General features: G+C 43.8%; 62 protein-coding genes and 2 pseudogenes (1 of these 64 only partly in view). 14 read left to right on the forward strand and 50 right to left on the reverse strand.

All coding sequences use genetic code 11. The features are described from left to right. The first annotated feature begins 132 nt into the window (after window positions 1–132). Entirely contained in the window at window positions 133–351 is a 219-nt protein-coding gene (locus CI597_RS04180; RefSeq protein WP_024727654.1) for a DUF6465 family protein, read from the forward strand. Between the two features lie 341 nt (window positions 352–692). Here CI597_RS04180 and CI597_RS04190 read toward each other — a convergent pair whose 3' ends face one another. Further along, complete coding sequence (locus tag CI597_RS04190; RefSeq protein WP_024727655.1) at window positions 693–1,070, reverse strand: BlaI/MecI/CopY family transcriptional regulator; 378 nt, start codon at window positions 1,068–1,070, stop codon at window positions 693–695. Between the two features lie 392 nt (window positions 1,071–1,462). Between CI597_RS04190 and CI597_RS04195 the strand changes: the two genes are divergently transcribed. Continuing rightward, the gene (locus CI597_RS04195) at window positions 1,463–1,807 is read left to right on the forward strand and encodes a YmaF family protein (RefSeq protein WP_051405214.1); all 345 of its coding nucleotides are present in this window, start codon (window positions 1,463–1,465) and stop codon (window positions 1,805–1,807) included. Between the two features lie 30 nt (window positions 1,808–1,837). Here CI597_RS04195 and CI597_RS04200 read toward each other — a convergent pair whose 3' ends face one another. From CI597_RS04200 to CI597_RS04260, 14 genes are all read right to left on the reverse strand, one after another. Beyond that, on the reverse strand, window positions 1,838–3,907 hold the full coding sequence (locus CI597_RS04200; RefSeq protein WP_024727656.1) for a BglG family transcription antiterminator: 2,070 nt from the start codon (window positions 3,905–3,907) through the stop codon (window positions 1,838–1,840). 83 nt (window positions 3,908–3,990) lie between these two features. Then, complete coding sequence (locus CI597_RS04205) at window positions 3,991–4,437, reverse strand: PTS sugar transporter subunit IIA (RefSeq protein ID WP_024727657.1); 447 nt, start codon at window positions 4,435–4,437, stop codon at window positions 3,991–3,993. Between the two features lie 28 nt (window positions 4,438–4,465). Then, window positions 4,466–5,725: a PTS transporter subunit IIC gene (locus CI597_RS04210; RefSeq protein WP_024727658.1), complete on the reverse strand. Its 1,260-nt coding sequence runs from the start codon at window positions 5,723–5,725 to the stop codon at window positions 4,466–4,468. A gap of 35 nt (window positions 5,726–5,760) precedes the next feature. Beyond that, a complete protein-coding gene (locus CI597_RS04215; protein ID WP_024727659.1) occupies window positions 5,761–6,063 on the reverse strand; it encodes a PTS sugar transporter subunit IIB in 303 nt (100 codons plus the stop codon). Between the two features lie 12 nt (window positions 6,064–6,075). Next, entirely contained in the window at window positions 6,076–7,119 is a 1,044-nt protein-coding gene (locus CI597_RS04220; RefSeq protein WP_024727660.1) for a zinc-binding dehydrogenase, read from the reverse strand. Between the two features lie 2 nt (window positions 7,120–7,121). Further along, on the reverse strand, window positions 7,122–7,793 hold the full coding sequence (locus tag CI597_RS04225; RefSeq protein ID WP_024727661.1) for a class II aldolase/adducin family protein: 672 nt from the start codon (window positions 7,791–7,793) through the stop codon (window positions 7,122–7,124). 294 nt (window positions 7,794–8,087) lie between these two features. Beyond that, window positions 8,088–9,377, reverse strand: a complete 1,290-nt coding sequence (locus CI597_RS04230; RefSeq protein WP_024727662.1) for a sn-glycerol-1-phosphate dehydrogenase — start codon at window positions 9,375–9,377, stop codon at window positions 8,088–8,090. A 144-nt stretch (window positions 9,378–9,521) separates the two neighbouring features. Continuing rightward, complete coding sequence (locus CI597_RS04235) at window positions 9,522–11,207, reverse strand: [FeFe] hydrogenase, group A (protein WP_024727663.1); 1,686 nt, start codon at window positions 11,205–11,207, stop codon at window positions 9,522–9,524. A 12-nt stretch (window positions 11,208–11,219) separates the two neighbouring features. Next, window positions 11,220–13,109 (reverse strand): NADH-quinone oxidoreductase subunit NuoF, encoded by a 1,890-nt coding sequence (gene nuoF / locus CI597_RS04240; protein WP_034549412.1) that lies wholly within the window; start codon window positions 13,107–13,109, stop codon window positions 11,220–11,222. Then, window positions 13,110–13,583, reverse strand: a complete 474-nt coding sequence (locus tag CI597_RS04245) for a complex I 24 kDa subunit family protein (RefSeq protein ID WP_009289728.1) — start codon at window positions 13,581–13,583, stop codon at window positions 13,110–13,112. Window positions 13,584–13,884: 301 nt separating this feature from the next. Next, complete coding sequence (locus tag CI597_RS18360) at window positions 13,885–14,070, reverse strand: hypothetical protein (RefSeq protein WP_024727665.1); 186 nt, start codon at window positions 14,068–14,070, stop codon at window positions 13,885–13,887. After that, complete coding sequence (locus CI597_RS04250; RefSeq protein WP_235824538.1) at window positions 14,058–14,609, reverse strand: iron-containing alcohol dehydrogenase; 552 nt, start codon at window positions 14,607–14,609, stop codon at window positions 14,058–14,060. The genes CI597_RS18360 and CI597_RS04250 overlap by 13 nt, the downstream gene beginning before the upstream one ends. Further along, on the reverse strand, window positions 14,551–14,943 hold the full coding sequence (locus CI597_RS04255) for a hypothetical protein (RefSeq protein WP_024727667.1): 393 nt from the start codon (window positions 14,941–14,943) through the stop codon (window positions 14,551–14,553). The genes CI597_RS04250 and CI597_RS04255 overlap by 59 nt, the downstream gene beginning before the upstream one ends. A 31-nt stretch (window positions 14,944–14,974) precedes the next feature. Beyond that, window positions 14,975–15,736, reverse strand: coding sequence for a DeoR/GlpR family DNA-binding transcription regulator (locus tag CI597_RS04260; RefSeq protein WP_024727668.1), 762 nt, complete (start codon window positions 15,734–15,736; stop codon window positions 14,975–14,977). A gap of 161 nt (window positions 15,737–15,897) precedes the next feature. Here CI597_RS04260 and CI597_RS04265 point away from each other — a divergent pair, with 161 nt between their 5' ends. Continuing rightward, the gene (locus CI597_RS04265) at window positions 15,898–16,530 is read left to right on the forward strand and encodes an HAD family hydrolase (protein ID WP_024727669.1); all 633 of its coding nucleotides are present in this window, start codon (window positions 15,898–15,900) and stop codon (window positions 16,528–16,530) included. A 113-nt stretch (window positions 16,531–16,643) separates the two neighbouring features. Beyond that, entirely contained in the window at window positions 16,644–17,615 is a 972-nt protein-coding gene (locus tag CI597_RS04270) for a serine hydrolase domain-containing protein (RefSeq protein WP_024727670.1), read from the forward strand. Window positions 17,616–17,694: 79 nt separating this feature from the next. Here the strand turns inward: CI597_RS04270 and CI597_RS04275 are convergent, their stop codons facing one another. The 9 genes and pseudogenes from CI597_RS04275 to CI597_RS04315 form a co-directional block, all read right to left on the reverse strand. Beyond that, window positions 17,695–18,411, reverse strand: coding sequence for an N-acetylmannosamine-6-phosphate 2-epimerase (locus CI597_RS04275; RefSeq protein ID WP_024727671.1), 717 nt, complete (start codon window positions 18,409–18,411; stop codon window positions 17,695–17,697). A 235-nt stretch (window positions 18,412–18,646) separates the two neighbouring features. Continuing rightward, window positions 18,647–21,133, reverse strand: coding sequence for an ABC transporter permease (locus CI597_RS04280; protein ID WP_024727672.1), 2,487 nt, complete (start codon window positions 21,131–21,133; stop codon window positions 18,647–18,649). Next, complete coding sequence (locus CI597_RS04285; RefSeq protein ID WP_024727673.1) at window positions 21,120–21,815, reverse strand: ABC transporter ATP-binding protein; 696 nt, start codon at window positions 21,813–21,815, stop codon at window positions 21,120–21,122. The genes CI597_RS04280 and CI597_RS04285 overlap by 14 nt, the downstream gene beginning before the upstream one ends. 98 nt (window positions 21,816–21,913) lie before the next feature. Continuing rightward, window positions 21,914–22,840 carry a sensor histidine kinase gene (locus tag CI597_RS04290; protein ID WP_024727674.1) on the reverse strand — a complete coding sequence of 309 codons (927 nt, stop codon included), beginning with the start codon at window positions 22,838–22,840 and terminating at the stop codon, window positions 21,914–21,916. Continuing rightward, window positions 22,825–23,496: a response regulator transcription factor gene (locus tag CI597_RS04295; protein WP_024727675.1), complete on the reverse strand. Its 672-nt coding sequence runs from the start codon at window positions 23,494–23,496 to the stop codon at window positions 22,825–22,827. Before CI597_RS04295 ends, CI597_RS04290 begins: the two co-directional genes overlap by 16 nt. Window positions 23,497–23,709: 213 nt before the next feature. Next, the gene (locus tag CI597_RS04300) at window positions 23,710–24,174 is read right to left on the reverse strand and encodes a heme-degrading domain-containing protein (RefSeq protein ID WP_024727676.1); all 465 of its coding nucleotides are present in this window, start codon (window positions 24,172–24,174) and stop codon (window positions 23,710–23,712) included. Between the two features lie 10 nt (window positions 24,175–24,184). Then, window positions 24,185–25,162, reverse strand: coding sequence for a Gfo/Idh/MocA family protein (locus tag CI597_RS04305; protein WP_024727677.1), 978 nt, complete (start codon window positions 25,160–25,162; stop codon window positions 24,185–24,187). A gap of 150 nt (window positions 25,163–25,312) precedes the next feature. Then, window positions 25,313–25,625, reverse strand: a pseudogene (locus tag CI597_RS04310) (transaldolase family protein); the annotation flags it as partial. Window positions 25,626–25,643: 18 nt separating this feature from the next. Further along, window positions 25,644–28,058 (reverse strand): glycyl radical protein, encoded by a 2,415-nt coding sequence (locus CI597_RS04315; protein ID WP_024727678.1) that lies wholly within the window; start codon window positions 28,056–28,058, stop codon window positions 25,644–25,646. Window positions 28,059–28,239: 181 nt separating this feature from the next. On the opposite strand from CI597_RS04315, the gene CI597_RS04320 reads away from it, so the two are divergent. Beyond that, window positions 28,240–29,154 carry a glycyl-radical enzyme activating protein gene (locus tag CI597_RS04320; protein ID WP_024727679.1) on the forward strand — a complete coding sequence of 305 codons (915 nt, stop codon included), beginning with the start codon at window positions 28,240–28,242 and terminating at the stop codon, window positions 29,152–29,154. A 178-nt stretch (window positions 29,155–29,332) separates the two neighbouring features. Beyond that, on the forward strand, window positions 29,333–30,079 hold the full coding sequence (locus CI597_RS04325) for a DeoR/GlpR family DNA-binding transcription regulator (protein ID WP_024727680.1): 747 nt from the start codon (window positions 29,333–29,335) through the stop codon (window positions 30,077–30,079). 178 nt (window positions 30,080–30,257) lie between these two features. Here CI597_RS04325 and CI597_RS04330 read toward each other — a convergent pair whose 3' ends face one another. The 12 genes from CI597_RS04330 to CI597_RS04385 are packed head-to-tail and all read right to left on the reverse strand — an operon-like array spanning window position 30,258 to window position 41,231. Next, window positions 30,258–31,694, reverse strand: a complete 1,437-nt coding sequence (locus CI597_RS04330; protein ID WP_024727681.1) for an MFS transporter — start codon at window positions 31,692–31,694, stop codon at window positions 30,258–30,260. A gap of 42 nt (window positions 31,695–31,736) precedes the next feature. Further along, window positions 31,737–32,660, reverse strand: coding sequence for a ribonucleoside hydrolase RihC (gene rihC, locus CI597_RS04335; RefSeq protein WP_024727682.1), 924 nt, complete (start codon window positions 32,658–32,660; stop codon window positions 31,737–31,739). Window positions 32,661–32,678: 18 nt separating this feature from the next. Continuing rightward, window positions 32,679–33,578 (reverse strand): ribokinase, encoded by a 900-nt coding sequence (locus tag CI597_RS04340; RefSeq protein ID WP_024727683.1) that lies wholly within the window; start codon window positions 33,576–33,578, stop codon window positions 32,679–32,681. 7 nt (window positions 33,579–33,585) lie between these two features. Then, complete coding sequence (locus CI597_RS04345) at window positions 33,586–34,791, reverse strand: iron-containing alcohol dehydrogenase (protein WP_024727684.1); 1,206 nt, start codon at window positions 34,789–34,791, stop codon at window positions 33,586–33,588. A 2-nt stretch (window positions 34,792–34,793) separates the two neighbouring features. Beyond that, window positions 34,794–35,459, reverse strand: coding sequence for an HAD family hydrolase (locus CI597_RS04350; RefSeq protein ID WP_095142882.1), 666 nt, complete (start codon window positions 35,457–35,459; stop codon window positions 34,794–34,796). Then, the gene (locus CI597_RS04355; protein ID WP_095142883.1) at window positions 35,459–36,430 is read right to left on the reverse strand and encodes a nucleoside hydrolase; all 972 of its coding nucleotides are present in this window, start codon (window positions 36,428–36,430) and stop codon (window positions 35,459–35,461) included. The genes CI597_RS04350 and CI597_RS04355 overlap by 1 nt, the downstream gene beginning before the upstream one ends. Continuing rightward, window positions 36,427–37,407, reverse strand: coding sequence for a carbohydrate kinase family protein (locus CI597_RS04360; RefSeq protein WP_024727687.1), 981 nt, complete (start codon window positions 37,405–37,407; stop codon window positions 36,427–36,429). The genes CI597_RS04355 and CI597_RS04360 overlap by 4 nt, the downstream gene beginning before the upstream one ends. Continuing rightward, window positions 37,400–38,101 carry a phosphoribosylanthranilate isomerase gene (locus CI597_RS04365; RefSeq protein ID WP_024727688.1) on the reverse strand — a complete coding sequence of 234 codons (702 nt, stop codon included), beginning with the start codon at window positions 38,099–38,101 and terminating at the stop codon, window positions 37,400–37,402. The genes CI597_RS04360 and CI597_RS04365 overlap by 8 nt, the downstream gene beginning before the upstream one ends. Window positions 38,102–38,105: 4 nt before the next feature. Further along, window positions 38,106–38,915 carry an energy-coupling factor ABC transporter ATP-binding protein gene (locus CI597_RS04370; RefSeq protein ID WP_024727689.1) on the reverse strand — a complete coding sequence of 270 codons (810 nt, stop codon included), beginning with the start codon at window positions 38,913–38,915 and terminating at the stop codon, window positions 38,106–38,108. Then, window positions 38,900–39,766 (reverse strand): energy-coupling factor ABC transporter ATP-binding protein, encoded by an 867-nt coding sequence (locus CI597_RS04375; protein WP_024727690.1) that lies wholly within the window; start codon window positions 39,764–39,766, stop codon window positions 38,900–38,902. The genes CI597_RS04370 and CI597_RS04375 overlap by 16 nt, the downstream gene beginning before the upstream one ends. A 15-nt stretch (window positions 39,767–39,781) precedes the next feature. After that, window positions 39,782–40,573, reverse strand: a complete 792-nt coding sequence (locus CI597_RS04380) for an energy-coupling factor transporter transmembrane component T (RefSeq protein WP_024727691.1) — start codon at window positions 40,571–40,573, stop codon at window positions 39,782–39,784. 34 nt (window positions 40,574–40,607) lie between these two features. Further along, window positions 40,608–41,231: a histidine kinase gene (locus CI597_RS04385; RefSeq protein WP_024727692.1), complete on the reverse strand. Its 624-nt coding sequence runs from the start codon at window positions 41,229–41,231 to the stop codon at window positions 40,608–40,610. 262 nt (window positions 41,232–41,493) lie between these two features. On the opposite strand from CI597_RS04385, the gene CI597_RS04390 reads away from it, so the two are divergent. Both CI597_RS04390 and trpB read left to right on the forward strand, forming a co-directional pair. Further along, window positions 41,494–43,389, forward strand: a complete 1,896-nt coding sequence (locus CI597_RS04390; protein ID WP_095142884.1) for a PfkB family carbohydrate kinase — start codon at window positions 41,494–41,496, stop codon at window positions 43,387–43,389. A gap of 25 nt (window positions 43,390–43,414) precedes the next feature. After that, a complete protein-coding gene (gene trpB, locus CI597_RS04395) occupies window positions 43,415–44,629 on the forward strand; it encodes a tryptophan synthase subunit beta (RefSeq protein ID WP_024727694.1) in 1,215 nt (404 codons plus the stop codon). Window positions 44,630–44,916: 287 nt separating this feature from the next. Here the strand turns inward: trpB and CI597_RS04400 are convergent, their stop codons facing one another. Together CI597_RS04400 and CI597_RS04405 are read right to left on the reverse strand one after the other, a co-directional pair. Next, on the reverse strand, window positions 44,917–45,360 hold the full coding sequence (locus tag CI597_RS04400; RefSeq protein ID WP_024727695.1) for a hypothetical protein: 444 nt from the start codon (window positions 45,358–45,360) through the stop codon (window positions 44,917–44,919). A gap of 5 nt (window positions 45,361–45,365) precedes the next feature. Next, complete coding sequence (locus CI597_RS04405; protein ID WP_024727696.1) at window positions 45,366–46,163, reverse strand: Cof-type HAD-IIB family hydrolase; 798 nt, start codon at window positions 46,161–46,163, stop codon at window positions 45,366–45,368. 242 nt (window positions 46,164–46,405) lie between these two features. Here CI597_RS04405 and CI597_RS04410 point away from each other — a divergent pair, with 242 nt between their 5' ends. Next, window positions 46,406–46,843, forward strand: coding sequence for a hypothetical protein (locus tag CI597_RS04410; RefSeq protein WP_235824539.1), 438 nt, complete (start codon window positions 46,406–46,408; stop codon window positions 46,841–46,843). Window positions 46,844–47,069: 226 nt separating this feature from the next. Next, complete coding sequence (locus CI597_RS19685; protein WP_390122559.1) at window positions 47,070–47,186, forward strand: DUF2089-like zinc ribbon domain-containing protein; 117 nt, start codon at window positions 47,070–47,072, stop codon at window positions 47,184–47,186. On the opposite strand, the pseudogene CI597_RS04415 reads toward CI597_RS19685, so the two are convergent. The 4 genes and pseudogenes from CI597_RS04415 to CI597_RS04430 all read right to left on the reverse strand — a co-directional run. Continuing rightward, a pseudogene (locus CI597_RS04415) lies at window positions 47,133–47,594 on the reverse strand (GNAT family N-acetyltransferase); the annotation flags it as partial. The gene CI597_RS19685 and the pseudogene CI597_RS04415 sit on opposite strands and share 54 nt — an antisense overlap. A 38-nt stretch (window positions 47,595–47,632) precedes the next feature. Further along, the gene (locus tag CI597_RS04420) at window positions 47,633–47,818 is read right to left on the reverse strand and encodes a hypothetical protein (RefSeq protein ID WP_051405216.1); all 186 of its coding nucleotides are present in this window, start codon (window positions 47,816–47,818) and stop codon (window positions 47,633–47,635) included. Continuing rightward, window positions 47,812–48,126 carry a hypothetical protein gene (locus CI597_RS04425; RefSeq protein WP_051405217.1) on the reverse strand — a complete coding sequence of 105 codons (315 nt, stop codon included), beginning with the start codon at window positions 48,124–48,126 and terminating at the stop codon, window positions 47,812–47,814. The genes CI597_RS04420 and CI597_RS04425 overlap by 7 nt, the downstream gene beginning before the upstream one ends. Before the next feature lie 44 nt (window positions 48,127–48,170). After that, window positions 48,171–49,043 (reverse strand): LysR family transcriptional regulator, encoded by an 873-nt coding sequence (locus CI597_RS04430; protein WP_095142885.1) that lies wholly within the window; start codon window positions 49,041–49,043, stop codon window positions 48,171–48,173. A gap of 119 nt (window positions 49,044–49,162) precedes the next feature. Between CI597_RS04430 and CI597_RS04435 the strand changes: the two genes are divergently transcribed. From CI597_RS04435 to CI597_RS04445, 3 genes are read left to right on the forward strand one after another with little or no spacing between them, the layout of a single operon-like run. Continuing rightward, window positions 49,163–49,702: a prolyl-tRNA synthetase associated domain-containing protein gene (locus tag CI597_RS04435; protein ID WP_024727699.1), complete on the forward strand. Its 540-nt coding sequence runs from the start codon at window positions 49,163–49,165 to the stop codon at window positions 49,700–49,702. 3 nt (window positions 49,703–49,705) lie between these two features. Next, on the forward strand, window positions 49,706–50,506 hold the full coding sequence (gene proB, locus CI597_RS04440) for a glutamate 5-kinase (protein ID WP_024727700.1): 801 nt from the start codon (window positions 49,706–49,708) through the stop codon (window positions 50,504–50,506). Next, window positions 50,503–51,363, forward strand: coding sequence for a DMT family transporter (locus tag CI597_RS04445; protein WP_330607120.1), 861 nt, complete (start codon window positions 50,503–50,505; stop codon window positions 51,361–51,363). The genes proB and CI597_RS04445 overlap by 4 nt, the downstream gene beginning before the upstream one ends. 27 nt (window positions 51,364–51,390) lie before the next feature. Here the strand turns inward: CI597_RS04445 and CI597_RS04450 are convergent, their stop codons facing one another. Next, entirely contained in the window at window positions 51,391–51,594 is a 204-nt protein-coding gene (locus CI597_RS04450) for a GyrI-like domain-containing protein (protein ID WP_235824540.1), read from the reverse strand. Between the two features lie 124 nt (window positions 51,595–51,718). Between CI597_RS04450 and CI597_RS04455 the strand changes: the two genes are divergently transcribed. After that, complete coding sequence (locus CI597_RS04455; protein ID WP_268876109.1) at window positions 51,719–52,228, forward strand: GntR family transcriptional regulator; 510 nt, start codon at window positions 51,719–51,721, stop codon at window positions 52,226–52,228. A gap of 100 nt (window positions 52,229–52,328) precedes the next feature. Here the strand turns inward: CI597_RS04455 and CI597_RS04460 are convergent, their stop codons facing one another. From CI597_RS04460 to CI597_RS04490, 7 genes are all read right to left on the reverse strand, one after another. Beyond that, window positions 52,329–53,519 (reverse strand): M20 metallopeptidase family protein, encoded by a 1,191-nt coding sequence (locus CI597_RS04460; protein ID WP_024727703.1) that lies wholly within the window; start codon window positions 53,517–53,519, stop codon window positions 52,329–52,331. 55 nt (window positions 53,520–53,574) lie between these two features. Beyond that, window positions 53,575–54,054 (reverse strand): DUF1697 domain-containing protein, encoded by a 480-nt coding sequence (locus CI597_RS04465; RefSeq protein WP_051405219.1) that lies wholly within the window; start codon window positions 54,052–54,054, stop codon window positions 53,575–53,577. Between the two features lie 7 nt (window positions 54,055–54,061). Further along, window positions 54,062–54,337 carry a hypothetical protein gene (locus tag CI597_RS04470; RefSeq protein WP_235824541.1) on the reverse strand — a complete coding sequence of 92 codons (276 nt, stop codon included), beginning with the start codon at window positions 54,335–54,337 and terminating at the stop codon, window positions 54,062–54,064. Window positions 54,338–54,542: 205 nt separating this feature from the next. Next, complete coding sequence (locus tag CI597_RS04475; protein WP_024727706.1) at window positions 54,543–54,893, reverse strand: DUF3795 domain-containing protein; 351 nt, start codon at window positions 54,891–54,893, stop codon at window positions 54,543–54,545. 140 nt (window positions 54,894–55,033) lie between these two features. After that, window positions 55,034–55,639 (reverse strand): hypothetical protein, encoded by a 606-nt coding sequence (locus CI597_RS04480; protein ID WP_024727707.1) that lies wholly within the window; start codon window positions 55,637–55,639, stop codon window positions 55,034–55,036. Between the two features lie 211 nt (window positions 55,640–55,850). Beyond that, a complete protein-coding gene (locus CI597_RS18365; protein ID WP_268876104.1) occupies window positions 55,851–56,039 on the reverse strand; it encodes a GNAT family N-acetyltransferase in 189 nt (62 codons plus the stop codon). Window positions 56,040–56,157: 118 nt separating this feature from the next. Further along, a protein-coding gene (locus CI597_RS04490) for an inositol monophosphatase family protein (protein WP_051405220.1) crosses the window boundary here: on the reverse strand, window positions 56,158–56,652 show its 3' portion. It continues 210 nt past the right edge of the window; only the last 495 of its 705 coding nucleotides appear in the window; its start codon lies beyond the right edge, outside the window; it ends in the stop codon at window positions 56,158–56,160.

Raw genomic sequence — 56,652 nt, forward strand, 5'->3', positions numbered from 1 at the left:
GCCCACTCACCTCCTCGTGATTTGTAGTATACCGAGTTCCCTACAAAGAAGAATTATAAAGAAAAAATAAGCTCAGGGAAATATTTTCATAACGTTTTGTGCCTGAGCGAAGCGAAAGGAATGGATATAAATATGAAAATCTATACAGAGGTACAGTTTCAGAGTCACAATGTGCTCGTCGCAGATGTGGAAAAGACAGTGAAGGAGGACATTAAATCAAAAGGTGTGAAATTAAATTCCCTGTCATCATTGGAAATCTATTATCAGCCGGAAAATTTGTCTGTATTTTATGTGGCCAAAGCAAAAGACGGCACTTCTATCTCTAATGACGAACCGCTGAGCATTGAATAACTCAGATATTATAGCTACATAATCATGTTTTAAACCGGGACTGCTGTGCGGAAAAAGTACAGCAGTTCTTTTTGTCAGAACAAAGTGGGCATGCCTACTTCAACTCCCCAGCCCCTCAATCTTTGAGGGGCTTGACAACTTTGCGTGCCAGATGCGATTTGCCAAAGGCAAATGATTTCCTTACGCATCTATGTACAACCCGCGGAGCGTTTTTATTTCATAGGGAAGGTCGTAGAACTTTCCTATGAAAAAAAGAGCCAGTCTTTGAAATATCTGGCTCATAGTCTAAATCATCATATGACAATACTGATTGATGTACAGAAAGAATCTTCCTGCAGTTTTTATTCTTCCGGCTCATTAAATACTTTTCGAAGATACTCTTCTTTCTCCTTGGGCAGTTTACCTCCATTTAAAGTTTTTATCAGTGCTACTTTAGAACCCCCGTACCAAAAATCAATCATTTTCTGTACCTGTTCTCTTTTGTATTTTTTTTCGTCGACCAAAGGTTTGAGATAAGAAAATCTTCCTCTTCTCTCAATTTTAACGAATCCTTTTCCTTCGATGCTTGTTAAAAACGTACGGACCGTTGATCTTTTTGCATCCCAGTCAAACATTTCTTTCAGTTTATCCTGAAGATCCTGGATGGAAATCTCCTGATTCTCGGCCCACACACATTTCATAATCAGTTTTTCCCGGTTTGTCAAATCTCTGTCTATCATCGGCGCCTCTCCTTATTATTCATTTAATCAATTAACTTTATTTTGTAAATTATATCATATTATTTCCTGGTTTTCAAGTTTTAAATGCAGATACTTCAAAAAAAATGCCAAAAAAAGAGAAAACACAGTTTTTTTCTGCGTTTTTCTTTTTTTGGCATTTGACCAGTTTTTTGCTTATTCCTCAAAAGTTCTGATTGTCCATGTGATTTCACCTCGGTAATTAATCGAAAAAAAGACTTATGAAAACACAATCAGCACTCCGTAGAATTAATCTTTGACTTCATTATTTAGAAGGAATTTTCTTTTTTTATTTCCAGTATATTCATTCCCTTTTTGTCGATTGTGCATATTATATGATTGTAACTATAATCAATAACTGAAAGGAAGTAATTATGAGCCAAAATATAAATAGCAAACCTTGTACCCCAAAACAGCATAACCATGAAGTGTTAGGCAGCACCAAAATTGCAGGATGCTGTGATTACGCGCATAATCACAGATTTGCTACGGTATCAAGCAATGCCATTCCATGCGATGGAAGCCATGTTCATGAAATCAAATTTACCACGGATTCCTGTGATGGACATCATCACGAATTCTGCGGAACATCCGGTCCGGCCATTGATGTAGGCTGCGGCCGCCATGTGCATTTTGTTGCAGGATGCACCTCTACTGACGCAGGGCACAAACATGAATTTGTCGTTGCCACTCTGATAGAAGACCCTGTTTGTGAATAACTTTTTCCCCGGCGTAACAGCCGGGGAATCTTAAGATCTTTTTCTCTTTTCATCAAAAATTAATGTATCATATATTTCTTGTGCTGTATTGCAGTTTAAAATCATTTTCAGCCGATTTTGTTCCTTTCCCACAGCCACGATTTCTTTTATCAGATCCAGATACTCTTTCTCGCCTGTACATGCAAAACAAAAGATAAGATTCACCTTAGCTTTATCCTTTTGAAATGATATTCCGTCCTTACAGACCAGCAGACTTAATCCATCCTTTATAACACCGGAATCTTTTCCTGCATGAGCCAATGCAACCCCCCGGCTTACCACAATATAGTCTCCGTACTCTTCTACCTTTTGTATTGCTTCTTCCGCATACCTTTGTTCTATATACCCAAATTGCTCAAGCGGTTCAGCCGAACGTTTGATTGCCTCCTTCCAATGACAGGAAGCCGTTTTGATGGCAATGAAGTCTTTTTTCAAAAGTTCTGCCATAGCATTTTCTTTTTTTAGAGGTTTTTTCATCTCCATAAGGATTGCTTCAATCTTATCGTAAGTTTCCGCTGATAATTTATCATCATCCATTAAATCCTGAAGATCCCCCAGTAATTTTTTCTTTTTCTTTTCTATTGGCAGATTAATTTGTTTCTGGCTTTGAAACACTTCCTTTTGGATCAGATTCAAATCTCTCATAGTCAAAAAAGGATTGACTGTAATTACCTTATACTCGTCTGCTTCAATATGTACCGTCGATAAGATAAAATCAATCTTCCTCTCCATCTGTTCCAGCTCACCGATGACTTCACCTGCCGCAAGCACTCCTACAATTTCAAAATCAAAATAGTTCTTGATTTGTGCTTCCAGATATTTTCCGGTAGCCATACTTCCCGGACATACGATCACAATGGAAAGTTTCGGGATATAATATCTCCGGTTTCGGATGACAGCAACGCAAATATGAATAACGATTGATTTTTTCATGTTGCTGCTCAGCTTATAAGATAAAAAGGATTCTAAAATATAAGAATATTTCTCTACTAATGTCTCCAGCAGTTCATAGTTCATAGGCAGGTCATAATTTTTAGGAATTTCAACTTCATAGTTTCCCCAATCCTTCATGCTTTTAATATGCATCAAAAGTGAATCAATCAGCTTGTCATCATTGGTCAATTCTAAACGCAGCTCCTGATCAATTTTTGATACAAAGAACATGATGACCTTATAAAGCTCAACTTCGTCTACTGTCTTTACAAACGAGTATAAATTATTTTTCTCAATATAGTCTCTGAAGCAGTCGATCATTTTTTCTGTAACCGGAACGTCTAACATATATCCTGCATAGAGCATCATATGATCAATATTTGTTAATTTCATCCTTTCTGTAACCACTTTGTCTGCTTCGTCATGATCCCGTTCCCGAAAGTTAAAGGCTGTAAATAAATATAAGACAATATCATAAAAGATGTCTTCAATAAAAACCAGATTGTTTATTTTCATATAATCCTGCATATAGGAAAATAATTCAGAGAACGTATATTTAATTTTCATTTTCTTAAGCATCATTCTCTGAAAAAATCCATCATTTTTAATGTTGACCGCAATTTTTTTGTATAGTGAGACAAGCAGCTCCAAAGATGCCTCATAGCTGCATGATAATTTAATTCCTTTTCCACTGTCCAGGATGAGTTCTGCATCGCTGTTTCTTAAAATCTGTTTCATTGCGTCAACATCGCTCATAATTGTTATACGGCTTACAAAAAGTTCCTCTGCAAACCGGTGCATCGTTGTATAATGGGGATTTGCGATTAATTCAAGCATAATATAAATCTGCCGCTCTTCCGGTGACAGCTTATACATATACATATCCATCTGATATAAATGCTCTTCAATTTTTTCTCTGTCGAACAGTCCTCCGATCTTCAGGTTTCCGTCCTCTGTTATGAAAATTTCTCCCATTGAGATTGTCTTAAGAAAATCATTGATCTCATTGATATCATTCTTCAATGTTCTCCTGGAGATATCATACCGGGACATAAACTGCTTTGCCGATACATCGTCTTCTTTGGACTTCAAAATTCCCTGCATAATCTCAGTGCTTCGTCGTTTCATCACATATCACTTTCCTAATTTAAAAGAAAAGAAAGAGACATTATAGATCATGTCTTTCTATAATGTCATTTTCCTTTTTAAGTTTATCCTAATTTTGTCTGCAGAAATTTCGTAATATCTTCCAGCTTCATGGTGCTGCATTTTTCCAGGCTGCCTTCATCCAGTACAAACTGCATTAATTTCTGGAGAAACTCTAAATGATCATCTGCTCCTTTGATTGCCAGATTAAACACTAATCTCGTATCAATATACTCTTCGCTGTCATCCATCCGGTAAAACCGGACCGGTTTGTCTAATCTCAAAAAGCAGATACAGTTTTCCTTAATCCCCTCCGCCTTACTGTGCGGGATAGCCACCGGTATGCCGGCCGGCAGACCTGTCGGATACTCTTTCTCTCTTTCAATGCAGGAATCTGTAAATGATCTGCTGACACTTCCATTCTCCATCATACATTTTCCACAAAGCCATATCGCTTCTTCCCAGTCTTTTGCACTTCCTTCTGTCGCCAAGTATATATTTTTTGAACTCACTGCGGTCACTCCTTTGTTTTTTCCGTCTCTACATTCCAAATAATTTACTGATAAAGCAGATGATCACAGTACCCAGGTTATAGCCAAATGAACCGTCTGCTACAAGCCCCTGTATCTTCAGTCCTGTCACAGAGAGCATCTTTGTGCACTCCGGCACAAACATATTGACAAAGAATGTGATCAAAAACATAGATGTAATTGAACATATCAGACTTCTGAGCAGATTTCCTTTGCTGGCCAGCACACACATAACTGTTGTGTAGCATACGATTCCCAGTAAGCCAATAGGGAAGTACACCATGTTCGGAATAATAAATGCAAATAAAATCGTAATCGGAATACAGATAGCGGTACATGTAATGCACGCCGGATCACCCAGCCCTAAAGCCACATCCATGCCGATAAATAATTCTGCATCTTCACCCATATGCTTTTTCATATATGCACTCGCCGCATTTCCGATCGGTGTAAGTCCCTCCATCATAATTGATACCATTCTTGGGATCAAGATCAGAACGCTCGCAATCCCCATACCGATTCCAAAGACTGTTGTCGGCGCCTGCCTTGTAAGCAGTCCCAAAAAGATGCCTACGATCAATCCTACAAAAGCAGGATCACCGAAGAACCCTAATTTTTCTTCCAGCTTCTTCATATCAATATCAATATCTTTGATCCCGGGTATATGGTCGACCAGCTTATTAACAGCCCATGACAGCGGATACATAAATGTAGTAAAGGACAGCGTCGAACAGGTAGTTCCGTCAAGTCCAAAAAAATCCTGCCAATGATGTGCGATTGCCTGGCCTGCATATAGTGCAGCTATGGAAAGGCCCACCGTGATGGCAAGTCCCAGGAGTGCATTTCCCCATAATGCGTATGCCAATGCTCCGGGGATCAGGAAATGAATATAATTCCATATATCTACATTCAGCACTTTGGTCAGTCCGGCTCTAAGCAGAATAAAGTTTGCGATTACAATGAGCGGCACTGCGATCGGTGCAAACGGCACTGTCCACGACGCACCTCCCACCGCTGCAAATCCAATATCCGCAGCAGTAAAACCGCTTCCCATTTTTTGATAATATTCCGTGATTGGCTGAATTGTTGTCGTCAGCAGCCCTACTGTTAAACTTAATCCCTGAAACCCGATTCCTACCATTAATCCGGCTTTTAACGATGCCCCAAATTTCATTCGGAACACAAGTCCTAAAATACAGATCATGATCGGCAGCAATGCCACAGCGCCCATATTTAACAGAGCCTGCACCGCTTTTAATAAAATGTCCATACCTTCTTCCTCCTATCTCTTCTAAAATATGATCATCAGTTTTCATTCTGCAGTCTGTGACATGTATCTATGATTTCGTCTCTGATCTTATCCTCATTGATCCCTGAGATCAGCCCAAACACTTTGATAAGCGGTTTATCCAATTTCTGCCGGTAGTTTGTTGTCACCATGACAATATCTACATCTGCCTGTTTAGCCGGAATTTCTGTCATCGTACTTTTAATGATCTTTGCGGGAATCCCTGCATCCCTGCAGATTTTCTTTACAGCTTCCTGTGCTACGGTGGAAGTTGCCACTCCGCTTCCGCATGCTACTAATATTTTTAATTCTTTTGCCATAACATTCGTCTCCTATTCTTCTTCGTTTGGAAGCAATACAACTTTGATCGCTTCTCCTGTTTTTGTTAACTCAATACCTTTTTGTATCTCACTTAAAGGCAGTACATGCGTTATAAATTTTTCCGTAGGAAATGCATCAGAGATTGCCAGCTCATAGGATTTCTGTACCTGCATGCTGTTAGCTCCGTAATGTCCGTAAATCCACAGACTGTTATAGTGGATATAGTTTGAATCGATCTCTGTCACCGCACCTTTGGCCACTCCGCCGAAAAATACGATGATCCCTCCTTTTTTTGCCATAAAAACTGCCTGAGACTGGGCAGCCGTTGACGGATTTGCTGAAATCACTTTTTCCGCTCCTCTGCCGCCGGTCAATCTTTTCACAGCTTCAACCGGATCTTCTTTTGTACTGTTTACTGTATAGTCTACACCGAACTGTTTTGCCGTTTCTAAACGTTTATCATTAATCTCCACCATGATTACCTTTCCGGCCCCGCGGATCTTTGCTAATTGTGAATGAAAACAGCCGATTGGACCGGCCCCAATGATCACCACCGTGTCTCCAAGTGTGACATTTATATTCTCCTGGCATGCATAGACAGATGATAATGGTTCTCCCAGCGATGCGCTCTTATAGTCAACACCGTCCGGGATTGGATATACGGCATCCGCATTAAGCTGCTCCGGCGGCACCGGCAGATAATCTGCAAATCCTCCCTGACGGTTCGCGTAATCTCCTGCATTTTCACAATTTTCGCTGTGGCCGCTCCTGCACGCTTCACATTTCAGACAATGTTCCACAGGATAAACATAGAGACGGTCTCCCACTGCATATGTATCAGCCTCCGGCGAAACTTCTGCGACTTCACCGACAACCTCGTGTCCATAAATGTGAGGATAATCTCCTTTTCTTGAATCTGTTGTTAAATTTCTAATATCTGAACCACACAGCCCAATAGCTTTTACCTTTAATAAAAGCCCGCCTGCCGGACACTCCGGCCTTTGAACCTCCTCTACTCTGATATCATTTGGTCCGTACATCACTGCTGCTTTCATCCTTACATCTCCCTTCTGTTTTTTAATCTGTTTCTTCTGCTCCCGGGATGATGTTCAAATAGGGATTCTAATTTATCATCCGGAATATCTGTGATGGTTCCGACTTCGCCTGCAATTTTCGCAATTTTTAATACTTCTTCTGCAGCCTCAATTATTTTTACAGCGTCTTCCAGCGTATTGCCTACCGCTACACATCCATGATTTCCCAACAGGACCAGATCATGTTCTTTCATTGCCTCATCAATCCCGTCTGCAATATGTACAGTGCCCGCCTCTCCATACGGCAGACAGGGAATTTCTTCAAACACCAGAGAAAATGTGGTGGAACACTTTAACCTGATGGTTTTGTTGCAGTACGCATATGCTGTTAAGTAAGGAGCATGGATATGTGCAACTGCGCTGCAGTCAGGTCTGGCTTTTAATGCGGCCTCATGGAGCAGATATTCACTGGAGCGGCTGACGCTTCCTCCGATCTGTTCTCCGTCCTTTACAACTGCCACCATATCTTCATCAAGGAAGGCTTTTCTTGTCCCTGAAGGTGTAATATATAATTCTCCGGTTTCACGGTCCAGAATTGAAATATTTCCTTCAAGTGTATTGACCAGCCCTTTGGAATCTAATAATTTTGCATATAAAACTATCTCTTTTTTTATACTGTTCACCTTGTTCACCATTTTAATCTCCTTATGAAATGGATCTCTTTTTACGTTTACGGTAACTGTTGTCCTGCAGGTATGAATTTAGTATATCGTTCACACTTTACCCCAGCAAGACAAAAGCCTTACCTCATGGATGACAGTATTTTTTACTATCTGGTAAAAAACAGGGCCGTGGTTTTGTTCAAAATCTAACCAGCTTTGCAAGTCTGTGTGTATCCTGGCGGAGCGCTTTTTATTTCATAGGGAAGGTCGTAGAACATTCCTATGAAATAAAAAAAGAGCCGCAATCACTGCGGCCCCCACTTAAACTTACTTTATTATCTGATCATAGAAATCATAAAACTTCAGTATCCTCAAGTATGTAACACGGTCCCTGATATACGGCGCAATTCTGGCCGTTTTTTCTTTCATAGACGGATCAAAGCCCAACTCTTCAAGACTTTTAACTCCGCCGACTTTTCGGAGCATATCCTCAATCTCCTCTGCTTCTGGGATCTCTTCGATGATTTTAATGATCTCTTTCGTCTTTTCACTCAATAGATCGGGATGTATGCTGTCCAAAAGGTTCGGATCATTAGTTTTTTTGATGCTCTCACACAGTTCTCTGTCTCTAAATGTTACCTCGATCAGACCAGTCTCTACATCTACATGATCTTTGATACAAAATTCACCTTTTTTCAAATATGATGCTGCCTTATGATAAATACCGCCGGCCAGAATAAGCCCGACTCCGACTTTTTCTCCATGATACGCGCTAATTTCCTCATTGATCACTGCCATTTCCCAGAAATGAGCCATATGATGTTCTGCGCCGGAGGCCGGACGGGAATTTCCTGTCATCTGCATAGCCAATCCTGACAGCAGCAGTCCGTACATTAGTTCTTCATATGCTGCAATTTCGCCGTTTTTCAGCCCTTCCAATGAATTCTTTAAATTATCAAGTGCTTCATACTCCATGCTGCAAATCCTGTCACAGATGTATTCCCCATTCAAAAGATGTGTAATCTTCCAGTCTGCCAGCGCCGTATATTTTCCAAGCAGATCTCCTGCGCCAGAGGCTGTCAGACGCATCGGTGCCTGAGCGATCACTTGGCTGTCAGCAATCACAAGGATCGGAGAAACAGCGATCATGCTTTTTTTAAATCCATACCAGGACATGGCGGCTACGGTAGAGACATATCCGTCTACGCTGGCTGCCGTGGGCACGGAGATAAATGGTATCTTTTTTTCATAGGCGTGATACCTTGTCAGATCGTGAATCGTTCCGGAGCCGACTGCGACCAGACAGTCGGTCTCCTTCATCTGTTCCAATGCTTCCCGTACCTTATTGACACCGACTTCATTTGCATGGAGATTTTCAGATTCCAATTTGATGATCTGAATTCCTTTGATAAGTGCCTCAACCTCTTTTCCTGCCGCCTCATATGTATTCTCGTCACAGACCATTGCAAAACTATGATACCCTATATAAGGATCTTTCTGAAGTATCTCCGGTATCCTCTGCAGTGCACCTTCCTCCAGGATGATCTCATTTACGGTCAGCTTATGATTCCTTCCGCAGCTGCATTTTCCAGAAAATTTTGTCATATCTATATTCATAGTATTCCGCTCCTCTCTTAAAAAAGATATCTTGTTCTGCCTTTATGATATCTTTTCAAAGATACTACTTCAAGACCAGTTTGCTTCCGTCCATCCTGCATAAACTTTACCAGGCAGGAAAGATACGAACAATGACAGTCTCAGCTATCTTTCATTATGAAGCAGCTTGTGTTCCTTTCCTTTCAGAATACCGTCATAAACAGTTGCCACGATCGGATTCTGGCTGGAAAGCTTGATCTGGGCCAATTTATCAATCTTATAAAGCCCTTCTACTCTGGCTTTCTTTGTCCTCGGTCCGATCGGCACAGGCTGGCCGCCGCCGGTAATGCAGCCTCTCTTGCAAGCCATGACTTCCACAAAGTCGTAGTATATTTCTCCCGCCTCTATTTTATCCAGTACCTCGGAGGCACATTTGAGGCCGTTTACCACTGCGATCTTTACGTCCCTGTCTCCCAGCTTGACGGAAGCTTCCTTAATCCCGTCCACGCCCCGGACACCGGTAAAGCTGATGGCCTCCAGATCTTCTGCCCGGTCGCTGTTCATCAGGCGGCGCAGGACGGCCTCTGTCACTCCTCCGGTCACGCCGAAGATTGCTCCGGCTCCGGAGGAGATTCCAAACGGCATATCCAAAGCCTCCGGCTCTACCTGAGAAAGGTCAATCCCTGACTCCTGAATCATGCGGGATGCCTCGGTCGTTGTCAGAACATAATCTACATTTTGTTCCCCTTCATTGAAATGTTCCGGCCTCGTGATCTCTGCTTTTTTTGCGGTACACGGCATGATGGATACGACCACTGTTTTCCTTGAGTCGCCTGCCTCATCCATTCGTGCCTCTTCTTTGATCAGCGCTCCGAACATTTCCTGAGGAGAACGGCACGTTGAAATTTTTTTCCTGAACTGTGGATACCTGTTCTCACAGAACTTCACCCATGCTGGACAGCAGGAGGTGAATAACGGAAGGTTATCTCCGGATTCAAGCCGTTCTACCAGTTCCTTGGATTCTTCCATGACCGTTAAGTCTGCGCCGAAGTTTGTATCATAGACTTCATCGAATCCGATCCTTCTAAGGGCGGCCACAAGACGCCCCAGTACATTTTCTCCTTTCGGGATTCCGAACTTGTCTCCCACGGCTACGCGCACGGCAGGAGCAATCTGGACAACGACCCGTATTTTCGGATCAGACAGCGCCTCCCAAACTCTTTCAATGTCCTGCTTGATCGTAATGGCTCCGGTAGGACAGACTGCACGGCACTGTCCGCATCCCACACAGTCCGTTTGTGCCAGGTCTTTGTTAAAAGCCGTTGTCACCTGCATTTTTGATCCGCGGAATGCGAAGTCCAGGATTCCCATGCCCTGAATTTCATCGCAGGTCCTCACGCAGTCTCCGCATAGGATACATTTGTTAGGGTCCCGGATGATACATTCGGAAGACAGATCCTTCGGTAGCTGCTTTTTATTGTTCTCAAAGCGCACCTCCTTGATTCCCAGCTGTCTGGATAATTTCTGCAGGACACAGACACCGTTTTTCGTACAGGTAGTACAGTCTCTGCAGTGGGAGGCCAGCAAAAGTTCAATAATCATTTTTCTGTGATGCTTAAGCCTCGGTGTATTTGTATAGATCACCATTTTGTCTCTTGGTGTCTCAGAGCAGGATGCAAAGATCCTACCCCGGTCATCTTCCACCACACACATCCGGCATGCGCCGTATGTGGAAAGTTCGGAATGATAGCAGAATGTAGGAAGATCGATCCCGGATTTGCGGATGACAGACAAAACATTTTTTTCATCTGTGAACTCTACTCTTCTGTTATTGATTGTCATATAACTCATGTTCTTCTCCTCCTACCCTTCAATATGGATCGCACCAAACGCACAGGCACTCTCACATGCACCGCACTTAATGCATTTATCATTGTCAATTACATACGGTTCTTTGATCCGTCCGCTGATGGCGTCTGCCGGACAGTTCCTTGCACACTTGGAACATCCTTTGCAGCGTTCCGGGCTGATGATAAATCTTCTCAGGGCACTGCAGTTATGAGAAGCACACTTCTTGTCGACCACATGTTCCACATACTCATCGCGGAACAGCTTAAGGGTACTCATGACAGGGAGGGCAGCACTTTTTCCCAATCCGCAGAGTGCCGTCTCTGTGATCGTCGTGGCTAGCTCCTCCAGAAGGTCCAGATCTTCAGGCTTTCCTTTTCCCTCCACGATCCGCTCAAGAATCTCCAGCATCCGCTTGGTTCCTTCTCTGCACGGGACACATTTTCCGCAGCTTTCATTCTGGGTAAAATTCATGAAGAACCGTGCCACTTCCACCATACAGGTGCTGTCATCCATAACAACAAGGCCTCCGGACCCGATCATGGCACCCATCTTTTTCAGGGAGTCAAAGTCCAGATTCACATCCAGGTGCGGTGTGATGAGGCATCCGCCGGACGGTCCTCCGATCTGTACCGCCTTGAATTCTCCGTCTCCCTTGATTCCTCCTCCGATATCATAGATCACTTCCCGGAGCGTCGTTCCCATAGGCACCTCGATCAGGCCTGTGTGATTGACACTGCCTGTCAGGGCAAACGCCTTGGTTCCGGGGCTTTTCTCAGGGCCGATCCCTTTAAACCACTGGGCGCCTTCTGTGATGATCATCGGTACATTAGCGAACGTCTCTACATTGTTCAGCACCGTCGGTTTTCCAAACAGGCCCTGTTCTACGGTTCTCGGCGGTTTTACCCGGGGCATCCCCCGGCTGCCCTCGATGGATGCCGTCAGTGCGCTTCCCTCTCCGCACACGAAAGCGCCTGCTCCTTTATTGATATGTAAATGGAAAGAAAAATCAGTTCCCAGAATATGTTCTCCCAGAAGTCCGCATTCTTCCGCCTGTTCTATTGCCCGTTTCAGACGGCTGATTGCCAGGGGGTATTCCGCCCGCACATAAATATATCCTTCCCGGGCGCCTACCGCATAGGCGGCGATCATGATTCCTTCGATCATCTTGTGGGGATCTCCCTCCATGATGCTTCGGTCCATAAATGCACCCGGGTCCCCCTCGTCTCCGTTACATACGACATAGCGGATTTTCTCTTTCTGTCCGGCTACCTGGGACCACTTATACCCTGTTGGGAAGCCTCCGCCTCCCCGGCCTCTCAGATTCGACTCTGATATTTCGCTGACCACCTCTTCCGGCTTCATGTCAAACAGTGCTTTTTCCAGAGCCTCGTATCCGCCGATGGATAAATACTCCTCTATATGTTCTGCGTCAATATGCCCGCAGTTTTTTAATACGTTTCTCGTCTGTTTTTTATAAAAGGGAATCTCTTCCTGCCTCTGATATTCAATTCCATCCCTCTTGAATAACAGATGCCTGATCGGTTCTCCCTTTTCAATCGTCCTGTGAAAAATCTCCTCACAGTCTTCAAGCTTCACCTTTGTATATAGGATTCCCTGAGGCTCGATCCTCATCAGAGGCCCCATCTCGCAGAAGCCATGGCATCCGCTTTTTTTCACTCCGATCTCACCGTCTCCGTGTGCAATCTCCGGTCCGAAATGGACTTCTACGTCAGGATGTTCCCCCACTAACTCACACATCCTGTCATAGATGGCGCCTGACCCGCCGGAAAGACAGCCTGTACCTGCACAGATCAGGACCCGGCATTTGCTTTTGTTCATCTGCTCCCTGGAAGTTTGACGGATCTGTTCGAGAACTTCTCTGTTTTCAATTTTTTTCATCATTTAAGCTCCTCTCAGTTCACGGATCAGTTCAGCAGCAGCATCCGGGGTCATCGCCGGATAGACTTTGTCATTGACGGTGAGGACTGGTGCAAGCCCGCAGGCGCCAAGACAGGAAACGGTCTCCAGCGTGAACATCATATCATCAGTGGTCGCTTTCTCCTCTGAGAGCCCCAACTCACTGTAAAGACGTTCCAAAATGGAGACTGATTTGCGGACATGACAGGCTGTCCCGTTGCAGACTTTAATGATATATTTTCCTTTTGGTTCAAAAGAAAAGTTTTCATAAAAGGTCGCAACACTGTACGCCTTGGCTTCGTCAATGGACAGCTTTGATGCCACATAACTTAAAAGCTCCGGCGGAAGATAGCGATATTCTGCCTGAATATCCTGGATGATCGGGATCAAAGCAGCCTGCGTAAGCCCGTGAGATGCTATGATCTCATCTGTTTTGTCATAGTAGGCCTGGTTTAACATGAGATACCTCCTTCACATTGTGCATTTTGGTTAAAATTTTATCAATCACTGTTAATTATATGTCAAATTTGACTGATTATCAATAAAATAAGTATAAAACTTTCTCTCCAAACTGTATTTCAAATGAAATCACAGGACCTTCCCTATGAAATAAAAACGCTCCGCGGGTTGTGCACAGATGCGTAAGGAAATTATTTGCCTGCGGCAAATTGCATCAGGCACGCAAAGTTGTCAAGCCCCTCAAAGAGTGAGGGAGGGGTTGGGGCGTTGAAGTGGGCTTGCCCACTTTGTTCTTCTTTTATTACATCGCCAGTTTAAATATTTCTACAATATCTTTTATATTTAAGCGGCGCACCCAGCCGATGCTTCCGTCCTCATGAACAACGCGTACACGTTTCGCCATGCGCTCCATCACTTCTTCATCTAAGTCCTCGACTCCGGGAACATCCCTTAATTTTGTCGGAACACCGAGGCTTAAGAAGAACATTTGTCCCTGTTGTCTTTATACACATATTTCATCCATGCAGGAGTGATCACCGCAAGTCCTGCTCCGTGAGTTACGCTCTGATATTCGCCGGATAATTCATGCTCGATGAAATGGGATGCCCAGTCTCCGGTTCTTCCCATACCGGTCAGACCATTGTGCGAAAGAGTCGATGCCACCATGATGCTGGCTCTTGCCTCATAGTTCTCAGGATCTTTCATGAGAATCCGTCCGCAGTCCATACATGTGTGGAAAATAGCCTCACATAAATAGTCCGTCAGTATGTCATTTTCCTTTTCAGGAGTAAAATATCTCTCAAATGAGTGAGACATGATGTCAATGATGCCGCATGCCGTCTGAAATGGAGGCAGGGTCATCGTAAGTTCCGGATTTTCAATGGCAAATCTGGCACGGTTGATGTCATTGTCACAGAACCGTTCTAAATTTTCGTCTGCTTTTGTGATAACACAGCTGTTAGACGCCTCACTTCCTGTTGCGGCAATAGTAAGAATGACACCTAAAGGAGTACTCTTCGTTGGCACATCGTGAGGTACCCCGGATTCTTGTCAAAGCACGCTCTATATGAACATAAAGGCTTTCTTTTAATTCTTTGTCCCGGATCAGCTGAAGTCCCATGCGGTCTTCCACATATTCAATGAATGTATGGATTTTGGAATCCAGAATACTGTTTTTAACTGTATAGACTCTCGATGCATCCCCTTCTCTCCTCAGCCATTGGTAGAGAGTGGATTCATCTGCATGATTCAGAAGAATGTTTACCATCAGAGCATTCTTTGCGATTTCACCAACCGTCACATAACCCTTGCTGTTCAGAATCACTTCTATTATTTCTTTAATCCGATTCGACATCTGCATCGTTCTTACCTCAAAAACATTTTAATACATACTATTCAAAGATCACATCTATATCATGATCAAAACAAAAAGTATCAAATTCTTCCGGCAGGGGACGGTCGGTGATCAATACGTCGATCTCCGCCAGATCAAATACTTTTATATAATATTTACAATTTATTTTTGTATGGTCTGCTAATAAAATGGTTTTTTTTGCCTGCTGATGATATACCCTGGTGATCTCCGCATCCTCTAAATATAAGTTTGTCAGCCCCTGTGAAACATCCAGGCCGCCCATCGACATAAAGCAGATGTCTGCATAGCGGGACCTCACATAATTGCAGGCATCTGCACCGTAGACTGCATCATTGAAAATATCGTATTTTCCGCATACGACTTCTACATTTATGTTTGATGATTTTGCCAGTTCCTTGGCCGCGGCAAAGCCATGCGTCATGACATTTAACTTTTTATCCCGGTTGATATATTGAGCCAGATAAAAACAGGAGCTGCTGGCATCCATAAAAACAGAGTCACCATTTTGGACAAACTGCGATGCAAGCCTCGCGATATATTTTTTCTCCTGTATATTTTCATCGTGCCGGAATGCCTGCGGGTATTGTGTCTGCTGCCTGCTTATATAAGAGGCGCCGCCCCGGTTCCGCTTCAGCAGCCCCTTCTTATCCAGCAGTGTCAAGTCTCTGCGGATCGTCGGCTCACTGACATACAAAAGTTTTGTCAGTTCTTTGACCGAAATATAATTTCGCTCTTTTACTAACTGGATAATTTTCCTTTCACGGTCTTCAAAGCTCATAAGATTCCTCCTTTTGTTATCAATTATACGAAATAAATTGATCGTATTCAATCATAAGATGAACGCTTTCAGTTTCAAAATTCAATTTTTCAATCAAATATTGATAATTTACGAAAATCATATAAAATAGCATTAAAAACAAACAGAAAGGAGTCCGCTATATGAAAATCGACAGCATTATTTTTGATATCGACGGAACACTGTGGGATGTAAGAGATGAGATTGCTACGGCACTCACCAGAGAGGTTCACGACCAGGGGCATCCCGAAATAAACTTTACACTTGAGAATCTGACTTCCGTATTCGGAACTCCTCCAAATGAAGTTGCCGATCTGTTTATGCCCCACCTGCCGCCACAAGAGCGGTACAAACTCATGGAGGACTGCGGAAACCGTCAGATACAGCTTATTGAATCCTTACACACCGACCGGACTTATCCCGGAGTAAAAGATACAATTAAAAAACTTGCACAGCAGTATCCCCTGTTTATCGTAAGCAACTGCCCCAGCGGTTATGTCCGTGCGTTTATGAGAAGAAACAAACTCTCTCCCTGGATCATGGACTATGAAGAACAGGGTCGTACCGGATTATCAAAAGGAGAAAACATAAAACTTGTCATGGAGCGCAGCCGGCTGAAGTCTCCCATATATATCGGGGATACAAAGGGAGATGCCGAAAGTGCGAAAAAAGCCGGGATCTCTTTTGTATGGGCATCTTATGGCTTTGGCCATGTGGATAACCCAGAATACTCCATTGACGATTTCAGAGAATTACACAGATTACTGGAACAATAAAAAATTCTTTTCTCATTTTTTTAAAATTAGGGGTTGTAAACAATTTTTAATGAACTTATGCTTACATTAAGGATATCCTTTATCACATAAACCAATGGATGAAAGGAGAAATTATGACAACTCAGCAAGACATGAAAGAACTTGAAGCGATCATCAACAAAGACTATGGCAATACAGCAGGCATCGTCGTATTAAAGGACGGTGAAATGCAGTATGAGCAGTACTTTAACGACTGTACCGCCGAAAGCCGCGTTCATATATATTCTGTTACAAAGAGCATTGTCTCTATTTTAATCGGAATCGCCATGGACAAAGGCTTCATCACAGACATTGACCAGAAGGTTTTAGATTTTTTCCCTGACTACGTCCCAAAACAGAGAGAAAAAACCATACAGAATATCACACTGAAACATTTGCTGACGATGACAGCCCCGTACAAATACAAAATTGCCCCCTACGTCAAATACTTCACCAGCGATGACATGGTAACGTTTACGCTTGATTTACTGGGAGGCAGGGGAAAACCAGGCCAATTCAGATATGCTCCTCTGATCGGACCGGATCTTTTGACAGGTATTTTAAAACAAGCTGCCGGCCAGTCTGTATTTGAATTTGCTCAGGAAAACTTATTTATACCGCTTAAAATTACCGCAGAACGCAGCATCGTATTTCATTCCAAGGAAGAACAGCTGGCATTTAACAAAGCCACGGATATCAGCGGCTGGGTCTCTGACCCATCCGGTACAAACACAGGAGGCTGGGGCCTTACCCTCTCGGCTGCGGATATGGCAAAATTGGGTCAGTTATATCTAAATGGCGGACTGTGGAACGGAAAACCAATCGTTTCTGCAGAATGGATCAGTGAAAGCACGAAGGAACACAGCCGCTGGGTTAAGGAGAACCTTGCCTATGGGTATTTATGGTGGCTCCACGAAGATGGCTTTGCGGCAATGGGAGACGGTGGAAATGTAATCTACGTCAACAGAAAGAAAAACCTGACTGTAGCCATTGCTTCCCTGTTTAAACCCAGAGCGAAGGATCGAATAGACTTTATTCAGAACTATATAGAATCGAAATTTCAGTAAAATTTATTTCTAAACATTCAAAAACAGCCTGCCCATGGAATTTTTGTTGAATTTCCATGAGCAGGCTTCCCGTCATAAATTATTCCCGATACCCCGAAATCAGATCCGCAAATCTTTTCGCTGTCAGATGCGGCCTTGTGATGGCACTTCCGACTACCACCGCATGTGCCCCCAGATACAGGCATTTCACTGCTTCTTCCGGAGTATTGATATGCCCTTCCATCATCATATACACATCGCTGCCAAGATCCCGGCACATCTTTGCAAATGCCCTCATATCCTGGGTTTCAAAATGCTTTGTTGCCTCCGTATATCCAAACAGAGTAGGCGCCACAATATCGACACCCAAGTCGGCCGCTCTTTTGGCCTCGTCATAGTTGGAGACATCGGCAAAGATCATGGCCTCAGGGATTTCCCTTTTCACATCCGCTACAAGTTCCCATGCACGGCGGCCTTCTTTTGTCATTCGGTCCGTACAGTCCATGGCAATGATCTCTGCTCCCGCTTCCCAGACCTGCTTTGCGGCCTCCAGTGTCGGTGTGATAAAAACTTCTTCGTCTCCTCTTCTGATCTTATACAAACCGATCAGCGGCAGATCCACTGCCTTTTTAATAGCCCGGATCTGCTCCGGAGAATTGGCCCGGATTCCAACTGCCCCGGCCCATTGTGCGGCCTCTGCCATCTTGACTACCATATCGTCTGTATAAATCGGATCTTCAGGCACTACCTGGCAGGATACGATCAGACCTTTCATAGAATCCAGTATTTTTCTTTTTTCTGCATCTGTTGTATTCATGATTCCATCTCCTTTTATGTCTATATTGCCTTGTACGTTTTTTACTATCTTTTATCATAACATAAAATATGCAATCTAACACCTGATCTATCCAGTACGTCAGAAAATTCTTCGGCTATTTACATCATCAGTATATGAAAGATCAAAATCATGGTAATCACCAGTGATATCAGCAGAACAGTGCGGCAGAATTCTTTCGTGGCCTTCATCTTTTCTTCTGGCTTTTTCCTTTTCATCAGTCAAATCCACGTATCCTTTCTGCCACCGGCGTCTTTCCCCGAATGATCCGATATGCAGCCAGAGGAATCCCAATGCATACTGCCGCGGATGACGAAACGGCGGCCAAAACCGGAACAACCGGGATTTGAAATGGAATGTTCATGTAATTCATCGTCTGATAGTACTGATAAGTAATAAAAAGGCCAGCCGTTGCCGTCAATGACAGAGAAGCTGCCGCAAACAGCAGCCCCTCCCTGACCAGAAGCTTTTTCACCTGTTTTTCGGTCATTCCCACACTTTCCATGACAGCCAGAGATACCTGCCGGTTCTGGATATTTCCAAACACCGTATTAATATAATTCATCAGTCCGATCAGTGCAAGGAGAAGGGCAATTCCCACACCGACTCCGGTCATATTTCCCTGGGCCTTTTGAATATCTTTCATGCTGTCGATCTTGGATTCATAAGACACATCTTTGGCAGAGGTACTTTGACTCAGGTTTTTTCTGATCCTGTCTTCTGTTTCATCGTCATATTCCTTTGTATACCGGATATTCAGTTTTGAAATATACGGATTCATGACATACTTCTTCATAAACGATTCACTGACGATGACTGCCGGTCCCTTTCCCGAAGTTCTGCCGTAATAACTGTCATCGGTCATGCCGGCAATTCTCGGCTGGAACTTTTTGTTTTTATTTTCTGACAGATAGAATTTTACCCTTGCTTTTTTATCAATCTCACCGGAAAGATCCATGCCCGGCCCATAAATGATGCAGATCTTTCCGCTTTCAAAAAGTTTCTGATCTACCGGGTGTATGAGACTCTTATTTAAGTACTCAAATTCCTTTTTATCAATCCCCTGCATGACAGAATAATATTTCTCCGGGTGCTTTTTATAATCGTTGATATCGTCTTTATAAGGCGTATACATCCACCTTTCATAAAACTCTCTCATCCACACATCTGAAAATTTCGGCTCCCATGGGACGATGATCTTTGCGCAGAGCAGCGGGTGTACTTCCCGGATATCTTTGCTCTTTTTCAATTCTTTTACCAAAGAAGGTTTAAGAATTGGTTTCCATTTTTCATCTTCCTCTTTCATCAGAGAATCATTGCTGACTACTAAATCCGTATCCATATAGTTTGACATGATCGTTCTGGCTCCGTGACTTTGAATGATCGTGATCAGACACAAAAACATAGACAGACTGGCAGCAAGGGAGAGCACTGAAATTCCTGTTTTTTTCTTATCCTTAAAAAACTGATCTGCAGCTATTCTCCATATAAGACTGCCGTTTCTGGTTTTATGCGCCTTCTTTTTTGCGGATGTAAGACGATAATTCAGCGCTTCCACAGGTGTAACGGAAGCTGCCGTCTTTATTGGCTTTCTGCTTCCGAAATAGACGGTCAGTCCCGCAATAGAAATAGTAATAAAAAAGACTGCCGGATGAAATGTGACAGGGATTGCGCTTTCCCTGATGCCGAGAGTTCGCACAATCTTCGGGATCACCAGAAAGGATGTAAAAAAACCGAACAGGATTCCTCCGCCCACCCCGGCTGTTCCTATAAGCATCATCTGTGTTTTCATAAATCGGCGGATCTGCCTTGAGGACATTCCCACGGTCTGCATCAGCCCATAGTAACGGATATTCCCCGAAACGGACAGATACAAAATATTATAGATCAGCAGATAGGCACTCAGGCAGGTGACCAGGACCAGACCTGCCATTCCCGCAAAGATACCTGCGGACTTCTCTGTTTCTCCTGTAAATTGAAAATTCTGCCGCTTATTCAGACGAATACTCTCCTGAAACTTCGTCCTCTGATCTTCTGTCAGTATTTTATTTTTAAATTTTACATGCAGCACACCCATATTATTCAGCTGATATCCGGTCTTTTTATAAAATGCTTCTGATACATAGAACAGCTGCTGCTCGCCGTATCCTTCCCATATTCCGGAAATAAGAAAGTTTTTCGTGTGAGTACCGTTCTGGTCTGTATAAGTCAGATCAAAGGTATCTCCAACATCCAGATTTTCTTTCCCGCAGTCCTTCAGGGCTGCTTTCGTGACCATCAGTTCATTTTCCTTTTTCGGATAATAGCCTCTTACCCGCTTTCTGGCAGGCTTCATCATGACACCCCAATAAGTCTCATCACACCAGATCATTCCAGTATGTAGTGTATCATCTGCGTCTGTTTTCACTGCGGCTCCTGCATATCCTCCTGCTCCTGCCACTCTGACGTCCTGATTACCTTTGCACCGGTTAAGCTGCTGCTCTGAATAGCCGCCCTGCAGCACTGCATCAAAATCTGCACCGTGTAAATGAATATTCTGCAACTGCTGCATTTTAAAATAAGTGCTTCCGACCGTAAACACACTGAACAGCATAAAAGAAGACAGCACGACAGCGATGATCATCACGGCAAACTTAGGCTTGTTTCCTTTCAGCGAAGACATGGCCATCTTTGTAATAATCTTCCGGTTATTATTCTCCAACATACGCATCACTTCCTCTCACGATCCGTCCGTCCTCGATGTGAACGATCCGGTCAGAAAGCTGTGCAATATCCTGATCATGGGTAATCAGCACAACGGTCTGTTTAAATCGGCCCGCTACTGCCTTTAAAAGCCCCAGCACATCATGGCTGGAAGCAGTATCCAGATTCCCCGTGGGTTCATCAGCCAGAATAATCGAAGGTTTTGATGCAATAGCTCTGGCAATGGCCGCCCTCTGCTGCTGTCCTCCGGACAAGGTGCTGGGCAGCGCCTCTTTTTTCTCCTGCAGTTTCAGAAGATTCAGGATCTCGTCAATGAATTCTCTGTCCACACAATCTCCATCCAGTTCAATAGGCAGGGTCACATTTTCATACAGATTTAAATCCGGGACAAGATTATAATTCTGAAATATGAATCCGATTTTTCTTCTGCGGAAAACCGCAAGCTGTTCCCTGTTCATTTCCGCAAGATTCTTTCCGTCTACATACGTCTCACCTTCCGTAGGCACATCCAGCCCTCCGATCATATGAAGGAGTGTACTCTTCCCGCTTCCCGATTTACCGATGATAGAAACAAATTCCTGGTCTTTCACCCTGAAGTCTACCCCGTCCAGTGCTTTCACAACGTTCGTCCCCAGCTGATAATATTTTTTTAATGCCCGTGTCTCTACTATGTACGATTCCATAGATTTATCTCCTTTCTTTTATTACTGCAATCATAACTCATAAAAATCACAAACCTTTCACAGGCATAAAATTTCACAGTACTGTGACTTTCCTTCTGTCACCCGTTGGGCAGGTAAATCTGAAAATCAGATCCTTTTCTAATCTCAGAACAGACCTGGATATAGCCGTCCTGCAGTGCTATGATCTTTCTCGCCAGATAAAGTCCCACACCGATCCCCTCCTGATCATATACTTCCGGTTCCCGGTAAAACCTTGTGAAGATCTCTGCCTGACGCTCCAGGGCGATCCCTTTTCCTGAATCTCTGATACTGATCTTCGTAAATATCTCCTGGACAGACACCAAGATCCCGACACTTCCTCCCCTGCCGGTATACTTTACCGCATTGTCAAGAAGGTTAAAAACTGCCTCCTCAGTCCACTTTGTATCATGATTTACCACTATGTCCTCATCGCAGTCCACAGACAGGCGTATCTGCTTTTTCTCGGCTTTCGGCACGATTGCCGCTACCGCTCTGAGAAGGGTCCCGCACAAGGGTAATTTCATACAGCAGACTTCTATAACTCCTGTTTCCAGACGGGACATTTTCACCATGCTCTGCAGAAGAAAATCCAGCTTTTCGGTCTGAATCCTTACCTTTTGAAGAAATTCCCCTGCCTCTGCCGTGCCCAGTCCTTCATCCAGCAAAACCTCCTCATAGAGCTTGATATTTGCAATAGGGGTTTTCGTCTGATGGGAAATATCTGAGATCAGGCTTTTGATTTTTTTCTTCTCTTCCAGATTTTCCGCGCTTTCCCGCTTCCAGATGCGCTCCAGCTTCTGAAGCTTTTCGTATACTTTATCCCACAAAGTATCTCCTTCTTCATTTAATCTTTCCAGTTCCCTGCCGCAGGTCATATCGTTCAGACATCGGAGCAGGCGGTCGGTAAATGAGGAAATATCCCGTTTTAACTTCCACATTTTTATTCCCATAGAAACCGATACGAAAAAAAGGCAGCATGCCGCTGCTGTCATGATTCCAGCCATTGATATCCCATCCCATAAATATTAGAAATATATTGATGCTCTCCGTCCTCGATCTTTTTTCTCAGACGATTTACATTCACTGCCAGAGTATGCTTATCCACGAAGCATCCTCCATTGTCCCAAATGCGCTCAAGTAATACAGCATAGGTCAGAAGCTGTCCTTTGTTCAGGACAAACAGGCGAAGCAGCCGAAATTCCGTAGGGGTAACTGTACATTCTTTTCCGCCTGCCTCTACCTTTGCCCTCTCAAAATCAATCTTTAAAAATCCATCGTCAAAGAAATTCTGTCTGCCGGCCTTTTCTCTTTTTAAAACCACGCGGATTTTTTCTTTTAAGATCTTGATAGAAAACGGCTTCGTAATGTAATCCTCCGCCCCGGAACCATAGCCCTCCAGGGCATCCTCCTCCAGATCTCTCGCTGTCAGGAACAAAACCGGGACTTCACTCTGTCCTTTCATCCATCTGCAAAGAGAAAATCCCTCTCCGTCCGGCAGATTGACATCCAATAAAATCAGTTCCATTTTTTCTTGTCGATATATTGCTTTCGCCTCACAAACCGAATACGCTGAATATATATCATACCCCTCTTTTTTCAGCGTATAGCAGATCGTCCGGTTCAGTTCCCGGTCGTCTTCCACGATCAATATCTTCTGCATTTTGCACCTTCTTCCCGTATTTTCATCTGTGTTCAGCTTCTATTTTATCATACAATTAAGCCAAAAGGCCTTCAATCCGGTGATTATCACGATATTGTGATCTTAAAAAAATAACAAAGGAACTGCTGTACATAACCGATTTCTCCGTCATGCCACAGCAGTCCCCTACTTTGATTTTACTGAATTTATTCTTTATTATAGAAATAACAGCTTTTACTTCAGCGTTTTTAATGCCTCTGCTACAAAGGCGTGATCTTCACTTTGAGCCATTCCGGATACGGTCACGGTTCCGATCATGCCTGTCCCGGAAACGAAGACCGGAATGCTTCCCCCTGCCTGAGCGTAATCGCCTTTTTCCAGACCATACCGATTCCACAGGTCATCCTGTTTGAGGTCCATAGACAGTTTCATCTCGTAAGAACTTTTTTCAAAATCATAAACCGTGTTTTCTTTTCTGCGGACCCAGTCTTCGTTGTTCTTGGACGTGCCCTCCAGTGCCGCATAAAAAATCTGCTTTCTGTTCTTTGTAATGGATATTACAATAGGTTTGTTCTCTCTCAAAGCTTTCTGGTACATCTCAATACCCAGTGCGCAGGCTTCTTCGTTTGTGAACGATTTCAGGACAAGCTCTTTCTGCTCCTCGCTAATCTGATCAATTAATGTTTTAATATCTTCCATAACTTCCTCCCTATTGGTCTGCCGGGAACACGATTCCCATCTGTTTTCTCGCTTCATCCATGACCTTCAACTCCAATATAGAGTATTGATTATGTATCTCAGCACTTTCTTTTGCTTCTGCCAGCCGAATGAATTCTTCTATCTCATAATACATGTTGTTGGTCTTTTTGTCTATTTTGATCTCTTCTCTTTCTCCGCTGCGGTACACAATCTCGATTGTTGTCGTATCCGGAATTTCCTTTATGATCATGGAGGCCTCTTCCCCCTGGATCTGGCTTGGAAGTGCGGAATTTGTAATCTTAGAGTACATAAGCTCCGCCTGCATTTCATCATACATGGCCACAATCGTACCGGAGGCGTCAACTCCATTGGAAAGTTTCAGGCAGTGAGCCGAGATCTCATTGGGGAGTCCGAACAGTTTCACCATCGGATGCACACAGTAGACGCCGATATCCATCAAAGCACCGTTGGAAAGCTCAGGCTTGAAGGCATTCTCTATGATCCCTTTTTTAAAATTGTCATACCTCCTGGAATACTGACAGTACTGGAATGTTGCTCTGCGGATTTTTCCGAGCTTTGGCAGGTTTTCCCGAATCGCCGCAAAGCCGGGATCAAATACGGAACGCATGCCCTCCATAACGATGACCTGATGTTCTTTTGCAGCCTTGATCATATGCTCTAATTCGCCGGAATTGGAAGCAATGGTCTTTTCACACAGGACATGCTTGCCGGCTTTCAGCATCTTTATACTCTGTCCTGCATGGAGTGCATTAGGAGATGCCACATAAACTGCATCAATGTTTTCTGCAGCCGCCAGAGCATCAAGAGAATCATAGCAATCTTCGATCCCATATTTTCCTGCATACTCTTTTGCCTTTTCCATGCTCCTTGAGTACACTGCCTGGACCTTAAAGCCCTCACATTGGCTCCCCGCATCCATGAAATTGTCTGTTATAAAATTTGTTCCGATTACTGCAAATCTGACCATATGATCTCATCCTTCCGTGTGGCTATTATTTTATATTGTTTACTATTATTTTATTGTGTTGAATCTTTTTTGTCAACCTGCCGCCTTTTGTTTTCACTTTGAATAGAACAACTATAGGCAGAAACGCTTATCTGGAAGCATCTCACAAAGGTTTCTGAAAATATCATGGATTTTTTTGCAGCCTGAATACCGTTATATCCCATGTTATCAATCCGGTTAATATAAGGAGCTGCGTAGGATGCTCCGCTCTTTGCTGCAAGGAACGCCTGCATCGGTGTATAAACTGCGGTTGCTGTCAGTTTAATTCCCTCTTTCTTTAATTCCTGCATTGCGAGTTCTTTGAGTACATCATAAGGACTTCTTTTGCTTTTAGCCAGAATGGATGGATTCGTAGTCACGCCATCCATCGGATAATATTCGTAAATTTTTGTTCGATGTTCGCATCATCAATCATTAATTTCATGGTAAATCTTCCTTTCAATTACAGTGTCTGCTCTGTTCTTTCAATAATATCATCCTGTGTCTTTTTAGAAAGTACATTAAAGAATGCACTGTATCCGGCCACACGGACAATCAGATCTTTATGGTCTTCCGGATGTTCTTGCGCATCAAGCAAAGTTTCTTTTGACACAATATTATACTGTACATGATATCCGTGCAGTCTGTTGAAAAATGTGCGGATAAGCATTTCCAGCTTCTGCTTGTTTTCCTCAGTAGAAAGCATTTGAGGCGTCATCTTTTGATTTAATAAAACACCTCCGGTAATCTTTTCAGTAGGAAGTTTAGAGACAGTCTTAAACACTGCTGTAGGACCATTCTTATCCGCATTATGTGCAGGGCTGCAGCCTTCGGCCAAAGGTTCAAATGCATTTCTTCCATCCGGTGTTGCTTTGGTTCCCATACCCTGGCCCACATTGGCACTGATGGAAGACGTACCGCCATAACGAATTCCCCCGATCGGCCCTCGCTGGTAACGGGTATTTGGATATTTCTTGATTTCATCTAAATAAGAATCATATGCTTCAATGACCAGCTGATCTACATAGTCATTATCATTGCCGTACTTCGGTACGTCATTGACCAGCATCTCCTGGATCTTCTGATTCTCCGGAGACTGAAAATCATCAAGGATTGCATTCCAAAGCTGTTCTTTTGTGATCTTCTTTTCTTCGTAAACAAGCTGCTTAATGGCAGCCAGGGAATCTGCCATATTGGCAATTCCAACCTGAAGACCGGAAATAAAATCATAAACAGCTCCGCCTTCTTTGATGGTCTTTCCTCTTCCGATACAGTCATCTGTAAGCGCAGAGCAAAGAATATCCGGTACATCTCTTTCTGAAGCTTTATCAATGACATTCTCTACGATAACACTGTAACGTGTCATTTCTCTCACCGTTTTGTCCCATGCTGCCAGCAGATCCTCGTAGGAGTCCATATCCTTAAAATAGCCATAGCCTTTTGTAAATCTCTTTCCACTTGTCAGATCCACGCCATTGTTCATAGCGCAAAGCAAAACTCTCGGGAAATTAATATAAGACATTCCAGTACAGCGGTATCCCCACTTGCCGGGAACTGCGGTCTCTACACATCCAATGGCGCTGTAGTTATAAGCGTCCTCTTCTTTGACACCCCAGTTGATAAAAGAAGGTATAATAATCTCGTCATTGTTAAGTGCCGGCATTCCGAATCCCAGTTTCATAACTTCGATGCATTCGTCAAAAAACTGCTCGTTGATATTTTGATGATATCGTACCGTCAAATTGGGCTGGGTAAGCCTTGTCTGTGCAACAGACTTAAGTACTGCAAAACTTAATTCATTCACTGCATCTTTCTTATCCGGTGTCTGTCCGCCGATCGTAACATTCTGATACATAGGGGAACCGGCTGAACTTAAGGTATGCGCCTGGGATCTTATTTTGTTGATGGTCAGTGTCTTGATCCACAGGCAGGTAAGGAGTTCTTCCGCCTCTTCCTCTGCCATCGTTCCGTCCTGAATATCTTTCCTATAATACGGATACATATACTGGTCAAACCTTCCGTAACTTAAGGAATGTCCGTTTGACTCGATCTGCAGGATCAGCTGGATAAACCAGACAGACTGTACGGCCTCTTTGAAAGAGGATGCCGGCTCATATGGAACTCTGGAACAAATTCTGCACATCTCTTCCAACTCAGCTTTTCTCTTCGGATCCTTCTCTTTATCAGCTAATTCTTTTGCCAGCCTGCTGTAACGCAGTGCAAAATGATGAACCGCCTCAATCACAATCAAGACAGACTTGTAAAATTCATTTTTATCAACACTCTCCGGATCAGTGAAGTCAAGAGCATCTTTGAGAGCCTTTGTTCTTTCTTCATATCCTTTCAATCCCTCAGACAGAAGTCTGCCATAATTAACTGCCAGATGGGCATCTCCTGCATTTAGTTTTCCTTCCATACCGAAAACACCGGTCTCCATAAAAACACTGACTTCATCAGGAAGAAGCGCCTCACCTCTTGCACGGAGATTATTATTCTCCCAGAATGGAGCAATCTCACGGAGCTGTTGTTTTGTCTCCTCTGTTATATAGAAAACATCTCCATCTCTCTTTTCAAAGAGATCCAATTCGTTCAGGACGAATTCCATCGTATATTCCGGAAAAATCGGAGCATTTGTATTCTTGGTCGCCTGATTGCCGGCAATCAGAGATTTGTCTTCAATGTAAATCGTCATACCTTCCAAAATCTTCTTCAACATAAGTGCTCTTACCATAACACGCGGCTGATTCTGATTCTCTTTATAAGCCTGAGTCGCCAGTAATGCCCTCTCAGCATCAATGTAAGGTTTTTCATCCAAGACTTCTTCACGGAAAGTTCTCATTCTGTCTGTTAATGATCCAAAATGCGCTTTGTTTTCCATAAGCTTCTCCTTTTAATTTCACTCGTAATTATTATTTGTTTTATTTGCAATTTAACTCTAATTCTTTTCCGGCAAAAAGTCAAGATGATTTTAGTATAAAATCCTTTTACATTTCATTTGAAATTTTTCATTTTCAATTTGAAACAAATATGATATGATCTTATCAGTAAAGGAGATTATCATGAAAAAAGCAGATTATACAAAAACCGGTGTTATCTTTAATATTCAAAAGTTCAGCGTCAATGACGGCCCCGGCATCCGTACGGTTGTGTTTTTTAAAGGATGTCCCATGCGCTGCCGCTGGTGCTCTAACCCTGAAAGCCAGTTGGCTAAAATGCAGGTATTATGGGATCAAAAAAAATGCGCCAGATGTCATCACTGTATGGATATATGCCCTGCTCAGGCAATTTCTTTGAAGCATGATCATATCCATATAAATGCAGCCAAGTGTACCGGATGCAGGCAGTGTGTACTTGAGTGTCCGGGGAAAGCTTTAGAATTGGAAGGAGATATAAAAACCGTACAGGATGTCATGGATGTGGTCATGCAGGATAAAGTTTTTTATGAAGAAAGCAGCGGCGGTATTACACTGTCCGGAGGTGAATTTCTTTCTCAGCCCGACTTTGCCGAAGAATTGCTGCTTGCTTCTAAAGAAAAGGGACTGCATACCTGCTGCGAGACAACAGGATTTGCTGATCCGGAGATCTTTAACCGTGTTATAGAAAATCTTGATTATATACTGTTCGATATGAAACACTGGAATTCCGCAAAACATATAGAGGGTACCGGTGTTGGCAACGATCTTCCTGTTTCCAATATGAAGCGCGCCATTAAAATGGGAAAAGAAGTGCTGCCCAGAATACCTGTCATTCCAGGATTTAATAATTCCCCGGAAGATGCCGCCGGATTAGCAAACGCCTTGCAGGAAGCAGGGGCCAAAAAATGTCAGCTCCTTCCTTTCCACCAATTTGGCGAAAACAAATACAGCTTATTGGATCAGACATATGATTACCAGAATGTACCGTCTATTCACAGGGAAGATTTACAGGATTATCTTCAGATATTTATTAATTGCGGCATTGATGCGTTTTTTTAAACATAAATTTCTTTCATTCGTAACTCTACTCTATTGAAAAATAATTTTTTGTGGTATACTAAAAAGCAATATAAAATATCATACCTTATCGTGCGAAGCACGTCCACCCGAAGGGTATGAAACACGGGATGCCCTTTGGGTATAAATTTTCAGTATACGATACGAACGGAGTCATCATATGAAAAACAGAACAAATAAGATATTGGAACTGCTTACCCAGAAGAACAAAATCGAAGTATCACTTCTTTCCGAAAAACTTGGTGTTTCACAGGTTACTGTCAGAAAAGACTTAGATGAACTGGAACGCAAAGGAATCATAAAACGTGAACACGGATTTGCGCTCTTATGCAGCACAGATGATATTAATGGGAGAATCGCCTATCATTATGAGGCGAAACGGAAAATCGCAAAAAAGGCTGCTGAACTTGTCTGCGATGGCGATACGGTTATGATCGAAAGCGGAAGCTGCTGTGCTCTTTTAGCTGATGAACTGGCTTCGTCCAAAAGAGATCTGACAATTATTACTAACAGTGCTTTTATCGCAGAGCATATCCGTGGGAAATCAAATTTTCAGATTATTCTTCTGGGCGGCACCTATCAGCAGGATTCCCAAGTCATGGTAGGTCCGATGATCCGTCCCTGCGTAGAAAACTTTCTTGTAGATCTGTTTTTTATCGGAACAGACGGATATGCCCCCAATGTGGGCTTTACAAATCGGGATCAGATGCGTGCACAAGCTGTGCGAGATATGGCCGTACAGGCAGGAGAAGTTATCGTGTTAACAGAAAGTGATAAGTTTTCCAAACACGGAATCGTTCCCCTAAATCTAAAGGAACAGGTCAAAACAGTTATTACCGATGATCAAATTTCTGAAGCTTCCAAGTCAGAACTGGAAAGCAAAGGAATCAAAGTCAGGATCTCATGAGTTTTTTATCACTATTTCCGTCACGCTTTGAAATGCGTTCCTCCAATAGTGATAAAAAACTATCGTTGTATCATTTCTTTGGTTATAGAGATACATAGTAGTAAAAACCCAAATAAACAGAATGAAAAATATCCTTGTCTTTTGATATTTTCCATTCTGTTTTTCTTACTTATTAAATTTATTCATCATCTTTTCTTGAACGGCTGTAGATCATCTTCTTCGTCACAATGAAGATCACCAAAGCAGCAAGCACGATAACACCGCCTACAAGGAACACATTTGCATATGTGGAGGCAGCGCCGGCCTCAACCCCTGTAATACTTCCGCCTGACATAGCGCCTTTTGACATGAGCTGTCCGAAAACCGCCACACCGACAGACCCTGTGATCGCCTGGACAAGGTCGTTGATCCCCAGCACACGTCCTGACTCTTCCGGTGATACCGTAAGTGTCGCGGTATCTACGATCGGTGAGTAGAAGAAAGATGTTCCGAAATAATAGATACACGGTGCTGCCGCCAGAGCTGCAACCTTACCGTATGGAATCGCAAATGCAATGGCGATCAGACCGAGTCCCATAGCAGAGAGAGCCATGATGATTCCCGCGGAACGTCCGATCTTTTTGATGACCGGTCCGCACACGAATCCAAGCACTGCTGCAAGGAGGATGGACCAGACGAGCAGGTTGGAAACCTGAGCAGAATCAATGCCGAATACTTCAAGTCCGATGGCATTCACACCGGCATTCAGTGTATAGCTGAAAAAGTAACCTACGAAGATGACAACCATCGTCGCCACAAATGCCGGATTTTTCAAAAAGGCAGGAGTGATGATCGGGTCTTGGGCTTTATTGATGTACACAATGAACGCTACCAGAGTCACAACTGTTGCGGCAGTCCAGAGCATATTCATATCTGTAAAGAACATTGTGACGGCCCCTGCGAAAGCTCCGATCAGAGTAAAGCCCCAGCCGTCGATCTTAGCGCCTTTTGCGTGTTCATCCGGAAGGTTCTTTGAAAGTGCCGGAAGAAATACTATGGAGATCATCGGAATCGCAAACATCCATCTCCAGTCTATTTTTGTCACATATCCGGCCGCAACTACACCAAGGGCCGCTGAGAATCTGAATACCGCTACAAAAATACCATAGTAGACGACGCGTTCTTTCTGAGAAATATATTTGGACACAAGGACTAAGAACACAGAGCCTGCCACCTGTCCTCCTATGGACTGTAGCATACGCGCGGCTACAACCGCCCAGATACTCACAGGTCCTAATAAAAATCCAATGGCAGAGCCGGCGGCAAACACAATCGTCCCTAAAAGTGTCATTTTTTTCAGAGACACAAAGTCACCCAGAGATCCATAGATTACACAGACGATACCGAGTGCGATTCCCGGAAGAGATGTAATGAGAGATGCCAGTTCCGGTGTTCCCAGCTGCTGTCCGATATTTACAAAGATCATTCCGAATGCCTGCTGTTCAAGAATGCCGAAAATAAAGATGATCAGCACCAGCGGAATCGCTCGTTTTGCCATTCGGTTCATTTTTTCAAATTCCGGGGTTCCTTCTGCCGGTACCGGAATACCTGTTGTTTTCAAATTCGTATTAGACATTTTTCATACCATACCTTTCAACTGTCTTTTTCATATTGTTTCTTAACATTTGATATTTGCAGCCCGCTCCACATAGCGTCTGCGGAAACACTCCACATCGACGTCAACGCACACAGCCGCATTTTTTGTCTCACTCAATGTACCGTCATAGTCCACGACAGTAGCGCCGATCGTAAGTGGACTGGAGATCTCTACATCAACAAACGCTTCTTTTGTCTCAAAAAGCTCCGGCTCCATGAGATACATGGCTGCGGAAGGATCGTACATCTTGACTCCCTCTTCCACATGTCCGCCGTCATAGGAACGAAACAGAGAGCTGATCATGGTTCCTGCCTCCCCGCTCTTTTCAAGCTCCTCGAGATCTTCCGCGGTCAGCCTTGCTTTTCTTCCGATATCCAGGCCTACCATTGTGATCGGAATCCCGGAGCGGAATACGATCTTTGCCGCCTCCGGATCAATGGTCACATTAAACTCTCCATAGATTCCAATGTTTCCTCTCTCGGTGGAACCTCCCATCATAATAATTTCCTCAATTTTTTCTTTCACTTCCGGAAATGTCTGAATCAGCAGCGCAATGTTTGTCAGCGGCCCAAGAGTAAGGATTGTCACCTTCTCCCCGGCTTCTTTCAGTATGCGGTATTCACTCAGAACTGCATTCTCTTCTAATAAAAGTTCTTTCTTAGGTTCAGGGAATTCAAATCCGCCCATTCCTGATTGTCCATGGGCATTCGTTGCAAAACGGTTATCCCTCAAAAGCGGAGCCGCCGCACCTTTTGCCACTGGAACATCTTTTTTAAGGAATGTAAGAAGTTTTAAAGCATTATTTGTCGTATGCTCGATGCCGACATTTCCTGATACACTGGCGATGAGTCTTACATCCACAGACGGCTCGGACAGCATGACAGCAATCGCTGCCGCATCATCAATCCCGGGGTCTGTGTCAATGATTACTATTCTCGGTTTCATGGTTTCCTCCTAATATGTTTATTCTTCCGCAAACCTCTCTGCCTCATCCCTTTTTGGGATCGACGGAGCCGCACCTTTTACAGCCACTGCCATTGCAGACGCTTTTGCGGCCATATCAAGTGATTCTTTCACTGATTTCCCCTGTAATATGCAGGACATGAAATAACCCGTAAATGTATCTCCTGCCGCTGTGGTATCTACTGCCTTCACTTTATAGGCTTTCTGCACTGCCGTCCCCTCGGTTCCGGCATACACAGAGCCTTTCTCTCCCAGTGTCAGAATGATCTCCGCGTGCGGGAATTGTTTTCTCAGCCGCTTCAATAATATTTCTTTGCCGGCATCCCGTGCAGCCCGGACAAGGATCCTCGCCTCTACTTCATTCAGTATAAAACAGTCGATATGGTCCAAGTTTATCTCGAATATTTTTTCATTCATCGGAGATGGGTTCAGGACGATCTGCATTCCTCTTTCTCTCGCTTTTTCTACAATATATGGAATCTCACTGATCTCATTTTGGAGGACCAGACAGTCGCCTTCATCAAAATTTTTCAGTACCTGATCCGCCGTCTCTCTTGTCACCGCCTGATTTGCACCGCCGTACAATATGATGCAGTTATCTCCGTTTTTGTCCTTCTGAATGACCGCATTTCCTGTCCGGACATCCTCGCTTACCTTTAAATATCTGGTATCAACACCGGCGTCGCAGAGGAGTTCTCCCAAGAATTTTCCGTCCGTGCCGATCACTCCGGCATGGTAAACGTCTCCTCCGGCTCTTGAAAGAGCAATGGACTGATTCAGTCCTTTTCCTCCAGGAAAAACTTCCAGTGATTCTGAAGAAAGAGTCTCTCCCTTCTCTGCAAAATGGTTCACACTATATACATAATCAATATTCAAAGAACCAAAATTAAGTATTTTCATAATTCCCTCACTCACTCGTTGTTCTTCGGGATTTTAATGCCGTCTCATAAATTTTTCGGCAGTCATCCCGGTTCAGTCTTTTTATGCCTCCAATGCTGTCATCTTCCCCGCGGAAAGCAATCCGGTCAAGCATCTGTTCCACCCCGTCTGTCGGAACCTGAAACTCCTCAAACGACACCGGCATTCCCATTGTGCGGAAAAATTCTTCTGTTTTTAAGATTCCTTCGTATGCGGCCTCCAGCGTATTCTTCCTATTCCATTTCACACCGAATACTTCTCCGGCGTAGCGGGCAAACCGTTCCGGTGCTTCTCTATATACATATCTCATCCAGGAACCCATGATAATAGAAAGTGTGGCTCCATGGGGAGTGTCATACAGAGCACTCAGTTCATTTCCGATCTCGTGGACTGCCCAATCCTGTACCCGTCCGACCCCCACCGTATCATTATGTGCGATCGTACTGATCCACATGATCTCTGCCCGGTAAGAGTAATTGTCCGGCTCCGCAAGAACCTTCGGTCCAATCTCGGCCAATGTTTTGAGAATTCCTTCTGCCATTCTGTCAATCACTCCGACCTCTCCATCCGGCGTAAAATATCTCTCGCACACGTGGGAGAACATATCCGTCACCCCGCATGCAGTCAGAAATTTCGGGAGTGAATAAGTTAGCTCCGGATTCATAAATGCAATGGCCGGACGAATGACCGGATGACTTGCCAGAAGTTTCATGCCAAGCTCCGTATTGTTGATGACACTTACTTCGCTGGATTCACTTCCCGCCGCTGGATAGGTGAGGATCACACCTGTCGGAAGAGATTTCCCGGGAACTTCGGTTCCCGTAAAAAAATCCCACACATCTGTGTCCGCCACGGCTCCAAGCCCGATTGCTTTCGCAGAATCGATGACACTGCCTCCGCCGACGGCAAGGATCATATCCACCTTCTCTTTTCTGGCGAGATGAATACCTTCTCTTACAAGAGACAGTCTGGGATTCGGCACCACACCGCCCAGTTCCAGGATTCGAATCCCGTGAAGCCGCAGCTGTTCTTTGACACTGCCGAGGAGTCCGCTGTCACTTAATCTTTTCCTGCTGCCGTAATGAATCAGGACTTTTCTGATCCCCATCTGTTTTAATTCTTTTCCTATCCGGTTATGTGCATCTCTTCCAAATACAAACCGGGTTCCAATCCCTATGCTGAAATCCTGAAGCATGGTTAAACTCCTTTCCTCAAAATGTTTAGAATCTCAGAAACATTGTGTGCACAGTGTTCTGGAGTGTATGCACAAAGTTTTTTTGTATCTCCGTCTCCATATGTGACTCCGATACAATGAATTTTATTTTCATGTGCAGCCTTTATATCACTCCAAGTATCCCCGACATAGACGTATTGACTTTTCTTCATGCCTGAACACTTCATCACATATGAAATCATCTCACTTTTAGACTTCTCCCTTCCCGGAAAGGAATTCGGGGAAATCCAGCCGTCAAACAGCTTTTCCCAGTTCTTTTTTAACAGGATCCGTTCCAATGCTTCTTTGGGTTTCATGGTAACAATATAATGTAGAATTCCTTTTTCTCTGGTCTTCAGAAGAAGTTCTCTGATACCGGGATAGAATTCTGTATGTTGATATCCATTAAACATACGGTAGTGCACCCGCACCAGGGATTCAAACTCTTCATATTTTTCGCTTTCCGGAGGAGGGACGATCTGATCAAAAACCTCCTTTACAGATTTCCCCAGATTGCTGTCTTCACTGCTAAAAGTCTCCGGCAGCTCCCCTCCGCATTTTTTAGCAGCATATTGCAGAGAATTCCACACATCTTTGCCCGTATAAGCTAAGGTGCCGTCAAAGTCCCACAAGATCGTTTTGTACATCATCACTTATAATTCTTAAGCGTCTTATACAGCAGATCCATGAAGCCCGGAAAATCCAGTTCCAGGGCTGCTTCCGCATTCGGCGCTTCTCCTCTGAAATCCATCTGAGGTTCTCTGCACAGATCTACAGCCGGTTCCACACCTCTTAGATGCCGGTAATCACATACAGTCATTCCTCTCGTCAGTTCGCCCTTTAGCTCGATATCAATATGCATGTCCGCCGCCTTGATAAGAGACGGATCGATCAGCCATGCCACTGCACAGGCATCGTGCATATTGGCCCCTGAAAGAGATGCGCTCTTTATTGTGGTATCAATAAAAAATTCTGTCAGATCTGCCGCAAAGTGTGCCGCCTTCGTTCCTATCTCCCGGAACTTTTTCACATGTTCGGCGGTCAGGCAGCATTGTCTGGTCAGATTGATTCCGGACATTTTCACATGCATTCCTGAGTTAAACACCCGGTATGCCGCTTCCGGATCTACATAGATGTTGAATTCTGCTGCCGGAGTCCAGTTTCCATAGGTCACAGAGCCTCCCATAATGCTCAGTTCTTTGACCCGTTCAACGATCTTTGGTTCCCGGTTGATGGCTGCCGCAATATTTGTCAGAGGACCTGTGGCAATCAGTGTCACATCATCTGTGTTCATCACTGTCTCCACAATAAAATCAACTGCATGCTTATCCTGCGCTTTTACGGACGGCTCCGGAAGCACAGGGCCGTCAAGTCCTGTCTCACCGTGAAACTGCGGCGCGGTCACCAGGGGTACGGTTGTTGGGCAGGAATGTCCCGCGAAGACAGGGATATCTGTTCTCTCCAGTACTTCCAGCACCTTCAGTGCATTTTTTGTCACGTTTTCCAAGGTGCAGTTTCCGCCGATCGTAGTGATGCCAAGCACATCTAAATTCTGCACTGCAAGCATCATGGCAAAGGCATCGTCATGTCCCGGGTCACAATCTAAAATCACTTTTTTCATATTTTTTCTCCTTTATCCTTTGATCTATACTCATCCAGAAATCGCTGCAGCTGTTCTTGATCCGGGGAAGTTCTCGCACCCTTCTTTGCTACGGCATAACCGGATACTGCATTCCCTGTGATCAGGCATTCCTTCAGGGATTTCCCCTCCAGCACCGCACTGATAAATCCGGCATTGTAGACATCACCTGCACCGACCGTATCCTCTACCTTTACCGGAAAAGCAGGCGCCGCCGTCTTTTCTTTCTCAGTAAATCCGTAGGAGCCTTCTGCGCCGTTCCTCACGATCACGGTCCGGCTCCTGTTTACAAACGACTCAGCATTGGCTCTCCAGTCCATCTCTCTGCCAAGATAGGCAAATTCATCGGTGCCGGAGCCAAGCAGATAGTCTGTATATTTAATGATCTGCCGCACTGCTTTTTCGTATTCCGGATCAAGGATGCCGTTGTCCACCCTCAGATTTAAGTCAAAAGAAGTAGGAACCCCTGCCTCATGCGCTTTCTTAAAAATCCGGATTACTGTATCGCGGGCAGAGGTATCATATGCCAGCGACATTCCTGAGGAGTGGACCCAGTTCGCCTTTTGAACCTTTTCAAATGACACTTTATCCGCATCCAGCGTCTTAAATGCCTGATCCACTCTCGGCCATCCCCACAGATACCGCTCTCCGTTTTCATCGATGAACGCAAACACTCCGACCGTATTTAATTCCGGCTCAATGATCAGGCCGGAGATATCCACGCCCTCTTTTGAGAGATCATTCTTTACATACCTTCCATACTGGTCTTCCCCGACGGAACCGACAAAACCTGTTTCGACTCCAAGTCTTGCCAAAGCCACTGCCGTGTTGGCGGAAGTCCCTCCTCCCCGAATAGATGGCTCCGGGTATTCAACCAAAGTCCTCTCTTTATTGAGGAACTTAGGATAAGGTACGATAATGTCGACGGTGGCATCGCCGACCACCATCACCTCAGGCATTCTGTGCAGCCTCGATAAACGCTTTCACTTTAGCCGGATCTTTGCAGCGTTCGGTATCCGCACGCTCGTCATCATAGTTTGTCATAGTAAAGGAGTCCACTCCATATGGGTGTGTAATGTGGATGGCTTCCGCTACATTGTCTGCATCCAGACCGCCTGCGATGATACATGGTACATCCGTGCTTTCGATGATCGCTTTGTCAATCTCACGGTCGTGGGTGAGGCCTGTTGCACCGATATCTCCCGCAGACGGCGCCTTCGTGTCAATCAGGAAGAAATCTGACACCGGTTCATAGTCTCTGATATACTGCATGACTTTCTGTTCCTCAAGCGGTACTCCCGCCAGAACCGGGATCGCCTGCATGATCTTAAGGCCAGGGAATCTGTCTTTGAGTTCCTGTACCTGAGCCGGTGTGATGCCCTCAATATCTCCTGATAAGTGCATAACGTCCGGTAATGCTTCTTTAAGATCTTCTGTGATCTCATCGATATCTTCTGATACCGTCAGACCAATCCTCACCGCTTCCGGCTGCACCCCTTCAAAAATTTCTCTTGCGCGCTCACAGGAAAGCTGCCCCGGAGTCCTTTTGATCTTTCCATAGGATACTCCCAGGTGGTGTCCTCCCATTTCAACAACCATCCTTGCATCCTTCACTGTCCTGATCCCATAAATCTGAATAATCACGTCTGCCATTTCTTTATACCTTCCTTTCGTCTTCCAATGCTTCCATAAATGCTTCTGTAGTAAAAACAGTTTTTTTCAACCCTGCCCCCTGTGCCACTTTCGTGACCGGAGGAGGAGCAACAAAACTTTTCTTTAATATCTCCGTCTGGGCAAACACCTCTTCGGCCCTGCCGTCCAGTATCACCTCCCCTCCGCACATGACGATGATCCGCCTAAAACTGCTGACTACAAATTTCATATCATGAGAAATGGTAATGCATAACTTCCCTCTCTCTTTCAATGCCTTGATAATGCTGAGCAGTCTATGATTTCCCTGCACATCCTGCCCGCAGGTAGGCTCATCGAAAATCAGCACATCCGGATCCATCATCAGCACCGCGCCTATGGTACAAAATTTTTTCTCTGACGGCGTCAGGTCAAACGGATGCATATCCAGTTTTTCCGACATTCCCACAAGCTCAGCGACCCATTCGTTTCTTCTTTTGATTTCTTTCTCCGGCATTTTGATCTGCCTGGGCCCGAATTCAAATTCTTTTCTGACAGATTCCAGAAACAGCTGATCATCCGGGTTTTGAAATACATAGCCGACTTTCTTTGACCACTGTGCAGTGGACCGTGTCTCAATGTTCTCTCCATTGATCAGAACTTCCCCGGACGTGGGTCTTAAGATTCCGTTAAAATGTTTTACAGCCGTGGTCTTTCCCGCTCCGTTCTGTCCGATGATGGCTACTGGCTCCGTCCCGCCGATGACCAGATTTATCCCCTTTAATACTTCACCTCCGGACGGATAAGAATAGTGAAGATTTTTTAATTCAATTTGCATCTGTCAAGCACCTCCCTCACCATTTCGATGGCCGGCCCCTCAGCAATCTCAATGTCCCGGTCTGTATACTGTTTTTCTTTTAAGGCCCTTGTTATTTCCACATAATCCGGTATGCCGACTCCATGCTGCATGATTTCCGGATCTCCAAATATTTTTTTCGGTTCATCCAGCGCCGCAGCTCTCCCTTTTTCAAGGACGAGGATCTTGTCCGCGCACCGTGCCACTCGTTCCATATCGTGATCCGCCATGATGACAGTGACACCTTTTTTATTCAGTTCTTTCACAATATCAAAGATTTCTTCGCTCCCCGCCGGGTCAAGCTGTGTCGTACATTCGTCTAAAACGAGAATCTCCGGTTCCATGATAAAAGCAGAGCCGAACGCCACTCTCTGCACCTGTCCCCCGGATAATTCCAGAGGATTCTTGTCAAGGATATGGTCGATCCGCATGAGTTTTGACACAAACTCTACTTTTTCCATCATCATTCTTCTGGATACTCCCCGGTTTCCAAGTCCATATGCAAGTTCCTCAGCGACAGTTCCTGCAGTATAGGACAGCTGGTTAAACGGATTCTGAAATACGAACCCAATCTTTTGGGACAGCTCTGCAATGGTGCTTTCTCCCGCCGATATCCCATCCACGATCACCCGGCCCGACATTTTTCCCGTAAAGTAATGAGGAATGAGTCCCGCCAGAGCGCTGCACAGGGTGGATTTCCCTGATCCGTTGGCACCGATAACACAGAAGAAATTTCCTTCTTCCACCTGAAAGCTGATGTTTTTCAGGGCCTTTTGTTTTGTCTGCCTGTATTTAAAAGAAAAATCTTTGACTTCTAATATGATTCTGCCCATTTGCACTCCTCTTTTTTATATAAAATCAAGTTTTGTCAAAACGGCGGCCGACACAACCGCAATAAAAAATGCGGTTAAGAAAATATTCACCGCTCTGTCTGTCCGGGTTTTGCAGACTTCAACATAAGCCGTGGGCTTTACCCCTGCAATTCCAAATCCTCTTGTCTCCAGCGTCATGCCTCTTTCCTGGGCATCCGTAAGGGATGACATGATGACCGGTCCAAGCAGCGGAATATAGGCTTTTATCCGGGCTGTGATTCCCCCTCCGGTCTCCACCCCTCTGGCTTCCTGTGCTTCACGGATCACAGACATTCTTCTCTGCATCTGCGGGACAACATTTAAACTTGCCAGCACCAGATATCCTGCTTTGGGCGGCATCCCGCTTTCCGTCAGCGCAGCTACCAGTTTCCCCGGATATGTTGTTTTGTTCATAATATAGAAGGTTCCCAGAAACACCAGAAGCGTACTGATAATCTTCAGCGCATAGCGGACTCCTTCCAGTCCCACTTTTGCAAATCCAAGGTCCGCAATAAATGTAACATTGCCCGGGTGATAACAGCCCTGAATAAACAGCAGCATAGCTGTGACTGGTATTCCGAATCCAAACATAATTTTTGCAAAATCCTTTAAGATCCCTGCCAGCCATGCCGCCCCAAACAGCCCTGCGATAACTGCCAGTCCGAGCCGCGGGCCGGGAGAGATCAGAGTTCCGAGTCCAAGGGAAAATATTGCGAAGATTTTGGTCATCGGGTTCAGTCGTTCTATTACCGTATTTTTCGGTATAAATGTATTTGATATCGTTGCCATCCCTGCCTCCTGTACGTAAATGTCTTCCTCTTATTTAATCGCCGTCTTCCTCATCGTCCGTATCAGCCGCATACTGGCTTAAAAATCTCTTAGGAATCTTCTGAATGATGACAAAAGCTATGAGAAATGTAATTCCCTTATCGATCAGATTTTCAATCATAGACGTGGATAATACAGAGGCCGCAATGTTTTTCGTAGCCGCAATCAATGTTGCCGTCAGCACAGAAGTTCCTGTCACACCTGCCGACCCGCCGTATACAAAGATCGTGATCACCGAGGCAGAAACCGTATTGACAAACGTACACGCAAGCCATGTGAGAACCGCTCCCCAGACTTTTTTAAAAAACCCCGCTTTCACCATACATCCCGTCACAACAGCGCACATTATACTTACAATGGAATAAGGCAGATATACGGGATTCGCCGCCATAGCCAGAAATACATTTGTCAACAGCCCGCACAGCGCGGCGACCCACACGCCGGACAGACAGGCAACGACAACAGTTCCGATCATGTCCAAAAACAGCGGCAGCTTCAACGCGGAGCACAGCGTACCGCCGATCAGGTTAATGCCCACCGCGATCGGAATCAGCACCAAAGACTTGGTCGAAAATTGAGACTTGATCCTTTCTGTAAACGTGACTTTTTTCTCACTCATAATGTATCCTCCTTTTTTTATATATGGCGATGTCTGTTTCAGCTGATTTCTTTCGTCTGATGTCCTAGGAAACTATTTTCCGAAATCATTTTCTTTATTTAAAATTAACACTGCTCTCACAGTTTGTCAACATTTTTATCACTTAATGTTACTTTTTCTGTTTTTTCCGCCAGAACCCTTGTTTATTTTGCACACCCCGACATATTGACAGATATTCTTTCTTTGTCTATTATGGAATGTAGTATAATGTTGGAGGAATTTTATGAACATAAAGGAAATCGCACAGCTGGCAGGCGTCTCTGCCTCAACCGTTTCAAAAATTGTCAACCAAAAAGATGAAAGCATCAGCAGCGAAACAAGGGAACGGGTTTTAAAGATCGTTAGAGAGTATAATTACACTCCTTACGCAGCTGCCACTGCTTCCCCGGCAAAGACATGGATTTTGGGCATCCTGCTCCGGTCTTCTGTTTCTTTGGACTCCACGCTGGACGGAATCATTCAGACCGCCCAGGCAAACGGATACAGCACCCTCGTATATAACAGTTACTCCGACATGGAACAGGAACTTAAAAATATCACTTCCCTCTGCAAAAATAACGTAGACGGAATTATCTGGGAGCCCGTAGAAAAAGAAAGTCTCTCCTATTCAACTCATTTTCAGAATATGAAGATTCCACTCATGACCATCGGTCCCAACGGTGGAGATCACTCCCATATGATCCCATATGAAGAAGCCGCTTACCGGATCACCCAGGAATTGATTGATCGGAAGCACCGCAAAATTGCCTGTATCTTAAAAGAAGGCCGCCGTACATCCGCTTTCTTAAACGGGTATAAAAAGTGTCTGTTCGACAATCACATGAAAATCGACAAAGACCTGATCTTTTACGATCTGGACGAAACCCTGATTCACAAGGTGAACACCCACAGCATCAGCGGAATCATATCATCTCATTACCGGAAGGCGCTGGAATTTTACCAGCTCATGAATACATTAAGCTTCAGAGTCCCGGAAGACATTTCGCTCATATCTCTAAAGAATGATACGATGGAAAACCTGGCCTTTCCCAATATTTCCGAGATTTCTACCTACACGATGCTGAATGCTGATTTTGGATCTTACCTGTGCGGCAAACTGATCACCGAGATCGAAAAGCGCACGGATAAGCCTCAGTCCTTTGTCCAGGATTTTCATCTGGACAACCAGACCACCGTCAGTGTTCCGTTCAACCTGAATGTTCCCAAGATCACCGTTGTGGGCAGTATCAATATCGACACCTACCTGAATGTGCCGCAGCTTCCCCACAGCGGAAAAACCGTGAGCACTTCCACGTCCTTCATTTATCCGGGAGGAAAAGGCATAAACCAGTCCATCGGCGCGGCGAAGCTTGGACACCGGGTAACACTGATTGGAAATGTGGGGTCCGATATTGATTCAGCCTCTGTCTATAAAACTCTCAAAGAGTACGGCGTAGAGTCCTTCGGTGTGAAACGCTGCAACCAGGAGAAAACCGGAAAGGCATTCATTTTTGTAGAATCCAGCGGTCATTCCATGATTTCTATCCTCTCCGGTGCAAACAGCATTCTGTCTCCCGAAGATATAAAGAAGCGAAAACGTTTCTTTAAAAATACCGGATACTGCCTCATCCAGTCGGAAATCCCTCTGGACACGGTTGCCGAAGCGTGCCGCACCGCACATGAATCCGGCGCCAGGACCATCCTGAAGCCTTCCGTATGCGGAGCGATCCCTCCGGAAGTGCTTTCCATGGTAGATATCCTTGTGCCAAATGAAGAAGAACTGAACGAACTGTGTCCGGGTCCTTCCACTCTGCAGGAAAAAACCGCATCCCTGCTGGAATGCGGTATTGAGACGGTCATTGTGACACTGGGAGAAAACGGCTGCTATGTCCGGTCTGCCGGTCTGGAAAAACATTTCCCGGCTGTCCCGTTTCCTTCCGTGGACAATACCGGTGCCAGCGACGCTTTTATCAGCGCATTGGCCTCCTATCTTCTTTATGGATGTTCGATGGAGGAAGCGGTCCGGATCGCCTGCTACGCCGCAGGTTTTTGTATCTCACGGGAGGGCGTCGTTCCTTCTCTCATAGATAATCGCAGCCTTGAGACATATATTAAGCAAAAGGAAGATTCTTTGCTTTAAACAACTGATATAACAGGAGGAATTTATGGATTACAAGACATATTTACGAAATTATCCGGATGACGAAGGACGCTTCGGCCCTTACGGCGGCGCCTATCTTTCGGATGAGTTAAAACCCGCCTTTGAAGAAATCTCAGAGGCTTATCAGACAATCTGCCACTCATCCCAGTTTATCAATGAACTCCGGAGAATCCGCAGAGAATTCCAGGGAAGGCCCACACCGGTCTATCACTGTGAACGGCTCTCAAACATGTACGGAAACTGCCAGATCTATCTGAAACGGGAAGATTTAAATCATACCGGTGCCCACAAGCTGAATCACTGCATGGGAGAAGGCCTCCTGGCAAAATTCATGGGAAAGAAACGTCTGATCGCCGAGACCGGAGCCGGGCAGCACGGCGTGGCTCTGGCAACGGCGGCGGCATTTTTCGGACTGGAATGTGAGATACATATGGGAGAAGTGGATATTGCAAAGCAGGCTCCCAATGTGACCCGCATGAAAATCCTCGGTGCAAACGTCGTTCCGGTCACACACGGATTAAAGACCTTAAAAGAAGCTGTTGATTCTGCATTTGACTCTTACGCAAAAAACTATAAAGATTCTATTTACTGTATCGGATCTGCCCTGGGTCCTCACCCATTCCCGCTGATGGTCCGTGACTTTCAGTCTGTTGTGGGATATGAGGCAAAAGAACAGTTCATAGAAATGACAGGACTGCTGCCGGATGTAGTCTGCGCCTGCGTCGGAGGAGGAAGCAACTCCATCGGCATGTTCATTCCCTTTGTCGATGAGCCGGTAGATATCGTGGGCGTGGAGCCGCTGGGCCGAGGCTCAAACCCAGGCGATCACGCCGCTTCTATGACTTATGGAGAAAAAGGAGTCATGCACGGATTTGAAAGCATCATGCTGAAAGACGGAGCCGGGGAGCCCGCTCCAGTCTACTCTATCGCCAGTGGACTTGACTATCCCTCTGTCGGACCAGAGCACGCATTCCTGAATGATTTAGGGCGGGTTTCCTATGAGACGGCAGACGATGAAGCTGCCATGAAAGCATTTTTTGAACTGTCCCGCTATGAAGGGATCATCCCGGCCATCGAGAGTTCCCATGCGGTAGCCTATGCTACAAAGAAAGCTCAGGAAATGAAGAAAGGCTCCATTCTCGTTTGTCTGAGCGGCCGGGGAGACAAGGATATCGACTATGTCGTAGAAAACTATGGATATGGAGAAAAGTATTTATAATTTTTCCCGCTCATCCATAATCTATTTACTACAATCATAAACCAGGAAACTGCCCGCTCCTGTCGCTTTCTTGTATTATATCGTCAGCTTCCTGGATTTTTTGGACTTAGCATAGGTAATCTTTGTTTTTTGGGAACAACATAAAATGTCTTAGTAACACTTCCGGTATTGGTGTTGTTGCTGTAAGTTATTGTATAATCTTCTTTTTCTTTTGCTTCCGGAAAAGTCAACTGATTCCCCTGCTTTCTGCAGGGACAGAACTCTTAACTTTACCCCTTAAACTTCTATTACTTTGCCTGCATCCCCGCCAGTGTATCCATTTTTTTCCTGACAAAATGATTGAATATTGAAATCGTTCGTCCGACTCCGATCACCGCCGCCACCGTTCCGATGCCAATACCGATGATTTTCCCCCCAAAAACCATGCCTGCCATGGCTGTAATGGAGATGTTTAATATGTCAAAACAGTTCTTCACAAGTCCGGTTCCTTCCCTCTTAATGCTCCGTTTATTTCTGATGGTATGGAGAAGCATTTCAGCAGCCACGAAGATCCCATAGAGAGCCAATGTCATATTTCCGAAATTGAGATTCCAAATAGCTGAAATACTGTATGAAACTGATATGATCGGCGATACTCCCAGGCCTGTTTTCGTATTCAGGGTAATCCCCAGAGCCAGTATAAAAAGTCCTGCCGCATAAAAAATCCCCCTGAACAAATATGATTTCTTCATAGATCTTATATCAGTCCTATTGATTCCAGCGCCGTCGTGATGCCTTCTTCTCTTACGGTACCCGTCAGCATATCAGCCGCTTTTCCTGCTGCCTTGCTGTGCCGTCCCATCACAATACCGGTTCCCACAGCCTCAAGCATCTCTATGTCATTATCGGAATCACCGAAGGCATAACAGTCCTTTTTGCCGATTCCATATCGGTCCATGAGATTTATAATGGCATTTCCCTTGGTGATCCCTCTTGACATAATATCTAAAATATTCATATCTTCAAAAGGTTTCACACACTGCAGCTCCCCTTCGAATTCCGTCTGTATTTCATCCATCAGCTCTTCCCTGTTGTAATTTATCACAATTTTCGTAATATTCTCTCCTTTTCTCGTCTCCCACGGTGCGAACCAGCGTTCCGGAAATCCAAGAAACTCCCGGAAATCATGGTAAAACGGCTGGTTATAGTGCATATAATATGTAACATCCTGTGTCTCCATATGCAGAGCCGTATCTTCTGAAAAATATCCGGAAATGACCTTCTGCATTGCCTCTTCAGAAATGTGAATATCACTGACAACCTGTCCGCCGACTTCCGTATAGGACCCGTTGCAGGTAATGGCTCCCTCAAATTTATCGATATCCGCTTCCAGAAAACGTTTGCTACGCCCTGAACACAGCATTGTCAGATATCCGTTTTCCTTTAGTCTTCGAAGAGATTCTATTGTCTTTTTGGTTGCTTTTCTAATATTATCTGTATCGTCCACAGTCGTTCCGTCATAATCAAAGAAAACGATCCCTTTGTACTTTTTCATAACTCCTCTTTTCTAAGCCAAATATTATGTATTACTCTTTTATTGTACTTATTTCAAAAATAAATTCAATACAAACCTGGCTCTCCCACAGTACTGCACTGTGATATTATGAGAGAGGAGAACTCATCCATTTTTGCAGTACACTTAATAGTCGATCGATTTCCACAGACTTTGCCAGATAGTCATTCATGCCCACACTATATCCTTTCGCCGCGTCTGCCGCAAACAATATGAGAGATTTTTTGGAAGCTCTGCAGATCCTTGCGATCACAAGCAGTCCGGTTATGCTTGCATCCCTCCCTCATGTTCCGCATGAAATGCTGAAAGAACTTTCCGAGGCTGCATCCAAACCCGATGAGAAAAAATCCCTGGTGCATACGGTCAGCATCGGACTGCGGTCTGTAATCAGAAACTGTCCCCTTGCAGCTATCCGGGAGATTTACAGGAAACTCATCCTCCTGTCATTGAAAGGCAGCATCCTCCGCCTGGAAGAGACAGGTACCGAACCGGTTTCCGGATGGACCGGAATTTCTGCTTCTATTCGAGAAAGCTGTTCCTGTGCAGACTATGCACAGCTGGCCCACACATTTCAGATTCTGTTTCAGGATAATTTTGCTTCCTCAAAACAGACTCTTTTGGAAATCGGCGTTGAAGGCGCCGAAAAAATCACCGGTTTTTAACTTTCAAGCGGACAAGTCCTCTGCTGTTCTCTCTGTCTCCAGAGGCTTGTTCCTGCTTTATATGCACTTCCCGAAATGTACCATAGTTCTCTTTTTTAATAAAAATTATTTCTATGCTATTCTGCAATTATTCAATTTTTATATTAATATATTTAATTATTATATTAATATTGACATTTATAAGTTATAATATTATATTAATAGAAAACAGAAAGGAAATGAATGCATGAAAAAGATTATCAGCCGCTGTCCCGTGTGCAGGAATGACCTGGCCGTCACAAGGCTCAAATGTAACTCCTGCAATACGATATACTGTCCAATCAGACATGGGTTCTGCTCCTAAAGAAAGGTAAAAATCAATGCTTGATCTATTCCAGTCAAGGCACCACCATTCTAATCGGCCGCAACCCCGTTCAACAGCAATGGCCACCAGTCTTTTCAGAATTGCTTTTCCATATCCTTTTCCTCTGCATTCTGGCTTTACATACAAATCTTCAAGGTAAATTCCGGCTCTACCCAAGAAAGTAGAGAAATTGTGAAAGAAAAGAGCAAAGCCAACTTCTTTTCCGTTTACTACAGCGAAAATCACTTCTGCCTTTTGTTTGTCAAAAATCCATTCCTCCAATGTTTCTTCATCAGCAACGACTTCGTTAAGCATTTTTTCATAATCAGCAAGTTCTTTGATAAATTGCAAAATCAATGCTGTGTCTTCTCGTTTAGCATATCTAAAATCTAAGTCTTCAGTATACACAGCGAATCACTCCTCTCTGTATTTCCAGTTCAGCATTTTTACCAGATACGAAACGGTATGACAGCTTTCATAATGATGGCAAAAACTGCCCCTGCTCCTATCATACCTGCTGTTTCCTTAGTAGATCTGCGTAAAGCAATCACGCCAATCACCAGCATTAAAAGCTCAAGCCCCGAACTGATATCTACATAAAACATTCCATAGCTGAATGCACAGTTCAGCAATATCCCTGTAACCCCGGAGGACAGGAGTAAAGCAATCCACCCTGTACCTTTTGCATACCAACACAAAATGCGAGAAAAGGGGATAACACTGTAAATGTAATCCAGACAATGGCATAGCTTTTCGGAAAAAATCCTGCTATAAAATTGCTGTACCAATAGTAGCTTGATACCATTCCCGCAAAAAAGGCAAAAACATTGATACCGGCTCTAATAGGCGTTGTGCTATAAACGGCAATGCACACAGCAATAACAATCCATGGTGCAAATTCCCCAAGAAAATTATGCAGATCCACTGCAAACTCCTTCATTGCTTGCTCCTATGTTTGATGCCTTTAGAAATGACACTGTTCGTTTATATGTTTCTGTAATCTAAATACTCCAAAAATCTTTTTACTGCAAGAGAAGCGTTTTTTCTATCTCTCATTGCAATCCCCAATTTTCTAAAGGATGGCACATCAAGCTCTTTTGTAATGATACGATACGCCGTTCTTCTCAAAATGAGCTCCGGCAAAATGCTGATACCAAGCCCTTTTTCTACCATCGACATTACGGCGTAATCATCAACCGTTATGAAATGAATGTTGGGGGAAATTCCACAGCGGTCAAAGATTTCCGATATTTCTGCCTTTTCTCCTTTTTCAAGTAACATAAAAGGATATTCCGCCAATGCAGAAACGGGAAATTTATCAAGACTTCCCATCGGATGATTTCCGGGAAGAACCACAAGCAGTTTGTCTTGCTCCAAGAACTCTGTTTCCAAATCGGAGTGTGTTGGAACTCTTGTAAAGCCAATATCCACTCTACCCTCATTCACCCACTCCTCAATATCGGCATAGTGACCGATCAGCAACTCATAGTCGATATTCGGGTACTTCTTTTGAAACTCAGCTATGATATTCGGCAGCCAATGAGTTGCAATGCTCGAAATTGTTCCAATGCGAATAAGACCCGATTGGAGTCCATTTAGGTCATCTACCTCCATTTGCAGCTTCATATATTCCTCGCAAACATTTCTTGCGTATGGGAGCAGTTTTGTTCCATCGGAGGTAAGCTTTACACCGGTTCGGTTACGCTCCAGCAAGGACACCTTCCATTCTTTTTCCAAATCACCAATCATTCGGCTGATACCCGATTGAGAATAGTTCAGTATTTCTGCCGCCCTCGTAAAACTCCCACACTCTACTGTTTTTATAAATGCCATATATTTTAGGATGCTCATATCCATCATGCCACCTCCTGTTATGCGTTTTTGTAATTTTAAGCATGAAAAACATTCGTTTTTCAGATGTATATTATTATGATATACTCTATAGGTACTAAAATCAAGATAAAGAGGTTCAGCCTATGTTTTATGTTAGCGATATTCAAACAGACAAACCTTCAAAAATGGAAACACCGCTTCAAGAAAAAGTGTATACTACGCTTTTGAAGTTAAACATTCCATTTGAGCGAGTGGATACAGACGAAGCAATTACTATGGAAGATTGCGTTGCGATAGAAGAAAAGTTGGATATGAAAATGGTAAAAACTTTATTTCTATGTAACAGGCAACAGACATCATTTTATCTGTTTGTTACTTGTGGGGATAAGCCATTTCGCTCCAAAGAGTTTAGTGCGGCTCTTGGAGTTTCACGCCTCTCTTTTACTCCTGCTGAAAAAATGGACGAAATGCTCGGCACAAAAATCGGCGCGGCAACAGTATTTAGTGCCTTGCTTGATAACGCAAAAGATGTGCAGTTTGTCTTTGACAAAGAAGTTCTGAAAGAAGAATATTACGGATGCAGTGATGGTACAACTACGGGTTATATGAAAATTAAGACAGAAGATGTTTTGCATAAATTTATGCCTTTCACAAAACATACCGTACTGTTTGTAGAGGTGTGAATAATGGGACTGTATCAAAACCGTATCGTAGTCAAGGTTGGTACATCTACCTTGACAAATGATGTCGGGAAAAGCGACTTACGAGCAATGGACAACCTTGCCCGTGTTCTATCCGATATACAAAATATGGGTTATGAGGTTATACTCGTTTCATCAGGAGCGATTGCCGTTGGGTGCAACAAGCTCGGTATGAGAACCAAGCCGACCAGTATGCGTATGAAACAAGCGGCGGCTTCGGTTGGTCAATGCAGTATTATGTATTTATACGATAAGTTTTTCAATGATTATGATAAAATCATCGGTCAAATTCTGTTAAACGCCGAAGATATTGAGCAAGAAGAAAAGAAAGATAATCTAACAAATACATTTGATGCACTACTCGAAATGGGTGCGATTCCCATAGTAAATGAAAATGACTCGGTAAGCTATACAGAAATCGAATCGGAAGAACGGCTTTTCGGTGATAACGATATGCTTTCTGCTGTTGTAGCAGTGTTATGCCGAGCAAACAAACTGATCATCCTTTCTGATATTGACGGGCTTTTCGACAGCGATCCACGCCTACATCCCAATGCAAAACTAATTGAGAGAATTGATCGTATTGACGAAAGTGTATATTCTATTGCTGGTGGTGCAGGCTCAAAGCGTGGAACGGGCGGTATGAAAACCAAGCTACAAGCCGCCGAATTGGCAACAGCGCAAGGTATTGATACTATCATTACAAACGGAAAAAACACCGAAGCAATTTATAATATTGTAAAAGGTTTTGGCGCCGGAACATTATTCAAAGGAAAACAGAGATGATGAAAAAAGCATTTTTTAAGTATATATTTGCTTTGCTGCTTTTCGGCTCAAACGGAATTGTGGCGAGCAATATTCATTTATCAAGCTATAAAATCGTATTTTGGAGAACACTTATCGGCAGCTTACTTTTGATTGGGATTTTCTTTGTTACAAGACAAAAGATTACCTTTGCGAAAGAAAAAAATGATACTCTGTTTATCGTTTTTTCGGGTATAACAATGGGAACAAGTTGGATGTTTCTTTATGAAGCATACAACCAAATCGGTGTAAGTTTGGCTTCACTTTCCTATTATTGCGGTCCAGTCATCGTAATGGGATTGTCTCCCATACTGTTCAAGGAGAAGCTGACCGCATATAAAATTGCCGGATTTATTGCTGTACTTATTGGAATTTTCTTGGTAAACGGAACAGTGTCGGGAGAGAATCTCAATGCCTTTGGAATATTCTGTGGAATTATGTCTGCTATTATGTATTCCTTTATGGTAATACTCAACAAGAAATCTAAAAAGGTGCAAGGTCTTGAAAACGCAACCATTCAGCTTTTAATGAGTTTTCTAACAGTCGCTGCTTTCGTAGGTCTCAAAACAGGATACCAGGTTTCCATATCAAGAACTAATTTAATATGGGTTATAGTGTTGGGGCTTTTCAATACAGGCATAGGGTGTTATTTTTACTTTTCCTCTATCGGAAAATTGCCTGTTCAAACAGTCGCAATCTCCGGATATTTGGAGCCGCTTTCGGCAATAATTCTTGCAACACTCATACTCGGAGAAACAATGCGGCCATTACAAATGATCGGTGCAGTTTTGATTATCGGCGGGGCAGTTTTCGGGGAATATTATAATTCCCATTTATAATTTTATTTATCACAAATATCATTAGATTCATTTTATCGGATGCCGGATAACCGTTTTCATCTTTTCCGGAGCCTCTTTTTCGGGTCTGATAAATAGCAGCCGCCCGTCTGCCATATCATTTGCATACCCATTCTCACCAAGGAACGCATCCAGTACAGCCACTGTTTCCGGCTCAGTATCATAGGACCCTATGTGCATAATCTGAACACACAAGCCTTTGTCAATCGTCAAACACTCAGCGATGGAGCAGTCTATCCCTTGGCAAATAAGAATCAACTAAGCATTTGAATGGCAGAAACGGCCTGCTACATTTGAATGGAATCCTATCAGAGGGAAAGATTACTACTATACCCGCATTGTCCGGGACTTGACGCGAAAAATAGGGACAGGCATCTATCCGGCAGGAACTTATTTACCCTATGAAGCACAGCTGGCAAAACAATATGGTGTGTCTGCCTATACGGTCGCTGCCTATACGGCGCCGCAATTTAGTGAGGATGATTTAGAGCAACTGGCTGTTCATATCATGAAGCCAGGGATCGCTCTCACGAATTTATTTCAAATGATATTAAAACACCTGTCACTGGAACCATTACACGTTATCTGGTATGAATGCAGCCAAATCACAGAATGGGGGTTTTATTTCGCTTTTTATCCCCAAGGAGGTGATGTAATTGTACAGCTCAATGACATCACAAGGAGGGCATATCATTGTCTGCGTGCAGGGAAAAGCACAGAGTTTGCCGAGAATCTGGCCGACTGTTACCGCCTGATTTTAACTTCAGTTCAGGCGCATATGGTTGAGAAACACCATTTTACCGAGGCTTTATCTGTGCAGGTCCCTGACAGAGATTCCTTAAAATAAGATGCAATCAGTTGGAATGTGGAAAATAAACACATTCCAACTATTTTTCTGACGGTGTTTGCCGTTCTGATTGTCAGTTTGCCGCTGAGCGGAATAAGTCTTAATCATTTCGATGTTTGCTCAACCAATTCATAGCACATATCGTGAGTATCGAACTCCCAAGGGACAATATATCTTCATTAAACACAACGCCTTGATTATGCATGGGTTTACCATACGCTTCATTTTCCTGGTTGATACCGGCGCCTAATAATAAATAGGCAATGGGCACCTGATAGCTAAAGGAAGCAAAGTCTTCGCTGCCCATACCTCCCTGAGGCAATATCCTGACTTGCTGAGGGGCAATGAATTGCTTAATGTAATCGCAAAACTCATAGATCATCTCATCGTTGTTTATCAGAGGCGGCGCACTGGATAATTCCGTTACAACTGCCCTTCCTCTGAAGGATTGGGCACACAGATTTGAAATTTCTTGAATTCTTTCAAAAATTCTATCCCCTGTTTCTTTATTTTTGTAACGGATTGTTCCCTCTAAAACGACTTTTTCAGGAATAATATTGGGAGTTTGCCCACCGGCAAATTTACCAATCGTTAATACACAAGGGTCTTGCGCCGCCACTTCTCTCGCTGCAATTTCCTGTAACGACAGGTAAATATGTGCCGCAATATTAATTGGATCAACCCCATTTTCAGGCATCGCTCCGTGACAGCCCACGCCGCTTACTTCAATGCGAAACAAAGTGCAGCCAGCCATGAAATGGCCAAGACCACACAGCACCATATTGCTCGGCGTACCAGAGTTTACATGAAGCGCCATGGCTGCATCTACCTTTGGATTTTCCAAAACACCGTCCTGAATCGCAGCCTTCGCCCCGCTAAAACCTTCTTCATCCTCCTGAAATAATAATTTTACTTTTCCCTGAAGCCGGTTTTGATACTTTTTAAGCAATTTTGCAGCACCTAACAGCATGGCGGTATGCATATCATGACCACAGCCATGCATAGCTCCGTTTACACTTTTAAAGTCTAAATCAGTTTCTTCCTTAATGGCTAAGCCGTCCATATCTGCTCTAAGCAGCATAGTTTTACCGGGGAGTTCACCGCTGATTGTTGCCACAATTGAGCTATTGGCAATGTCCTGGGGTTCATATCCATACGCAATTAGCTTCTCTTTCACAAATGCTTTGGTATATTGCAGCTGTATCCCAACCTCAGCATTTTGATGTATTTCTCTTCTGATTTTTACCAACTCTGACTGTAATAATTTTGCTTGCTGATAGATTTCTTTCATAGCAATTCCTTTCCATTATATTATTCTAACCCAGCTCTTCTCCATATTAAAAGCCTTACATGCCATTTATCTTCCTGACGGTGTTTGCCGTTCGGATTGTCAGTTTGCCGCTGATATTCGCACTTGCCGTCTCCCTCCACCAGTTTGTCTTTTGATAATCCTTCCGGCTGAAAGACCAGAATACCGCTTCCTTATAATTCTGAATCTTTTCCAAACCCTCCCTGGGTTCTCCGATCTCGTCCCGCACTTCAGCAAATGTAGCCGGAGGCATAATAAAAATCAGATTATCATAGATTTCCTTATTTTCATCACCCCACCAGTCAGGCGCGTGTTGCAAAATATCTTCGAGATCCTCTTTTGATATGACGAAAACCGGAATATCCAGACCAAACCACTTTTTTATCGTTGTTTCAATCCGGTCTGTAAGGCTCACTATATTCTCTTCATCACTTGAAAAAATCACATTGCCACTGTTCAGATAGGTCTTAACCGCTCCGAATCCAAGCTCCTCAAAAGCTTTCTTCAGTTCAGCCATCGGAACTTTATTTTTTCCACTTATATTGACTCCACGCAAAAGCGCAATATATCTCGTTGCTTCCTAACTGCTGAAGTTTTTCTTGTATATTGTCCGTTCCCTTTATGCCTATCATGGGAATAGATATGTTTTCTCGCAAAAGCTGGTGAAAAATTTTTTCTATAAATAGTCCCATACCATTGATTTCTGCATCATTGTCCGATGTTGTTTCGACACCACAATTTGGAGAACGATTTGCCCCAATAATACCGATAACTTCAAATCCATATTTCTTATATTCCATGATATGTTGCACTACATAATCAGCCAGGCAACAAAAACAACCTTTTTACTTCTACCATCATTGAACATAGTATATACTCTCACAAATTTTAATTATTAACCCGAAAGTCAGTGTATGATTTGTTCCAATCACCTTTACCAATTTCCATTGTGGAACTGTACCGTCATCGCCCTAATACTCATCCATTGAAATAATCTTATCTTTCCTAGTCATTGGTATTTTCTATTGCTTTCAAATTTTTTGCCTTCTCTTGCGCTGTATTACCTAATTTTTCATAGGCACAGATGCCGTCTTTCCAATTTTTCAGATTGCGAAGTCTTGCTCCGTGATCACCATGCTCTGGATCATCAAACAGGTCTCTGAGCTTTTGGCAGGGCATATCTGAGCATTCCCCACAATGTTCAAGCCCCTTTTCAATACAGCATATCGCTTTATCGCACTTACCCCAAAACATAATTCCTCTATTGGCTTTGCAGCCCTTACACCCGATTTTATCTTTCCATTCACACACGCCGCAATATGTACCACAAAAGGCTATCATTTTTTTATTTATCATCGAGAACTTCCCTTTACTATTTATCTATTAGCATTTCCAAAGCATCTTCTATTGTGACACATTTCGCATATCTTTTAGAACATTTATATACTCATAATAATCAACATCTCTGCACTCCTGTCAAACTGATTCGTCATTTCTTACTTCTCGATTGAAATAAACGGAGGAAAGGTATCAGAGCTATCGTTACGCCGCATAGTTTTTGAGTCCACATCAAAACACTTGCCGTTGTATTCATAGTGTAGCTTATTAGCTTTAACATAAAAACAATGTTCTGATTGAAATGCAACGGGCTTAAAATGCCCTTCTTGTATCGGCTGATCCCGATACAAGACTTGATCTTCCGATAACTTCAGCACATCATTTTCAAGACGCACATCATAAATTCCACTTACGATAGCCTCTGCTGCCACATTTTTCCCTGAAGCTGAAATGAAACGAAAACAGCCAGTCAAACTATTCGTGCTTTTTCGCTCCGCCAGTTCAAATCGGAACAGGGATACACCACTGAAATCTTTTCGCAATTTTTCCCGTTCTCCATCCTTTCCCATGAGCCATATCTTCTCATTAGATACAATAAACATATCCAACTGAAATCCACTCTGAGAATATTTTAGATTAGAGAAAGATATTGAATCAAAGTAAACGCCCTGTAACACACCATTTTCAAGTTCGTAAACTAATTCCTTTGTAGACAGCGTTTTGCCATCCACATTCGCTTCAATGAAGTTGATGATTTCTTTCATTAGCACCCGACCATCCTTTCAATTTGAAATACACCTTTTCCACCAAGAACGCATAAAAGCAACTTAAAATTTTCAAGCTTCACAACTTCTGATTTTCTTTCCCGCTCAGCTATACAGCAGCTTTACTAAATCCACGCCAACCTCTATGATATGCCCATCCCTTTCGTTTTTTTGTTTTGGTCAATTTATAGACGAACTGAAAGTTATCGCATTACACAAAGTGTTTTCGTACCATCGCCGAGTAATTGTCATATTGCTGAAAACCATACCGTTCATAAAATGGAATCGTTTTCGGGTCAGACGGCATGACCTTTACATACAAAAGACTTTCAAAGCAGCTCATAATCTGTTTCATCAATTCATCTTCAATATGTAGCCCTTGATATGCAGGGTCTACCAAAAGTTAATGTAAAAAAGCAACCGTTTCCCCATCATCCAATGCACGAACAAGTATTGCGTTCCTCCCATTCGGATTTCCTTATTTCATTTTTTCTTAACACTCACCTGATTATTACCCTTTATATCAACTTTAGCAGTTCTGTATGTATATATCCGTTTGTAGCTGCTACGCTGCTGCCCTTTTTCGGGTCAAGCGGTTTCCCCGTAAAATCAGTCATTTGACCGCCAGCTTCCTGAATCAACAGCATACCGGCAGCATAGTCCCAGGGATTCAGGTAAATCTCGAAATATCCCCCTTGTCTGCCACAGGCGGTATATGCCAGTTCCAGAGCGGCAGAACCAATCCTGCGGACATCCTGGCACTGACCGAACACCCTGCGGAACCGGGCAAAGTTTTCATCGGCCAGCTCTCTTTTTGCTGTTCCCAATCCAATCATCGTGTCGGATAGTTTTTCTGCGTTTGATACATGTATGGGCTGTCCATTTAAGAAGCTGCCCTTGCCTTTAACCGCTGAAAACACTTCTTCATGGAAGGGATCATACACGATCCCCATAACAATTTCCCCCTGGCGGCAAAGGGCTAAAGATACAGCACTGTGCTGATAATCGTGCAT

Source organism: Anaerostipes hominis (ex Lee et al. 2021) (assembly GCF_002270485.1).
Classification (GTDB): domain Bacteria; phylum Bacillota; class Clostridia; order Lachnospirales; family Lachnospiraceae; genus Anaerostipes; species Anaerostipes hominis.

Excerpts from the sequence above, each read along its gene's own strand:
- CI597_RS04180 (WP_024727654.1), top strand. The coding sequence starts at position 133 with ATGAAAATCTATACAGAGGTACAGTTTCAGAGTCACAATGTGCTCGTC.
- CI597_RS04190 (WP_024727655.1), bottom strand. The coding sequence starts at position 1,070 with ATGATAGACAGAGATTTGACAAACCGGGAAAAACTGATTATGAAATGT.
- CI597_RS04195 (WP_051405214.1), top strand. The coding sequence starts at position 1,463 with ATGAGCCAAAATATAAATAGCAAACCTTGTACCCCAAAACAGCATAAC.
- CI597_RS04200 (WP_024727656.1), bottom strand. The coding sequence starts at position 3,907 with ATGAAACGACGAAGCACTGAGATTATGCAGGGAATTTTGAAGTCCAAA.
- CI597_RS04210 (WP_024727658.1), bottom strand. The coding sequence starts at position 5,725 with ATGGACATTTTATTAAAAGCGGTGCAGGCTCTGTTAAATATGGGCGCT.
- CI597_RS04215 (WP_024727659.1), bottom strand. The coding sequence starts at position 6,063 with ATGGCAAAAGAATTAAAAATATTAGTAGCATGCGGAAGCGGAGTGGCA.
- CI597_RS04220 (WP_024727660.1), bottom strand. The coding sequence starts at position 7,119 with ATGAAAGCAGCAGTGATGTACGGACCAAATGATATCAGAGTAGAGGAG.
- CI597_RS04225 (WP_024727661.1), bottom strand. The coding sequence starts at position 7,793 with ATGGTGAACAAGGTGAACAGTATAAAAAAAGAGATAGTTTTATATGCA.
- CI597_RS04230 (WP_024727662.1), bottom strand. The coding sequence starts at position 9,377 with ATGAATATAGATATGACAAAATTTTCTGGAAAATGCAGCTGCGGAAGG.
- CI597_RS04235 (WP_024727663.1), bottom strand. The coding sequence starts at position 11,207 with ATGAGTTATATGACAATCAATAACAGAAGAGTAGAGTTCACAGATGAA.
- nuoF (WP_034549412.1), bottom strand. The coding sequence starts at position 13,109 with ATGATGAAAAAAATTGAAAACAGAGAAGTTCTCGAACAGATCCGTCAA.
- CI597_RS04245 (WP_009289728.1), bottom strand. The coding sequence starts at position 13,583 with ATGTTAAACCAGGCCTACTATGACAAAACAGATGAGATCATAGCATCT.
- CI597_RS18360 (WP_024727665.1), bottom strand. The coding sequence starts at position 14,070 with ATGTTCTTCTTAAGCCTCGGTGTTCCGACAAAATTAAGGGATGTTCCC.
- CI597_RS04255 (WP_024727667.1), bottom strand. The coding sequence starts at position 14,943 with ATGCAGATGTCGAATCGGATTAAAGAAATAATAGAAGTGATTCTGAAC.
- CI597_RS04260 (WP_024727668.1), bottom strand. The coding sequence starts at position 15,736 with ATGAGCTTTGAAGACCGTGAAAGGAAAATTATCCAGTTAGTAAAAGAG.
- CI597_RS04265 (WP_024727669.1), top strand. The coding sequence starts at position 15,898 with ATGAAAATCGACAGCATTATTTTTGATATCGACGGAACACTGTGGGAT.
- CI597_RS04270 (WP_024727670.1), top strand. The coding sequence starts at position 16,644 with ATGACAACTCAGCAAGACATGAAAGAACTTGAAGCGATCATCAACAAA.
- CI597_RS04275 (WP_024727671.1), bottom strand. The coding sequence starts at position 18,411 with ATGAATACAACAGATGCAGAAAAAAGAAAAATACTGGATTCTATGAAA.
- CI597_RS04280 (WP_024727672.1), bottom strand. The coding sequence starts at position 21,133 with ATGTTGGAGAATAATAACCGGAAGATTATTACAAAGATGGCCATGTCT.
- CI597_RS04285 (WP_024727673.1), bottom strand. The coding sequence starts at position 21,815 with ATGGAATCGTACATAGTAGAGACACGGGCATTAAAAAAATATTATCAG.
- CI597_RS04290 (WP_024727674.1), bottom strand. The coding sequence starts at position 22,840 with ATGGCTGGAATCATGACAGCAGCGGCATGCTGCCTTTTTTTCGTATCG.
- CI597_RS04295 (WP_024727675.1), bottom strand. The coding sequence starts at position 23,496 with ATGCAGAAGATATTGATCGTGGAAGACGACCGGGAACTGAACCGGACG.
- CI597_RS04300 (WP_024727676.1), bottom strand. The coding sequence starts at position 24,174 with ATGGAAGATATTAAAACATTAATTGATCAGATTAGCGAGGAGCAGAAA.
- CI597_RS04305 (WP_024727677.1), bottom strand. The coding sequence starts at position 25,162 with ATGGTCAGATTTGCAGTAATCGGAACAAATTTTATAACAGACAATTTC.
- CI597_RS04315 (WP_024727678.1), bottom strand. The coding sequence starts at position 28,058 with ATGGAAAACAAAGCGCATTTTGGATCATTAACAGACAGAATGAGAACT.
- CI597_RS04320 (WP_024727679.1), top strand. The coding sequence starts at position 28,240 with ATGAAAAAAGCAGATTATACAAAAACCGGTGTTATCTTTAATATTCAA.
- CI597_RS04325 (WP_024727680.1), top strand. The coding sequence starts at position 29,333 with ATGAAAAACAGAACAAATAAGATATTGGAACTGCTTACCCAGAAGAAC.
- CI597_RS04330 (WP_024727681.1), bottom strand. The coding sequence starts at position 31,694 with ATGTCTAATACGAATTTGAAAACAACAGGTATTCCGGTACCGGCAGAA.
- rihC (WP_024727682.1), bottom strand. The coding sequence starts at position 32,660 with ATGAAACCGAGAATAGTAATCATTGACACAGACCCCGGGATTGATGAT.
- CI597_RS04340 (WP_024727683.1), bottom strand. The coding sequence starts at position 33,578 with ATGAAAATACTTAATTTTGGTTCTTTGAATATTGATTATGTATATAGT.
- CI597_RS04345 (WP_024727684.1), bottom strand. The coding sequence starts at position 34,791 with ATGCTTCAGGATTTCAGCATAGGGATTGGAACCCGGTTTGTATTTGGA.
- CI597_RS04350 (WP_095142882.1), bottom strand. The coding sequence starts at position 35,459 with ATGATGTACAAAACGATCTTGTGGGACTTTGACGGCACCTTAGCTTAT.
- CI597_RS04355 (WP_095142883.1), bottom strand. The coding sequence starts at position 36,430 with ATGAAAAAAGTGATTTTAGATTGTGACCCGGGACATGACGATGCCTTT.
- CI597_RS04360 (WP_024727687.1), bottom strand. The coding sequence starts at position 37,407 with ATGCCTGAGGTGATGGTGGTCGGCGATGCCACCGTCGACATTATCGTA.
- CI597_RS04365 (WP_024727688.1), bottom strand. The coding sequence starts at position 38,101 with ATGGCAGACGTGATTATTCAGATTTATGGGATCAGGACAGTGAAGGAT.
- CI597_RS04370 (WP_024727689.1), bottom strand. The coding sequence starts at position 38,915 with ATGCAAATTGAATTAAAAAATCTTCACTATTCTTATCCGTCCGGAGGT.
- CI597_RS04375 (WP_024727690.1), bottom strand. The coding sequence starts at position 39,766 with ATGGGCAGAATCATATTAGAAGTCAAAGATTTTTCTTTTAAATACAGG.
- CI597_RS04380 (WP_024727691.1), bottom strand. The coding sequence starts at position 40,573 with ATGGCAACGATATCAAATACATTTATACCGAAAAATACGGTAATAGAA.
- CI597_RS04385 (WP_024727692.1), bottom strand. The coding sequence starts at position 41,231 with ATGAGTGAGAAAAAAGTCACGTTTACAGAAAGGATCAAGTCTCAATTT.
- CI597_RS04390 (WP_095142884.1), top strand. The coding sequence starts at position 41,494 with ATGAACATAAAGGAAATCGCACAGCTGGCAGGCGTCTCTGCCTCAACC.
- trpB (WP_024727694.1), top strand. The coding sequence starts at position 43,415 with ATGGATTACAAGACATATTTACGAAATTATCCGGATGACGAAGGACGC.
- CI597_RS04400 (WP_024727695.1), bottom strand. The coding sequence starts at position 45,360 with ATGAAGAAATCATATTTGTTCAGGGGGATTTTTTATGCGGCAGGACTT.
- CI597_RS04405 (WP_024727696.1), bottom strand. The coding sequence starts at position 46,163 with ATGAAAAAGTACAAAGGGATCGTTTTCTTTGATTATGACGGAACGACT.
- CI597_RS19685 (WP_390122559.1), top strand. The coding sequence starts at position 47,070 with ATGAAAAAGATTATCAGCCGCTGTCCCGTGTGCAGGAATGACCTGGCC.
- CI597_RS04425 (WP_051405217.1), bottom strand. The coding sequence starts at position 48,126 with ATGAAGGAGTTTGCAGTGGATCTGCATAATTTTCTTGGGGAATTTGCA.
- CI597_RS04430 (WP_095142885.1), bottom strand. The coding sequence starts at position 49,043 with ATGGATATGAGCATCCTAAAATATATGGCATTTATAAAAACAGTAGAG.
- CI597_RS04435 (WP_024727699.1), top strand. The coding sequence starts at position 49,163 with ATGTTTTATGTTAGCGATATTCAAACAGACAAACCTTCAAAAATGGAA.
- proB (WP_024727700.1), top strand. The coding sequence starts at position 49,706 with ATGGGACTGTATCAAAACCGTATCGTAGTCAAGGTTGGTACATCTACC.
- CI597_RS04445 (WP_330607120.1), top strand. The coding sequence starts at position 50,503 with ATGATGAAAAAAGCATTTTTTAAGTATATATTTGCTTTGCTGCTTTTC.
- CI597_RS04460 (WP_024727703.1), bottom strand. The coding sequence starts at position 53,519 with ATGAAAGAAATCTATCAGCAAGCAAAATTATTACAGTCAGAGTTGGTA.
- CI597_RS04465 (WP_051405219.1), bottom strand. The coding sequence starts at position 54,054 with ATGGCTGAACTGAAGAAAGCTTTTGAGGAGCTTGGATTCGGAGCGGTT.
- CI597_RS04470 (WP_235824541.1), bottom strand. The coding sequence starts at position 54,337 with ATGGAATATAAGAAATATGGATTTGAAGTTATCGGTATTATTGGGGCA.
- CI597_RS04475 (WP_024727706.1), bottom strand. The coding sequence starts at position 54,893 with ATGATAAATAAAAAAATGATAGCCTTTTGTGGTACATATTGCGGCGTG.
- CI597_RS04480 (WP_024727707.1), bottom strand. The coding sequence starts at position 55,639 with ATGAAAGAAATCATCAACTTCATTGAAGCGAATGTGGATGGCAAAACG.